This is a genomic window from Hyphomicrobium sp. (assembly GCF_035548195.1).
Lineage (GTDB): Bacteria > Pseudomonadota > Alphaproteobacteria > Rhizobiales > Hyphomicrobiaceae > Hyphomicrobium_B.
Window position 1 is genome coordinate 172407 of the sequence record NZ_DASZTY010000017.1, and the last position, 56129, is coordinate 228535.

General features: G+C 59.0%; 57 protein-coding genes and 3 tRNA genes (2 of these 60 cut by a window edge). 32 read left to right on the forward strand and 28 right to left on the reverse strand.

What is annotated here, in order from left to right:
* Together VHB22_RS05355 and VHB22_RS05360 are read left to right on the forward strand one after the other, a co-directional pair.
* Positions 1 to 204, forward strand: partial view of a TorF family putative porin gene (locus VHB22_RS05355; protein ID WP_325455927.1) — the final stretch only. 564 nt of this gene lie to the left of the window's left edge; the window shows 204 of its 768 coding nt (coding positions 565–768); its start codon lies off the left edge, out of view; its stop codon occupies positions 202 to 204.
* Between the two features lie 192 nt (positions 205 to 396).
* A complete protein-coding gene (locus VHB22_RS05360) occupies positions 397 to 1149 on the forward strand; it encodes a hypothetical protein (RefSeq protein ID WP_325455928.1) in 753 nt (250 codons plus the stop codon).
* 33 nt (positions 1150 to 1182) lie between these two features.
* On the opposite strand, the gene VHB22_RS05365 is transcribed toward VHB22_RS05360, so the two are convergent.
* Together VHB22_RS05365 and VHB22_RS05370 are read right to left on the reverse strand one after the other, a co-directional pair.
* Positions 1183 to 2103 carry a ribonuclease T2 gene (locus tag VHB22_RS05365; protein ID WP_325455929.1) on the reverse strand — a complete coding sequence of 307 codons (921 nt, stop codon included), beginning with the start codon at positions 2101 to 2103 and terminating at the stop codon, positions 1183 to 1185.
* Positions 2104 to 2148: 45 nt separating this feature from the next.
* Entirely contained in the window at positions 2149 to 3552 is a 1404-nt protein-coding gene (locus VHB22_RS05370; RefSeq protein WP_325455930.1) for a M20/M25/M40 family metallo-hydrolase, read from the reverse strand.
* A 130-nt stretch (positions 3553 to 3682) separates the two neighbouring features.
* Between VHB22_RS05370 and ppdK the strand changes: the two genes are divergently transcribed.
* Positions 3683 to 6400 (forward strand): pyruvate, phosphate dikinase, encoded by a 2718-nt coding sequence (gene ppdK, locus VHB22_RS05375; RefSeq protein ID WP_325455931.1) that lies wholly within the window; start codon positions 3683 to 3685, stop codon positions 6398 to 6400.
* Here the strand turns inward: ppdK and VHB22_RS05380 are convergent, their stop codons facing one another.
* The 8 genes from VHB22_RS05380 to VHB22_RS05415 form a co-directional block, all read right to left on the reverse strand.
* Complete coding sequence (locus VHB22_RS05380) at positions 6401 to 6628, reverse strand: hypothetical protein (protein ID WP_325455932.1); 228 nt, start codon at positions 6626 to 6628, stop codon at positions 6401 to 6403.
* A gap of 77 nt (positions 6629 to 6705) precedes the next feature.
* On the reverse strand, positions 6706 to 7596 hold the full coding sequence (gene nadC, locus VHB22_RS05385) for a carboxylating nicotinate-nucleotide diphosphorylase (protein WP_325455933.1): 891 nt from the start codon (positions 7594 to 7596) through the stop codon (positions 6706 to 6708).
* Positions 7593 to 9242: an L-aspartate oxidase gene (locus tag VHB22_RS05390; protein WP_325455934.1), complete on the reverse strand. Its 1650-nt coding sequence runs from the start codon at positions 9240 to 9242 to the stop codon at positions 7593 to 7595. Before VHB22_RS05390 ends, nadC begins: the two co-directional genes overlap by 4 nt.
* 32 nt (positions 9243 to 9274) lie before the next feature.
* On the reverse strand, positions 9275 to 10336 hold the full coding sequence (gene nadA, locus VHB22_RS05395) for a quinolinate synthase NadA (RefSeq protein WP_325455935.1): 1062 nt from the start codon (positions 10334 to 10336) through the stop codon (positions 9275 to 9277).
* A 205-nt stretch (positions 10337 to 10541) separates the two neighbouring features.
* The gene (locus VHB22_RS05400; RefSeq protein WP_325455936.1) at positions 10542 to 11597 is read right to left on the reverse strand and encodes an NUDIX hydrolase; all 1056 of its coding nucleotides are present in this window, start codon (positions 11595 to 11597) and stop codon (positions 10542 to 10544) included.
* Positions 11598 to 11706: 109 nt separating this feature from the next.
* On the reverse strand, positions 11707 to 12312 hold the full coding sequence (locus tag VHB22_RS05405; RefSeq protein ID WP_325455937.1) for an HD family hydrolase: 606 nt from the start codon (positions 12310 to 12312) through the stop codon (positions 11707 to 11709).
* A complete protein-coding gene (locus tag VHB22_RS05410) occupies positions 12309 to 12920 on the reverse strand; it encodes a DNA-3-methyladenine glycosylase I (RefSeq protein WP_325455938.1) in 612 nt (203 codons plus the stop codon). Before VHB22_RS05410 ends, VHB22_RS05405 begins: the two co-directional genes overlap by 4 nt.
* Positions 12917 to 13813: a folate-binding protein gene (locus VHB22_RS05415; RefSeq protein ID WP_325455939.1), complete on the reverse strand. Its 897-nt coding sequence runs from the start codon at positions 13811 to 13813 to the stop codon at positions 12917 to 12919. The genes VHB22_RS05410 and VHB22_RS05415 overlap by 4 nt, the downstream gene beginning before the upstream one ends.
* Positions 13814 to 13891: 78 nt before the next feature.
* Between VHB22_RS05415 and VHB22_RS05420 the strand changes: the two genes are divergently transcribed.
* The gene (locus VHB22_RS05420) at positions 13892 to 15226 is read left to right on the forward strand and encodes a dihydroorotase (protein ID WP_325455940.1); all 1335 of its coding nucleotides are present in this window, start codon (positions 13892 to 13894) and stop codon (positions 15224 to 15226) included.
* A 29-nt stretch (positions 15227 to 15255) separates the two neighbouring features.
* Here VHB22_RS05420 and VHB22_RS05425 read toward each other — a convergent pair whose 3' ends face one another.
* Entirely contained in the window at positions 15256 to 16011 is a 756-nt protein-coding gene (locus tag VHB22_RS05425) for a L,D-transpeptidase (protein WP_325455941.1), read from the reverse strand.
* Between the two features lie 125 nt (positions 16012 to 16136).
* On the reverse strand, positions 16137 to 16643 hold the full coding sequence (locus VHB22_RS05430) for a hypothetical protein (protein WP_325455942.1): 507 nt from the start codon (positions 16641 to 16643) through the stop codon (positions 16137 to 16139).
* Between the two features lie 201 nt (positions 16644 to 16844).
* Here VHB22_RS05430 and VHB22_RS05435 point away from each other — a divergent pair, with 201 nt between their 5' ends.
* Positions 16845 to 17507, forward strand: a complete 663-nt coding sequence (locus VHB22_RS05435; protein WP_325455943.1) for a LysE family translocator — start codon at positions 16845 to 16847, stop codon at positions 17505 to 17507.
* Positions 17508 to 17527: 20 nt separating this feature from the next.
* Here VHB22_RS05435 and VHB22_RS05440 read toward each other — a convergent pair whose 3' ends face one another.
* Both VHB22_RS05440 and VHB22_RS05445 read right to left on the reverse strand, forming a co-directional pair.
* Positions 17528 to 17773, reverse strand: coding sequence for a hypothetical protein (locus tag VHB22_RS05440; RefSeq protein ID WP_015597431.1), 246 nt, complete (start codon positions 17771 to 17773; stop codon positions 17528 to 17530).
* A 136-nt stretch (positions 17774 to 17909) separates the two neighbouring features.
* Positions 17910 to 18302 carry a TIGR02301 family protein gene (locus VHB22_RS05445; protein WP_325455944.1) on the reverse strand — a complete coding sequence of 131 codons (393 nt, stop codon included), beginning with the start codon at positions 18300 to 18302 and terminating at the stop codon, positions 17910 to 17912.
* Positions 18303 to 18422: 120 nt separating this feature from the next.
* Here VHB22_RS05445 and VHB22_RS05450 point away from each other — a divergent pair, with 120 nt between their 5' ends.
* The 4 genes from VHB22_RS05450 (at position 18423) to VHB22_RS05465 (ending at position 22544) form a co-directional block, all read left to right on the forward strand.
* Positions 18423 to 19103, forward strand: coding sequence for an SOS response-associated peptidase (locus VHB22_RS05450; RefSeq protein WP_325455945.1), 681 nt, complete (start codon positions 18423 to 18425; stop codon positions 19101 to 19103).
* A 191-nt stretch (positions 19104 to 19294) separates the two neighbouring features.
* The gene (locus VHB22_RS05455; RefSeq protein WP_325455946.1) at positions 19295 to 21004 is read left to right on the forward strand and encodes a Clp protease; all 1710 of its coding nucleotides are present in this window, start codon (positions 19295 to 19297) and stop codon (positions 21002 to 21004) included.
* A 124-nt stretch (positions 21005 to 21128) separates the two neighbouring features.
* A complete protein-coding gene (locus VHB22_RS05460) occupies positions 21129 to 22241 on the forward strand; it encodes an acyltransferase (RefSeq protein WP_325455947.1) in 1113 nt (370 codons plus the stop codon).
* A gap of 117 nt (positions 22242 to 22358) precedes the next feature.
* Positions 22359 to 22544: a hypothetical protein gene (locus tag VHB22_RS05465; protein WP_325455948.1), complete on the forward strand. Its 186-nt coding sequence runs from the start codon at positions 22359 to 22361 to the stop codon at positions 22542 to 22544.
* An 11-nt stretch (positions 22545 to 22555) separates the two neighbouring features.
* On the opposite strand, the gene VHB22_RS05470 is transcribed toward VHB22_RS05465, so the two are convergent.
* On the reverse strand, positions 22556 to 23518 hold the full coding sequence (locus VHB22_RS05470; RefSeq protein ID WP_325455949.1) for an L-threonylcarbamoyladenylate synthase: 963 nt from the start codon (positions 23516 to 23518) through the stop codon (positions 22556 to 22558).
* A 78-nt stretch (positions 23519 to 23596) separates the two neighbouring features.
* On the opposite strand from VHB22_RS05470, the gene VHB22_RS05475 reads away from it, so the two are divergent.
* From VHB22_RS05475 to dxs, 6 genes are all read left to right on the forward strand, one after another.
* Positions 23597 to 25366 (forward strand): acyl-CoA dehydrogenase, encoded by a 1770-nt coding sequence (locus VHB22_RS05475; protein WP_325455950.1) that lies wholly within the window; start codon positions 23597 to 23599, stop codon positions 25364 to 25366.
* The gene (locus VHB22_RS05480; RefSeq protein WP_325455951.1) at positions 25363 to 26136 is read left to right on the forward strand and encodes a crotonase/enoyl-CoA hydratase family protein; all 774 of its coding nucleotides are present in this window, start codon (positions 25363 to 25365) and stop codon (positions 26134 to 26136) included. Before VHB22_RS05475 ends, VHB22_RS05480 begins: the two co-directional genes overlap by 4 nt.
* Positions 26137 to 26207: 71 nt before the next feature.
* Positions 26208 to 27089 carry an NAD(P)-dependent oxidoreductase gene (locus VHB22_RS05485; RefSeq protein ID WP_325455952.1) on the forward strand — a complete coding sequence of 294 codons (882 nt, stop codon included), beginning with the start codon at positions 26208 to 26210 and terminating at the stop codon, positions 27087 to 27089.
* A 29-nt stretch (positions 27090 to 27118) separates the two neighbouring features.
* Positions 27119 to 28063, forward strand: coding sequence for a histone deacetylase family protein (locus VHB22_RS05490; protein WP_325455953.1), 945 nt, complete (start codon positions 27119 to 27121; stop codon positions 28061 to 28063).
* Positions 28064 to 28109: 46 nt separating this feature from the next.
* Positions 28110 to 28391 carry an exodeoxyribonuclease VII small subunit gene (locus tag VHB22_RS05495; RefSeq protein ID WP_325455954.1) on the forward strand — a complete coding sequence of 94 codons (282 nt, stop codon included), beginning with the start codon at positions 28110 to 28112 and terminating at the stop codon, positions 28389 to 28391.
* Between the two features lie 180 nt (positions 28392 to 28571).
* A complete protein-coding gene (gene dxs, locus VHB22_RS05500) occupies positions 28572 to 30479 on the forward strand; it encodes a 1-deoxy-D-xylulose-5-phosphate synthase (RefSeq protein ID WP_325455955.1) in 1908 nt (635 codons plus the stop codon).
* 68 nt (positions 30480 to 30547) lie between these two features.
* On the opposite strand, the gene VHB22_RS05505 is transcribed toward dxs, so the two are convergent.
* Positions 30548 to 30970, reverse strand: a complete 423-nt coding sequence (locus VHB22_RS05505; protein WP_325455956.1) for a DUF4399 domain-containing protein — start codon at positions 30968 to 30970, stop codon at positions 30548 to 30550.
* A 36-nt stretch (positions 30971 to 31006) separates the two neighbouring features.
* Between VHB22_RS05505 and VHB22_RS05510 the strand changes: the two genes are divergently transcribed.
* Together VHB22_RS05510 and VHB22_RS05515 are read left to right on the forward strand one after the other, a co-directional pair.
* The gene (locus VHB22_RS05510) at positions 31007 to 31786 is read left to right on the forward strand and encodes a TlyA family RNA methyltransferase (protein WP_414652705.1); all 780 of its coding nucleotides are present in this window, start codon (positions 31007 to 31009) and stop codon (positions 31784 to 31786) included.
* Positions 31779 to 33008 (forward strand): class I SAM-dependent RNA methyltransferase, encoded by a 1230-nt coding sequence (locus VHB22_RS05515; RefSeq protein WP_325455957.1) that lies wholly within the window; start codon positions 31779 to 31781, stop codon positions 33006 to 33008. Before VHB22_RS05510 ends, VHB22_RS05515 begins: the two co-directional genes overlap by 8 nt.
* Here the strand turns inward: VHB22_RS05515 and aroC are convergent.
* The 11 genes from aroC to VHB22_RS05570 form a co-directional block, all read right to left on the reverse strand.
* Positions 33005 to 34093 carry a chorismate synthase gene (aroC, locus tag VHB22_RS05520; protein ID WP_325455958.1) on the reverse strand — a complete coding sequence of 363 codons (1089 nt, stop codon included), beginning with the start codon at positions 34091 to 34093 and terminating at the stop codon, positions 33005 to 33007. The genes VHB22_RS05515 and aroC overlap by 4 nt on opposite strands.
* 471 nt (positions 34094 to 34564) lie before the next feature.
* The gene (locus VHB22_RS05525) at positions 34565 to 35179 is read right to left on the reverse strand and encodes a histidine phosphatase family protein (RefSeq protein ID WP_325455959.1); all 615 of its coding nucleotides are present in this window, start codon (positions 35177 to 35179) and stop codon (positions 34565 to 34567) included.
* Complete coding sequence (fabI, locus tag VHB22_RS05530; RefSeq protein ID WP_325455960.1) at positions 35176 to 36027, reverse strand: enoyl-ACP reductase FabI; 852 nt, start codon at positions 36025 to 36027, stop codon at positions 35176 to 35178. The genes VHB22_RS05525 and fabI overlap by 4 nt, the downstream gene beginning before the upstream one ends.
* Positions 36028 to 36219: 192 nt before the next feature.
* Positions 36220 to 36960, reverse strand: a complete 741-nt coding sequence (locus VHB22_RS05535) for an ABC transporter ATP-binding protein (protein WP_325455961.1) — start codon at positions 36958 to 36960, stop codon at positions 36220 to 36222.
* A gap of 14 nt (positions 36961 to 36974) precedes the next feature.
* Positions 36975 to 38186, reverse strand: coding sequence for an ABC transporter permease (locus tag VHB22_RS05540; RefSeq protein WP_325455962.1), 1212 nt, complete (start codon positions 38184 to 38186; stop codon positions 36975 to 36977).
* Between the two features lie 105 nt (positions 38187 to 38291).
* A complete protein-coding gene (locus VHB22_RS05545) occupies positions 38292 to 38858 on the reverse strand; it encodes a hypothetical protein (protein WP_325455963.1) in 567 nt (188 codons plus the stop codon).
* 166 nt (positions 38859 to 39024) lie between these two features.
* Positions 39025 to 39879 (reverse strand): alpha/beta hydrolase, encoded by an 855-nt coding sequence (locus tag VHB22_RS05550; protein WP_325455964.1) that lies wholly within the window; start codon positions 39877 to 39879, stop codon positions 39025 to 39027.
* 84 nt (positions 39880 to 39963) lie between these two features.
* Positions 39964 to 40386, reverse strand: a complete 423-nt coding sequence (locus tag VHB22_RS05555; protein WP_325455965.1) for a hypothetical protein — start codon at positions 40384 to 40386, stop codon at positions 39964 to 39966.
* A gap of 21 nt (positions 40387 to 40407) precedes the next feature.
* Positions 40408 to 40626 (reverse strand): hypothetical protein, encoded by a 219-nt coding sequence (locus VHB22_RS05560; protein WP_325455966.1) that lies wholly within the window; start codon positions 40624 to 40626, stop codon positions 40408 to 40410.
* Between the two features lie 340 nt (positions 40627 to 40966).
* Positions 40967 to 42010, reverse strand: a complete 1044-nt coding sequence (locus VHB22_RS05565; RefSeq protein ID WP_325455967.1) for an HlyD family secretion protein — start codon at positions 42008 to 42010, stop codon at positions 40967 to 40969.
* A 181-nt stretch (positions 42011 to 42191) separates the two neighbouring features.
* A complete protein-coding gene (locus VHB22_RS05570) occupies positions 42192 to 42467 on the reverse strand; it encodes a hypothetical protein (RefSeq protein WP_325455968.1) in 276 nt (91 codons plus the stop codon).
* Between the two features lie 157 nt (positions 42468 to 42624).
* Here VHB22_RS05570 and VHB22_RS05575 point away from each other — a divergent pair, with 157 nt between their 5' ends.
* On the forward strand, positions 42625 to 43206 hold the full coding sequence (locus VHB22_RS05575; RefSeq protein ID WP_325455969.1) for a glutathione peroxidase: 582 nt from the start codon (positions 42625 to 42627) through the stop codon (positions 43204 to 43206).
* Positions 43207 to 43223: 17 nt separating this feature from the next.
* On the opposite strand, the gene sseA is transcribed toward VHB22_RS05575, so the two are convergent.
* Positions 43224 to 44087: a 3-mercaptopyruvate sulfurtransferase gene (sseA, locus tag VHB22_RS05580; RefSeq protein WP_325455970.1), complete on the reverse strand. Its 864-nt coding sequence runs from the start codon at positions 44085 to 44087 to the stop codon at positions 43224 to 43226.
* A 379-nt stretch (positions 44088 to 44466) separates the two neighbouring features.
* Here sseA and VHB22_RS05585 point away from each other — a divergent pair.
* From VHB22_RS05585 to VHB22_RS05650, 14 genes are all read left to right on the forward strand, one after another.
* A tRNA-Leu gene (locus tag VHB22_RS05585) sits at positions 44467 to 44551 on the forward strand.
* A gap of 114 nt (positions 44552 to 44665) precedes the next feature.
* The gene (gene tig / locus VHB22_RS05590; RefSeq protein WP_325455971.1) at positions 44666 to 46024 is read left to right on the forward strand and encodes a trigger factor; all 1359 of its coding nucleotides are present in this window, start codon (positions 44666 to 44668) and stop codon (positions 46022 to 46024) included.
* Between the two features lie 114 nt (positions 46025 to 46138).
* Positions 46139 to 46792: an ATP-dependent Clp protease proteolytic subunit gene (locus VHB22_RS05595; protein WP_325455972.1), complete on the forward strand. Its 654-nt coding sequence runs from the start codon at positions 46139 to 46141 to the stop codon at positions 46790 to 46792.
* Positions 46793 to 47126: 334 nt separating this feature from the next.
* Positions 47127 to 48377, forward strand: a complete 1251-nt coding sequence (gene clpX / locus VHB22_RS05600) for an ATP-dependent Clp protease ATP-binding subunit ClpX (protein WP_325455973.1) — start codon at positions 47127 to 47129, stop codon at positions 48375 to 48377.
* A gap of 283 nt (positions 48378 to 48660) precedes the next feature.
* A complete protein-coding gene (lon, locus tag VHB22_RS05605) occupies positions 48661 to 51087 on the forward strand; it encodes an endopeptidase La (RefSeq protein WP_325455974.1) in 2427 nt (808 codons plus the stop codon).
* A gap of 249 nt (positions 51088 to 51336) precedes the next feature.
* Entirely contained in the window at positions 51337 to 51615 is a 279-nt protein-coding gene (locus VHB22_RS05610) for an HU family DNA-binding protein (RefSeq protein WP_325455975.1), read from the forward strand.
* 91 nt (positions 51616 to 51706) lie between these two features.
* Positions 51707 to 51781: transfer RNA gene (locus VHB22_RS05615), tRNA-Val, on the forward strand.
* Positions 51782 to 52063: 282 nt separating this feature from the next.
* The gene (locus VHB22_RS05620; protein ID WP_414652706.1) at positions 52064 to 52207 is read left to right on the forward strand and encodes a DUF1993 family protein; all 144 of its coding nucleotides are present in this window, start codon (positions 52064 to 52066) and stop codon (positions 52205 to 52207) included.
* Between the two features lie 119 nt (positions 52208 to 52326).
* A tRNA-Asp gene (locus VHB22_RS05625) sits at positions 52327 to 52403 on the forward strand.
* Positions 52404 to 52550: 147 nt separating this feature from the next.
* Positions 52551 to 53627 carry a bifunctional DNA-binding transcriptional regulator/O6-methylguanine-DNA methyltransferase Ada gene (gene ada, locus VHB22_RS05630; protein ID WP_325455976.1) on the forward strand — a complete coding sequence of 359 codons (1077 nt, stop codon included), beginning with the start codon at positions 52551 to 52553 and terminating at the stop codon, positions 53625 to 53627.
* A gap of 172 nt (positions 53628 to 53799) precedes the next feature.
* Entirely contained in the window at positions 53800 to 54795 is a 996-nt protein-coding gene (locus tag VHB22_RS05635; protein ID WP_325455977.1) for a diguanylate cyclase domain-containing protein, read from the forward strand.
* Positions 54796 to 55026: 231 nt separating this feature from the next.
* Positions 55027 to 55392 (forward strand): NADH-quinone oxidoreductase subunit A, encoded by a 366-nt coding sequence (locus VHB22_RS05640; protein ID WP_325456145.1) that lies wholly within the window; start codon positions 55027 to 55029, stop codon positions 55390 to 55392.
* Positions 55383 to 55988, forward strand: a complete 606-nt coding sequence (locus VHB22_RS05645) for an NADH-quinone oxidoreductase subunit B family protein (protein WP_325455978.1) — start codon at positions 55383 to 55385, stop codon at positions 55986 to 55988. The genes VHB22_RS05640 and VHB22_RS05645 overlap by 10 nt, the downstream gene beginning before the upstream one ends.
* A gap of 30 nt (positions 55989 to 56018) precedes the next feature.
* Positions 56019 to 56129, forward strand: the beginning of a protein-coding gene (locus VHB22_RS05650) for an NADH-quinone oxidoreductase subunit C (protein ID WP_325455979.1). It continues 495 nt past the right edge of the window; 111 of the gene's 606 nt are visible here — the first part of the coding sequence; its start codon is at positions 56019 to 56021; its stop codon lies off the right edge, out of view.

The window sequence follows — 56129 nt, forward strand, 5'->3', positions numbered from 1 at the left end:
AATGCCGACGATGCGCCAGGTTTCTTTGCTGTGGGTAGAGACAACTACACTTACTGGAATGCCGGTTTGAAGCTGTCTGTCGATAAGTATTTCATGGACTTCCGTTATTGGGATACCGACCTTCCCGATGTCGTCAGCGCGAACGGCACTCATCACTTGGCCGACGGACGCTTTTTGTTCACCGCTGGCGTGAACCTTCCCTAGCGTTTCTAAGTTCTCCCTCTGAATACTCCCGACTACATCGCCGGGGCCCTCGTTGGCCCCGGTTCTTTGTTTTGCGGGATCGTTTGCCGCCGCGAGCAGACTTTTTCACAGGCTCCCTCAAGGTGGCGCTTGCACGAGCGTGCAACTCACGACAGAAAAGTTGTGCGAAGCATTTTATGGACGGCATCCGGCTTGGCTTGGACAATCGCCATTTTTGTCCTTTTGACCGTTGTAGCCGCGGCGGCCGTTCTCGCGCCTCGCCTGCTGCCACGTAACGTCACCGTCGACGATGTGCCCGATCGACCTCGCGCTTTCGGTCGCGAAATGTCATGGCTCGCGGTGCAAACCGACGATGTGCCGCGTCTCGCTGCAGTGCTTGGTCTTGCCGATCTCAGCGTCGCGAACTGGAATTCGGGACTCGGCGCCATCTACGATCTTGAGCTAGCCGATTCCTTCGTTTTTATTTCTCCGCCAATTCGTGGGTGGACGCTTGTTGCCAGCGTGGCGCTGCCGCTCCCGGCAGGCGGAACATTTGTCGATAAAATGTCGCCATTGCTGCACCGGCTGTCCGGGCACTTCTCTCATTTCCAATACTTTGCGACATTTCCGATTATTGATTTCTATGCTTGGGCAAAGTTCGACGGGGACTCTATCGTGCGAGCGTTTGCGGCAGGCGATGGTGGAACGATTTGGGACTTGGGACGGTCGACGATCGAAGAACGCCGGTTGGGGCTTTCGATGTTCGAGGTGAGAGGAATCCGGGACCGGCAGGGCGATATCGGCGGATCTCTGGACCTGCATCCGACCGAAGATCATGTGCTGGGCGTCGCCAGCGGTTGGAGCGTCAACCCGATGTCGATCGAAAGCCTGGTTGATCAGGGAACCGGCTGGGTCGCTTACGCGCCGCAATCCTGGCGCGCGGAGCGGTCGCGTGCAGCGGCTTAAATAGACGATCCGGCGATTGCGAGCCGTTGGACCCTACTCGTTCTGCCGGCTGTAGTCGTAGTTCATGCGCGGGCCGGGAAGCGGCGACTGCCGGTCAATGCGTCCAGGAGCAGGCATATTTCGGCGATCAGGTGCTTCCTCTCGCACCGTCGAACGTGTCGGAGGTACCGAGACGCGCTCAGCTGAGCAGAGCTTCCTCTGATTTTCATTATGTCCGCAGGAACGCGGCTGACCGTTCTTCGAGAAACAGATGCGAACTTCCTTCAGTCCTTTGCTTGCGCCGCCGCAGACGATTGCGATCATATCCGGTTTGAGCTGAGGATTGGTGCGCAAGAAGGCACTGCGAATGTCCGAGGGCGACAAATATTGTTCGTCCAACGGATTGCGGAACTGTTGCGGAATATCGATGGTGTCGAATAACCGGTGCGCGGTTGCGAAATACTGCGCAGGATCAAGCCCCGAGCAGGTGCCATGCGTGCGATACTCATGAACAACGAGGCCGCGGCTCGGCATGATGTCCTGCATGTTGGTGATGACGGACTCCGGAACGAAGGGCCGACGCGGCAAGCGGCACGACGACGGATATCCGTAGTCGTATTGCGGCCAAAGTCCGTGTAGCACGAACGAATAGCGGCGGCCGTCGCGCCGGTTGCATTGGGCGTTGTCGTCCTCGCCTCTGTCGGCGCAGTAGGACGGGCTCCAAGAGAGCACGAGCGCATAGTAGTCGAATTGGCCGGGGACGCCCTCGTCGCGGTTGTTGCCGTAGTTGCGACGGTATCCATCGCCGCTGCTGTAACCATTGCCACTCGGGGTATTGTTCGTCTGAACATTTCCGGCTGGACCGGTGGTGGTGCCGCTCGACAATCTCCCGCTTTGACGGGTGGCGAGATGCACGCCAAATCCGATGACAAGCGCGAAAACCAGTGCGGTCAGAAGAAGGTGTGGTTTGAGCATTCGGATCTCGATAGCCAATTCCAAAAAGCTGCGCCGGGCTGGCGATCAGGCTGCGGCCGGTGCCAATGCGGAGAGGATTCGCGCCCAGCTCCGCGCACCCTTTTCGAAGCTCCGCACGTTATATTTCTCATTCGGAGAGTGGATACGGTCGTCGTCGAGACCGAAGCCGATCAGTAGGCTATCCATGCCGAGCGCATCTCGGAACGACGTGACAATTGGAATGGACGCGCCGCTACCCATCAGGACTGCGGGCTTTCCCCATTCGTCTTGAAGGGCCTTGGCGGCGGCTTGCATGGGCTGGCTCGTGGTGTCGAAGCTCACGCCTGCCGAGCCATGATGTCCGAGCCACGTCGCCGTGCAATCGGCCGGTAGAATCTTTGCGACGTAGTCATGGACCGCTTTCATGATCTTGTCGGGGTCCTGTCCAGGCACGAGCCGGCAGGTGATTTTTACCGAAGCCTTCGCCGGGATAATGGTCTTCGATCCCACTCCCTGGTAGCCGCCCGTTATACCGTTGAATTCCAGCGTCGGGCGCGACCAGAGTTGCTCGATGACGGTGCGGCCTTGCTCGCCCGCGGGCGTTGTCAATCCGACTGCGCCAAGAAATGAAGCCGCCCTGAGACCGAGAGATTTCCACTGTGCGAGTTGCTCGGGCGCCGGATCCTGAACGCCGTCATAAAAACCCGGAACGGCAACGCGGCCGGTGTCGTCGTGGAGTGCGGCGACCACTTTGGTGAGAGCACGGATCGGATTGATGACAGGACCGCCGTATATGCCGGAGTGGAGGTCGCGCGACGGCCCGTTGATCACGAGCTCGTCGCCAACGAGGCCGCGCAGCATCGTCGTGATGGCCGGCGTGTCTTTGTCCCACTGGCCGGTATCGCAAACGAGGACGAGATCGGCTTTCAGCTCATCTCCGTGCTCGGCAAGAAACTGCGGCAGCGACGGTGATCCGCACTCTTCTTCGCCTTCGATCAGAACAGACACAGCGATTGGGAGTTGCCCCGCGACTTTCATCCATGCGCGCGCCGCTTCGAAGAAGGTCATCAACTGACCTTTGTTATCTTCAGCGCCGCGCGCGACGATGACCTCACCGTTGGCCGTGTCTGTTGCGATGCGCGGTTCAAAGGGCGGAGATTTCCAAAGATCGAGCGGATCCGGCGGCTGCACGTCGTAGTGGCCGTAGAAAAGGACGTGCGGTACTGAGGGATCGCGTTTTGCACGATCATGGGCCACAACCATCGGATGGCCGCTTGTTGGCACAACTTTAGAGTCCGCGAAGCCAATGTCCTTCAGAGTCCTCGCGCACCATTCGGCGGCTTTGCCGCAGCTTTCCTTGTACGCTGGGTCCGTCGATACGCTGTCTATCCGCAAGAGTTCGAACAAGCGGTCGAGCCCTGCAGCTTTCGATTGACCAAGAGTGTCGAGAACGGTTTCAAGCGCGGCCATCGTGATAAACTTCCCATAATTTCGTCGAGCGAAGCGCGCGGGGCGTTCCGCTAGGAATGCGCGGCTCCATTTGCTATGGCACGTCTCCTGACGCGGATCATGGCAGCATGAAGACCGCACCGGAGGTCTGATGGCACAGCCGGACAATAACGGCAAAAAGAAATGGGTTTACGCATTTGCCCCCGGCAAGGCGGAAGGCGGCGCCGATATGGCGGAGCGGCTCGGCGGCAAAGGCGCAAATCTCGCAGAGATGGCCATGCTCGGGCTCTCCGTGCCGCCCGGATTTACGATTACGACGGAGGTTTGTGAGGCTTTTTTCGCGGCGGGCAATCAATTGCCCGAAGCGTTGAAGGATGACGTGCTACGGGCTCTGGACGTGGTGGGAGATACGGTCAACGCGCGTTTCGGCGATGAGACGCGGCCGCTGCTCGTGTCGGTCCGGTCAGGCTCGCGTGCGTCTATGCCCGGGATGATGGATACGATCCTCAACCTTGGTCTTAACGACAAGACTGTAGAGGGGCTCGCCGCATTAACGGGTGACCCGCGCTTTGCTTTCGATAGCTATCGCCGTTTCATTCAAATGTATGGCGATGTGGTGCTTGGCGTCGACCATGGCGCCTTCGAAGACATTCTCGAAAATTTCAAGAACCTCAACGGCTATGCGGCCGATACCGATCTCGATGAAGAATCCTGGCGCGAGATCATCGCTGAGTACAAAGCCGCGATCGAGCGCGAGCACGGCGCGCCGTTTCCGCAGGATACCGGCGAGCAACTGTGGGGCGCCATCGCGGCGGTGTTCGATTCCTGGCACAATCCACGCGCTGAGACGTATCGGCGCTTGCACGATATTCCCGACGATTGGGGTACGGCTGTTACCGTGCAGGCGATGGTGTTCGGCAACCTTGGAAATAACTCTGCGACAGGCGTCGCCTTCACACGCAATCCCTCGACGGGTGAAAAAGAAATTTTCGGCGAATACCTGCCCAATGCGCAGGGCGAGGATGTCGTCGCCGGAATTCGCACGCCGCAACCGCTGACCAGGAAAAGTGCGCGCGAAGCGCCCGAAACGTCGCTCGAACTTACGATGCCCGAGGCGTTCGCCGATCTCACGCGGATTTTCGACCGCCTGGAACGGCATTATCGCGACATGCAGGATGTCGAGTTCACGGTTCAGCTCGGCAAGCTTTGGATTTTGCAAACGCGTTCCGGAAAGCGAACGACGGAAGCTGCGCTCAAGATTGCAGTCGATCTTGCGGCTGAGGGGTTGATCAGTAAGGACGAGGCGATCCTCCGTATCGAGCCGACGCAGCTCGACCAGCTTTTGCATCCAGCGATCGATCCGTCGGCCGAACACGATCTGATCGCACGGGGGTTGCCTGCGTCTCCGGGCGCGGCCTCCGGTGAGATTGTATTCCACGCAGAGATGGCGGAAGCCCTCAAGGCGAAAGGCAGAGACGTTATTCTCGTTCGTTCGGAGACGAGCCCAGAGGACGTGCACGGGATGCACGCCGCTGTCGGTATCCTGACTGCGCGGGGTGGCATGACGAGCCATGCTGCTGTCGTGGCGCGCGGCATGGGACGGCCTTGTGTGTCGGGCGCTGGAACGCTCCGTATCGATGCCAACGCCGGAACGATGCGTGCAGGAGCGCGCATGTTTAAGTCGGGAGATATCATCTCGATCGACGGCAGCAGCGGGCGCGTCTACGCGGGCAAAGCAAAGATGTTGCCTCCACAGCTCTCCGGAACATTCGCTATCGTCATGGATTGGGCCGACCGTGCGCGAAGGATGAAGGTGCGCACCAACGCCGACACGCCCCGAGATGCGCGTCAGGCGCGCGAGTTTGGCGCCGAAGGCATTGGCCTTTGTCGGACAGAGCACATGTTTTTCGAGGAAGGACGTATTCTCGCCGTTCGCGAGATGATTTGCGCCGAGGACGAGGAAGGCCGCCAGCAAGCCCTCGACAAGCTGTTGCCCGTTCAGCGCGGCGATTTTGAGGAATTATTCGAGATCATGGCGGGTTTGCCGATCACCATCCGGTTGCTTGATCCGCCGCTGCACGAATTTCTTCCGCATGAAGATCGGGAAGCGGCGCAGGTTGCCGCGGCTCTTGGCATGGACCTGATGCGGCTCAAGAACCGCGTCGCTGAACTCGAAGAATTTAATCCGATGCTGGGGTTCCGAGGTTGCCGTCTCGGAATCAAATTTCCCGAAATCACCCGCATGCAGGTGCGTGCAATTTTCGAGGCGGCAACCAATGCGCAGAAGAGGACGGGCAGTGCCGTGCGTCCCGAAGTAATGATCCCGTTCGTTGCGTACCGGCGCGAGTTCGACGTTTTGCGTCAAGTCGTCGTCGAGACGGCCGAGGCCGTCGAACGGGAGACGGGAGTCGCTATTCCCTATGACGTCGGAACGATGATCGAGTTGCCACGAGCCGCGTTGCGGGCGGCAGATATCGTGAGCGGGCCGGCCGGGGCCGATTTCTTTTCCTTCGGAACCAATGATTTGACGCAGACGGCGCTCGGGCTGTCGCGCGACGATGCTGCGCCAATCCTGTCGAACTATCTTGAACACGAAGTTATTTCGACCGATCCATTCGTGACAATCGATCAGCGTGGCGTCGGTGAGCTCGTCAAAATCGGGGTCGAACGGGGCCGGGGGGCAAAGCCCGATCTGAAGACCGGGATATGCGGCGAACATGGTGGCGATCCGAAGTCGATTGCATTTTTCGAGGGGATCGATCTCGACTACGTTTCATGCTCGCCTTTTCGCGTGCCGATCGCTCGGCTCGCTGCGGCGCAGGCGGCAATCCGGCGTCGGACGAAACGCGTGCCGGACGGATCCGATTGATTACAGCGGGCCGTTCTCGCGGCGGTCGATGTCGTCGAGGCGCGGCTGGCGCGGGCGGGGGCCTTTGTTTTTAGGCGTCAACAGCAGCCAGACGACGAGCGGCGGCACCAGAAAGCTCCAGGCCATCCAATAGGACACGTCGCGGTTTTTGATCCCAGCCAGAATTGCGCCGAGCGCAGATGCCGTGATGGCGACCAGCCCCCAAAGAACGATCCATTGCATTGCCATGTGATGCCTTTCGTGATGTCCGGCCCAGACATCATGCGTTTAACCCGTTCCGGAGATGCCCACCGACTGTGGCGAATTCAAGCTTCAAGGATAGCTTGTTTTGGCGGGTTAAGGAAATCCAGCCCAAGATCGAGCACGGCCGCGGAATGCGTCAGCGCGCCGACCGAGATCAGATCGACGCCGGTTTCAGCGATTTTTCGAACCGTATCAAGGTTGACGCCGCCAGACGCTTCCGTAAGGCAGCGGCCGCCAACGATTTGCACGGCCTTCGAAAGCTCCGGCGGACCCATGTTGTCGAGCAGCACGCAGTCGATTTTTTCCTGCATTGCAATTTCAAGCTGGGCCAATGTATCGACTTCAACTTCGATTTTCGTCATATGTCCGACGGCGGCCCTGGCGGCGCGTATTGCGGCGGTGATGCTTCCGGCAGCAATGATGTGGTTGTCCTTGATCAGAACGGCGTCGAACAGTCCGGCGCGGTGATTGAAGCCGCCGCCGCATCGGACGGCGTATTTTTCGAACGCGCGCAAGCCGGGGGTGGTCTTGCGGGTGTCGACGATTTTCGCTCGTGTTCCCCGAATGGCGTCGACATAGCGGCTTGTAAGCGTCGCAATGCCGGAGAGGCGTCCGAGAAAGTTGAGCGCGACGCGTTCGGCGGTCAGCAGCGCTCGCGCATCGCCTGAGATGCGCGCAATCACGGCGCCCGGCTTCACTGCCTGGCCGTCATCAATTTCAATCGAGAAATACGTTTCGGGATCGACTGCGTCGAAAGCCGCTTTTGCGAGGGGCAGCCCTGAGATCACGCCGGGTTTACGAGCCGCGATGACTGCGTTCGCTTTGCTGCCGGATGGTACGGTCGCGTCGGTCGTAATATCTCCGGCGAGACCGAGGTCTTCATCGAGCGCAATGCGAACCGCTTCTTCCACCAGTCCCGGCGGCAGCGTGGGCAAAATGGGGCCTCTGCTCATGTTCGGCAGGCCATCGCGGGCATGGGATGCGCCGGCCGTTTCGGCGCGATGGCATCAAGATCGTCGATCGTGATGAACGTCCGATGCGCCAATGAGGGATTGCTCATTGGGTAATCCGAGCGGAAATGGCCGCCGCGGCTTTCCTTGCGCATCAATGCGGCGCCGGCAATAAGCCGTGCGGTCAGCACCATGTTGGAGAGGACAAGGTCTCCTGCGGCTTTTGCTTCGAGTTCTTTGAGTACGGCGAGCGCCAGCTTCAAACCTTTCGCCGAGCGTTGGACTCCGACATATTTCGTCATGATGGTGCGCAACGTCTGTGCAGCCTCTCTGCGCTTCGCTGTCGGCGTTGCACGCGTTCCGGAAATGCGCTTCGGGTGTACGAAATGCCCAACCCGATCATGTGGTATGAACGTCCGAATGTCTGCGGCAGCGCGCGCGCCGAAGACGACTGCTTCGAGAAGCGAATTCGAGGCGAGGCGATTCGCGCCGTGCAGGCCTGTGGAAGCGACTTCCCCAACGGCCCATAATCCTGCGAGGCTCGTGCGGCCGCGCAAGTCGGTTGCAATGCCGCCCATGTGATAGTGCTCGGCGGGGGCAACCGGGATCAGGTCGGTTGTTGGATCGATGCCGACGTTCCGGCAGTGGTTCCAGACCGTCGGAAATTCCTTTTCGAAGTGGGGGCCAATCGCTGTCCGGCAATCTAGGAAGACGCCGCGTCCGGCGTTCAGTTCATTGTAGACGGCCCGGGCGACGACGTCCCGCGGAGCCAGTTCTCCGCGAGGATCGACGGAGAGCATGAAGCGCTCGCCGTTTGAGTTGACGAGCGTCGCGCCTTCGCCGCGAAGCGCTTCTGTCGCAAGTGGCGCGGGGTCGATTCCGGCGTCTATTGCCGTCGGGTGAAACTGGACGAATTCAGGATCGGCGATGATCGCACCGGCGCGTGCCGCCATCGCAATCGCTTCGCCCTTGGCGTAGGAAGGGTTGGTCGTCAGCGCGAACAATGCGCCGACGCCGCCCGTCGCGAGTACGACTGCGGAAGCTGGCACGAAAACGTATGTGCCGTTTCCGAGCGCTTTCGGACGGATCAGACGAACGCCTTGCACACGGCCGTTCTGGGCGATGAGGTCGTCAGCCTCATAACCCTCAAGCACGCGGATGGAGGACGTATTGCGAACCGCGGCGATCAGTGCCTGCATTATAGCAGCGCCCGCCCGGTCGCCGGAGACGCGGACGACGCGTTTCTCGGAATGCGCGGCTTCCTTCGAGAGCACGTAATGGCCCGCAAGATCACGGTCGAAGGGTACGCCATAGCTTAGCAAATCGCGAATGCGATCCGGCCCTTCATCGGCGACAATGTGGGCGACCTGTGGATCGACGATGCCCGCGCCCGATTCGATCGTATCGGCCGCGTGTTTGTCCGTGCTGTCGCCTTCGCCGACGGCCGCAGCAATACCACCCTGCGCCCACATGCTCGATGCGCCCTCGCCGAGCGGCGCCGCGGCAATCACGGTGACGGGTAAAGGCGCGAGCTTCAACGCTGTGAAAAGTCCCGCCAGACCCGCACCGATGATGACGATGTCGCCGGGACCTGCTTCGCTCTCGAACGGTTTGAATGTACGAGGCTCGCGTCGATTTCGTGCTGCCATGGCATTGCCTCCCGGGCCGTCGCCCGAAAATGCTAGTTGGTCAGATTGACCATCCGCTCGACAGCGCGACGGGCACGATGAGCAACATCCGGATCAACCGTCACCTCGTGACGCATATTGACCAGACTGTCATAGATGTTTTCGAGACTAATCCGCTTCATATGCGGGCAGAGATTGCACGGGCGGATAAAATCAACGTCGGGAACTTCGACGGCCACGTTCGAGGCCATCGAGCATTCGGTGACGAGCATGACCTTGGCAGGCCGTTTGTCCTTCACCCACTGAATCATGCCCGAGGTCGAGCCGGTGAAGTCTGCCGCCGCGATGACGTCGGGCGGACACTCCGGGTGCGCGATGATCTTCAAGCCCGGCTCGTCGGCGCGCATGGCCTCAAGTTCTTCGCCCGTGAAGCGTTCGTGGACTTCGCAGGCACCTTTCCATGCGATGACTTCCACTTTGGTCTGCGACTGCACCCATTTCGCCAGATACTGATCTGGAATGCATAGCACGCGCGGAGCGCCGAGACTCTCGACGACTTTCACCGCGTTCGACGATGTGCAGGTGATATCGCATTCGGCCTTCACTGCCGCGGAGGTATTGACGTAGGTAACGATCGGTACGCCGGGATATGCTTCACGGAGCATACGCACATCTTCCGGAGTGATCGAGGAGGCGAGTGAACAACCTGCGCGCATGTCCGGAATGAGGACGGTTTTGTCTGGCGACAAGAGCTTCGAAGTTTCCGCCATGAAATGGACGCCCGCCTGCACGATAACCTTGGCATCCGTGCGTGCGGCTTCCTTTGCCAGTTGCAGCGAGTCACCGCGGAAATCTGCGACGCAGTGGAAGATCTCCGGCGTCATGTAATTGTGCGCGAGAATAACAGCGTTGCGCTGAGTCTTGAGTTCGTTGATCGCTTTGATGAGCGGCGCATAATGCGGCCATTCCATTGGCGTCACGATGTGCCGGACGCGCTGGTACAGCGGCGCCATCTCGGCTTCGAGCGCTTTCGACCACGTGTAAGCAGGCACGGCTATCGGGGCCTGGCTCGGAACGGACCGCGATTTTGCCGTTCTGACGAGGGTAGAAACCATTGACCTGCCTCCGATCAACGCTTAATATACTCTTGTCGAGCATATATGGACTACAAACAACGGCGGCACATCAGCCGTTCATCCGCATACAGAAATACTCTCCTTGAGTATTCCTGAACACGATTAACATAATAGATGCTGGAACAGATTTCCAGGGCGGCCGTTCCGGCCAGCCCTGGATAATGTGCGTCGCCTACTGTGCAGATCAGTTTCGGCTCGGCGGTGCCGAAACGCGGACGCCTGGAGCCGGACGCTCCAACAGGACCTCGCGACGAAAACGGAAGAGCTTCGCTGGGCGACCGCCTGTGCGCGTCTTCACATCTCCCGTCGGTTCGACAAGACCTGCGCCTTCGACAAGTCTGCGGAAGTTCTGCTTGTGGAGGTGCGGACCGAGAATGGCTTCCACGGTTTTCTGCAGCTCATAAAGCGTGAACTCGTCTGGCATCAATTCGAACACGACCGGACGATACTTGATCTTTGCGCGCGTTCGGCTGATTGCCGTCGCTAGAATGCGGCGATGGTCGGATTGCATCGGAAGTCCAAGCTTCGGACGATCGCTCCATTCGTGTGCGGCGTTACGGCCATCTCGTACCGCCTCGTCGACGAGGCCGGCTTCGTACAACATTTCGAAGCGTTCGAGGACCTTTTCCTCGTCCCATGCCATACCGTCGAAACCGAAGCAGATGCGGACGCGATCGGCTCGCGGAATCGGCGAGTGCATTGATTTCTGAGGCCCAGACTTCTCCGCCCAGGCTTTCAGTCTCGGTTCGATTTCCTTGGTGATAATTTCCGGTCTGCCGCGCCGCCAATCTTCCCAAGGAAAATACTGATACCAGCTCCGCCAAACGCCATCCGTCAGGCCGTGGTGCCCCACCGCCTGAGTCAAAGCGAGATAGCCGATTGAAACGACGTGAGGCTTTACGTCGTCCGGCTCGGCATGACGTCCACGATCAGCGAATGTATAGAGCTGCTCGGCATACCCGAGTTCGAGACCGGTCTGGTCATGAACCCATGCTCGTAGGCCGCTTTCAAGCGTCCGGTGCTCAACCGGATTAAATGGACCAAACGGAAGGATGTCCGTTGCACCGATACTGTCGGGTTCGCCGCGCACGACAAGCGCGACGGGTTCGTTTTCAGCTACAGCCACGATCGCCGCATTGAGGCCGATGCCGATGGAAAGAGAATGTTCCGTGTCGGCTTCGGGAGTCCGATGAGACGTATCGGGCGTCGGTTTTCTCCGGCCTGAAAGTTCCATATTCATAGTGTCTTCCCCGTGCTCCCCATGAGCCGAGCTAGTGGGGGATCGTGGCGATTTTCAGATAATCTGCACAACTAAAATACTGGCGCTATGCCGCAAAACGGCCTGAATGTCAGAAACGCGAAAGCTTTTTGAATTCGTCAAGAAACTGTTTCTGCGCTGCGTTTGTTGAAAGCGGCGTGAGCGTCCTAAGTTCCCTATCGAGCTCGTCAGGCAAAGCGGGACGGCCAAAAAAAAGATTTGCTTCCGCAGGTTCGAAGCCCGCAAGTAAAGTTGCTTCGTAATAGGCTGCAATGGTATCCGCGTGTTTAATTGACGATACGACGTGTGCGTCTATTTCGCCGATGCCGAACCGCTGATAAATGGCTGAGAGGAGCTTTTGCTCAAAAGATTTGTAGTCGAGCCCGATCGCAGCTTTGAATGGGCTGATCAAATCGCCCACAACATATTCCGGCGAATCATGCAGAAGCGCAGCGCATAGCTCCCTTGCGCTAAAGTCGGGCTCGATAGCGGCCACAATGTCGGAAACCAGCACGCTGTGTTGCGCGACCGAGAAGGCATGGTCGCCGACGGTCTGGCCGTTCCAGCGGGCGACACGTGCCAGGCCGTGGGCGATGTCTTCTATCTCGATATCCTCTGGTTTCGGCGCCAGCAGATCGAGGCGGCGTCCCGACAGCATGCGCTGCCACGCTCTCAGAGGTTTTTTCTCCGCGCTCATAAGCCCGCGATCTTCAACTTCTTCTGGAGTTTGGCGCAAGCGGCGTGGCGGAAGCACGAGACGAGATGATCGTTGACCATGCCGGTCGATTGCATAAACGCGTAGAGCGTTGTCGAGCCCACGAAGCGGAAGCCTTCCGCCTTTAGCCCTTTGCTCATCCTTTTCGAGACGTCCGTTTCTGTCGGGACGCTTTTGAAGCTCGTCACGCTGTTGATGATCGGGCGACCGTCGATAAATCCCCAGATGAACTCAGCGAATGGTATCCGTTCGCTGAGCGCGAGATACGCCTTGGCGTTCGATATGGTGGCTTCGATCTTGGCGCGGTTGCGAATGATGCCTTCGTCGTTCATCAGCCGGTTGATGTCGCGTTCTGTGAAGCGGGCAATGCGGGCCGCGTCGAAGTCGTGAAACGCTTTGCGGAAGTTTTCACGCTTTCGCAGGATCGTGATCCAGGACAGCCCAGCTTGAAAACCTTCGAGGATGAGCTTTTCAAACAGCGCGCGATCGTTCGTCATCGGCACGCCCCACTCTTCATCATGGTAGCGCGCGTACTCGGTACCGGTTGCGCCTGCCCAGGGACAGCGGTCGATTTCGTTAGCGGCGGTCATGATTGCAAAGATGACGACGGTTTCGCCGCTATTGACGTACGATAATGGGCGAGCGCTTCGGGATCGATGTCGATCTTTCTGCCGGCGACCGTCAAGTTTCGATCCTTATCCAAGGCTTCCACTGCGCGATCCAATCGCAGCATGGCGAGGGCGCGGGTGCCATCGACGGTGCCGACCCTGCCGATGGCAATATCGCCGAAACGTACGTCCGCACCTGAGACGAGTGGCCCGGTCGCGGAGATTTTGACGACGCGCTTTCTCACGACTGTTTTGTTCTGCATCCGTGCGACAACCTCCTGTCCGACGTAGCATCCTTTGGTAAAAGAGACGCCGTTGAAGAGATCGAAATCCGCCTCGTGCGGGTAGGCGTCGCCGAACTCATAATCTTTGCCGCCCTCGGGCACCCCAAGGCGAACGCGCAGCGCGTCATAATCGATGTGGGCCAGTTCCACGACTTGTTTGTCGGGTGGCGGAGGTGCTTCAGCCAACCAGCGGATACCCATCGCGGGATGGCGGGGATCGTCAAAGTGAAGGCACGTTCGGGTTTGCGTCAGGGCGGCGGCGCCGTCGTTCCAAACGGCATAGACGGCAAAGCCCGATGAAATGTCGGATATGGTAACGTCGGCGCGCAGCTTATACATCGTCAGCCGCTTGACGAGTTCGGCGGTCTTGGCCGCGGCGACATCAAGAAGAAAGCCGTCGGGTGTGCGAAGAGCAAAGAACGCGAAAAGAATTTTACCTTGTGGCGAGAGCAAGCCCGCATGCCGAGCGGTACCTTGAGCGAGCCGTTCGAGATCATTGGTAATAAGGCCCTGAAGCAGCTTTTCGCTGTCGGCGCCGCTGACTTTCACGACGCCCCGGTCGGTCAGTCGCGCGATCTTTGCGCTAGGCATTGGCTTGTCTCGATTGCAAACGGGATGGGAGTTACGTATGCGGGGTCTTAGCTGAAGGCAAGTCCGAGGAGCCCACTAATGCCTGAGACATTCGATGTCGTGATCCGTGACGCGACAGTCGTCAACCAAGACGGCGAGGGCGTTCGCGATATCGCGATTGCGAATGGGAGGATTGCAGCTATCGGCGATCTCCGGACGGCGAGGGCGTCCGAAATAATCGATGCCGGCGGTCTACACATCCTGCCGGGCGTCATCGATACGCAGGTGCACTTTCGCGAACCCGGGCTGGATCATAAGGAAGATCTGGAGACGGGTAGCCGCGCAGCTGTCGCCGGCGGCGTCACGGCCGTCTTCGAGATGCCGAACACAAAGCCGCTGACGACGAGCGAAGAAACGCTTGCGGACAAGGTGCGCCGCGCACGGCATCGGATGTTTTGTGACTTCGCGTTTTTCGTCGGCGGTACGCGCGATAATATTTCTGAAATTCCAAAGCTTGAAAAACTCGAAGCCTCTGCGGGCATCAAGGTGTTTATGGGCTCGTCGACCGGAGATCTTCTCGTCGATGAGGAAGCGGCGCTCGACAGCATCATCGCGAACATTTCGCGGCGGGCTTCATTTCATGCCGAGGATGAAGCCCGGCTCAAGGCGCGGATGCATCTGCGGCGCAAGGGCGATCCGTCTTCGCATCCGGAGTGGCGCGATCCCGAGGCAGCATTGATCGCAACTAAAAGGTTGGTCGGTATTGCTGAGAAGCATGGCAAACGTGTCCATGTGCTTCATATTTCGACAGCCGAGGAAATGGCGTTCCTTCGCGATCACAAGGCTTACGCGACGGTCGAAGTTACACCGCATCACCTGACGCTCGAAGGTCCAGAATGTTACGAGCGACTCGGTACTTATGTGCAAATGAATCCCCCGGTTCGGGACGCGCGCCATCGCGCCGCGATTTGGGCCGCGCTGAGAGCGGGCGTGGTCGATGTGCTCGGTTCCGATCATGCGCCGCATACGCGTGAGGAAAAGGACCACGTTTATCCCGATACGCATTCCGGCATGACGGGTGTGCAAACGCTTGTGCCAATCATGCTCGATCACGTGAACGCGGGCCGGCTATCGCTGCAGCGCTTCGTCGATCTGATGAGCCACGGACCGCAGCGGTTGTTTGGTATTCGGAACAAGGGCCGTATCGCCGTCGGCTATGATGCCGACTTGACGATCGTCGATTTGAAACGGCAGGAGACGATTTCGAACGACTGGATCGAAAGCCGGTGCGGATGGACGCCTTACGACGGCGTGAAGGTCACAGGATGGCCGGTTGGAACGTATGTTCGGGGCAGCAAAGTGATGTGGGAAGGAGAAATCAACGGGCCAGCACGTGGCGAGCCCGTTGGTTTCCTAGAAGGCTTCGCGCGCTGACCGGATGCCAACGCACGAAGCTTGGGATCTCAGCCTTCGTCGCCAGCTTTCGCCATACGCGATCCGGCGGGTAAGCGCTTCAGGACGTAGACGGTCGTTCCGATCCCAGCCATGCTCGCGAGATGTGTGACGTTACCGTTGGTCATGCGGATGCAGCCGGATGAAGAAGCCGTGCCAATTGACTTCACGTCGTTCGTCCCGTGGATGCGATAAAGCGTATTGCCGAGGTAGAGCGCCATCGCACCGAGCGGATTGCGGATGCCGCCGCTCATGCGTACAGGGAGTCCCGGCTTGCGGGCGCGCATCTCCGCCGGCGGATACCAATCAGGCCAAGCCACCTTGCGGGAGACTTTCTCGACGCCCGACCATGCAAAACCCTGCTTACCGACAGCGATGGGGTATCTGTAAGCTGTCGAGGGCGAGAGGACATAATACAGATGGCGTCCTGCGGTATCGATAACGATCGATCCTGTCCCGTAGCTGTTGTGGAATGTCACTCTGGGCGGAGCGATGGCAGCGATATGCGGCTTGCCGCCACCCGTCAGCGTTCCGGATGCACGAGCGGACGAACTGTCGCTGTCATCGTCGGGCCTGGCATTCTGTGGGCGACCCCAGTCCCAGCCCATTCCGAACAGCTGCGTCGGTGCCGGGTCAGCATGGTGGCTGCGCCGCAATTTCTTGGGCGGGACGTATCCGTATGTCTCTTCGAATGGATGGAAGGCTTGTGCCGGTGCGGCGATGGCGCAGCTCAAAATGACGGCAGCCAGGATACTCATACACTTCATCACGCTCATCCTCGCTCTTCATTTCGTTTGAGAAGGCCCGCAATAAAGCAAAGGCTCGCGTCGAGGCACCCCTCTGCGGCAATTCGCAGTCATCGGATTGTTGCGACCTGACGTTGCAATCCGGCTCATTCGATGCGTTTGAACATCAGCCAGTTGCCATCGGCGGTGATCGCAAGACACCACCACATCCAGCGCTTTTTCTCATGCATCTCAGCGGCCTTGGCTGGAGTTACAAGTCGGTAGAGGTCAACTTCTTCGGCCGGGGTGAGTTTGTCCAGCGGACGTGTCGCAAGATATGGCCAGATATAGACCGTATTGTTCTCTATGTCGCTTCCGAGCGGCTGAGTCGCGGCAGGGAGCGTGAGCAGGTTCAGGAGTATCGCAAGAATTTCGCGACCGTTATTGTCCGATGATTGGGCTTTAAGGGCCTTAATCGGATCCATTTTATCCGACATGCCGAAGTCGGGTTGCGTAACGCTCATGTCCAGCGCGTTTTTCAACTCGTCCATGTTGCCGGAACGGGCGGCGACGAGTATGGCGTTGCGAAGATCGGCCACATGTTGCGGCAGCCGCGGCGCGTGAGCACTTTCGTCGGCAGCAGGTTGCAAAACGTGGACAAGTGCGATGGTCATCACTACGAGTAGAAGGCGAAGGGGTGTTCGGATAAGCGGTATCTTTTGGTGCCGTCGGCGTTGCCGGAGCATCGTTGCTCTGCCTGCGCTTGAAAAAATATTCCGCATAGCCGCCGGACCGTTACGCGTTGGAGATTGAAGCCGCGCAGTCCAGAAGCAGCCTGCGCTAATTGCAGATTTGACCCGAGCACGCCCGCCTTGATGGATTATATCCCGAACCCACTTATCATTCCTGTCGGCATCATCGTAGGTATTCTGATTGCGGCGCCGGTCGGGCCGGTCAATGTGCTGTGCATTCAACGCGCGATCGAGCGGGGCTTTTGGGGCGGCGTCGCTGCCGGCATTGGATCGGTCATGGGCGATGCCCTGATTGCCCTGTGCGCCGGTCTCGGTGTCGGAACGGTGTTGGGCGCCGTCCACACTCATCGCGCCATCATTCAGGTGCTCGGTGGACTCGCGCTGATTGCATTCGGCGCGAGGCTCTATTTTAGCGCGCCACGGCTGAAAGCTGTTTCGGATGCCGATGCATCGCCGGAGCGGCTGAAGGATTTCGCCTGGGACATTCCGCAGACATTTTTTCTGACGATCACCAATCCGGGTGCGGTGCTGGGCCTCTTTGCGGTTTTCGGCGGCGTAAGCACTTTCGTCGAAGTGCACTCCACGATCGATGTCTTGCTTTTGGTAGCAGCGATCGTCAGCGGCAGCATGCTGTGGTGGATCACGCTATCGAATCTCATTGGCCGCTATCGGCATCAGATCGACTTGCGTACGCTCCACTTCGTCAATCGAATTGCAGGTGTTTTGCTGGCCGTGTTTGGGGCGGTGCTGATCGCCGAAGTGATCTGGAAGGGCGGCAGCTTTTGAGCGCGCCCGGCCGGCGTCGACTATTGGTCGCGCCGGGCGAGCGTGAACTCACCTTCCACGACGCGCTTCTCAAGACCCCGCGTAAGGTGAATCACGGCGTCTTCACCGTAAATGGCAACGAGATCCGTCAGCGCCGTAAACAAAGCGGCATAGGCCATTTGCTGTGGCTCAACGCCTGTATCCACACCTTCGTCCCACGCCGCAAGAATAAGATCGAGCGCTTTCAGCGTCGGATTTTTGGTATCGATGTCTTCGAAGCACTGCATATGCGGTCTATCCCTTGTCGCCCTAAGCGAGCGGCTCCCCGTAACGAGTTTGAACTAGCATGAGCGCGGGTGAAAGTTCCAAGCGGCTATAATTCACAGTAAACCGGCCGTTGTCGTTTGCGGTGTGCTTGTCACGTCACGGGAATGCTTTGAGCAAGCCTTCCGACAGCGTCGTGCCTTCCGACAGGAAGCGCCGGATTGCGGTCTGAGCCGACGGACTGCATGTATTATAGGTGCGGCTATAACTCCGGTACCCCTGGTTGAAGGCCCGCGTGAGCTTCGCGCGACGGAGTGCGCTCGATCCTTCGGCATTCATCAAATCGCGCATGCGGTCGCGCCAGTACTGTCCTTCATTGGCGCCGCAAAGCTCACGTAAATAATGAACGGCGCCCAAAATCTCGGAAAGTCTCAGCAGACGATCATCGTATGGTTTGGCGTCGGAGGCCGCGAAGGCAACCGATTGCGCGCATAGAGTAACCAGTACGGCAAGTGCGGCCGCTCTTTTCCACCTGCGGGCTATGATCAACACTCCGTTTTCCAAAATCGCAGCCACGGCGCTAGAGTAAAGCAGATTCTCGGCCATTCGACGGCGCACTTATCGATCCCTATCGTAGTGTCTTCGGGCGGCACCCAATGAGGCGCCCTTGTCGTGTGCTCGCGCTATAGTCTGATCGCCCGCCCCGAAGCCGTTTACCGCCTATTCGGCATTACGGACGGCCACGATTTTCCGCCGCGGTACAATATTGCGCCGTCACAGCCCGTCCTGATCGTCCGTCACGACGCCTTGCACATTCGCGAATGTGCGCTCGTACAGTGGGGGCTGGTGCCTGCGTGGGTCAAGGATCCCCGCGAATACAAGCCATTGCTAAACGCCCGATCTGAAACGATTACTGAAAAGCCGTCATTTCGTGGTCCGGTTCGTCATCGCCGATGCCTCGTTCCCGCGAGCGGGTATTATGAATGGGTCGGCGGACGCCGATCGAAGCAGCCCCACTTTATCAGGATGACGCAACATGCCCTTTTCGCGATTGCAGGCATCTGGGAAGTTTGGCTGGGCGCCGACGGAAGTGAAATCGAGACCATGGCGATCCTCACAACCGCGGCGAACTCCGACGTATCGCCAATTCACGATCGGATGCCGGTGATCATTCGTCCCCCGGATTATGATCGTTGGCTGGATTGCCGTTCCGGAAGCACGGTGGAGATTTCCGAGCTTCTGAGATGTGCCCCGGACGGGTGTATGTCGGTCGCGGCCGTCAACCCAAGGCTGAATGATCCGCGGGCGGAGGGGCCGGATCTCCATGAACCGGCCAACCCGACGCTGTTTTGAGACAGGGAAGCCCGGTTCCTTTCGATTGTATTTGGGCGTCATGGACGAATTGGTAACCATCTCCAGTCGCAAGCCGATCCGATCGTCGCTAATCTCGCTAGGTCAAGAGGTCGCCGATTTCCGCATCTATGAAGGATGTGCAAGGCGATTGTGGCTGCGCTCGTGGGGGCGCGCGGGACGGGAGACGAGCGATGGCTTATAGGGGCGAGGACCTTGATCTCAGGACTCCTCAGACTTGGACCGGCACACCGGCCGAGCTTGTCACACCAGCCGAACTTGCGGCGGGCCAAAATGGTCAACGCGGCAGCTATCGATCCGGACCAATTCTGGTCGAAGAGACGGTGCTTGCCTGTTGCAACCAGGCTTATGACATTGCTGTAGCGCATCGGGCCGCCGAGGTTCGCATCGAACATCTCCTCAACGCGATGACGCGGATCGAAGGCGCGATCGCGGTACTCGAAGCGCGAGGCATCCGTGTGTCGTCGTTGCGCCGGGATACCGCCGCTATCGTGGCAGGTGATATTCCGGCAGTCAGCGGAAATGGTGCCGTTGCGCCACGTCGCTCCGATGAGCTTGAAGATCTCTTGCGCCTTGCTTCCGGTGTTGCGGCACGGCGAAAAGCGGCGGCCGACATCGACGACGTGTTGCAAGTTCTCCTCGATCACAGGTCCGAGCTTCCTGCTTCGGACATCGTCCTGCGGTATTCGGCACGCGCGCCGCTTCGCGATTTCGGCGAGCCGCTGCCGCCGTTGACGCGTTCCGGCGGCGATGTCCGTTTCACCGCGTCGAGCGGGCTAAGGTACGTGCCGGATGCGCGGTCTTACCGGGCCGATAATCTCGGCACGCCGACGGATGCGTTGCAGAACTCGCGCATCGACGCGCTTGAACAGATGGTTCGGGCACTCAGCCAGGACTTTTCGAATGAACGCCACATCATTGCAGGACTCATTCGTGATTTGAGCCGCGACGCGCAAGCCCACCAGGGCGATCAGGATCACAGGCAGAATGTCCTTCTCGAACGTATCGGAACTTTGGAGCAGGCCATGCAGGATTCGCGCGCCGGGCCGGCCGACCAGTCGCTGGTCACCAAGCTTGAAGACATCGAGGCGGGGTTGGAACTCCGTCTACAGGAAATGTCGCAATCCTGGACCGTGCTTTCGCAGCGGTTGCAGGATCTCGAAGTTGCCGTTCGGGATCGGCCGGCGGCTAACGATGCGTCTCTCGATGAGCTTCGCGGCCTCGTCGATCTCAAGCCTCTGTCCAACCGGCTCGATGTTATCGAAGAAGCGGTTCTTGGCGCTCAGAGCAGTAACGTCGATGCTCTTGGCGAACGGTTTGACAAGCTGCATGGGGATGTCCATAGGGCGCTTGCGAGTTCGACCGACGGCGGGCGGATGGAAACGCTCGTGTCCGGATTAGAGCGCGTTAACGGCCTGGTTGAGAAACTCGACGAGCAGCACCGCTGGGTCGCCCAGGCGACGGCCGATATAGGAGACAGGCTTGGCGCTGTCGAACGGGCGCTGACCGGAGAGATAGAAACGGCCGCCGCCAAATATCAAGCGTATGCCAATGACCTCTCGGAGCTTCATGATGCGCTGATGAAGCTCAATCAGAACCAGCACACGCTCGCCGGTTCGATGGATCAGTGGCGGGCAGATGCTGCGACCGACACGGCAAACATTTTAAATCGTATCGGCGAACTGGATCGTGACACGGCGCTGCCCGCCGAGACGCTGAACGCCATCAACTCGCACATGGATACGATGAATAGGTTTATCGTCGATCGCTACCGGCGCCGCCAGGGCTTCTGGTATTGGCTATTTGGCACCGACGACTGGCTGGGCGCGAGCTGGCCGAGCCGCAAGAAGCTCGACGAAGGCGAACGCGGCGCGACGGCCTGATCGTCCGATTTCGGATGCCGCGGGAAGAGAATGGTAACGCTCGTTGATCCCGAGCGTTAACCTGTTTGGCATAGAGAGTGCTGCTGGCTTTTCGACCGGTTTCAATCCAGCACACTCGGACATCATGAAATTTGACTCACGACCCGCCGCGTTTCCTCGCCTGGCCGACGTTCTGACACCCCAGACAAACAGTTTTGGAGTGCTGCGCTTTGCAATGGCGGCAACCGTTCTTATCTCGCACAGCTATCTCTATTCGGCGGGCACGTCCGATGCCGAACCGTTGCAGTCGTGGCTCGGGCGGTCGCTCGGCGAATGTGCCGTGCAGGTATTCTTTTTCCTGAGCGGCGTCATGGTGGCGCAGAGCTTTGACCGCAGCCGAAACCTTGTCGATTTTATCGTTGCGCGGGCTCTCAGGATTTTTCCGGCGCTGATCCTTTGCGTGCTGGCGACGGCGTTCGTTCTCGGTCTGTGCGTGACAAGTCTGTCTCCTGCCGATTATCTCGCGAATTCAGGTCTATATGGCTATATAGCCAAGACACTGACGCTCTCTAGCGGGTCGGCGCCGCTGCCCGGGGTCTTTGAAACCAACGCGTATGCCGGATACGTCAATTCCTCGCTATGGACATTGAAATATGAGGTCGCATGCTACGGGGGGCTTGCGCTGATCGGTGTCGCAGGATTGTTCGAGCGCCGCTGGGGGACGTTAGCGATTGCGGCACTCGCCGTCGTGGTCGCGACGGTGTCGCTATCGTTGCCAAGTGATCCCGCCGCGTACGGCTTTGTCGAGAACTTGCGTTACTTCATCGTTTTCTTTTTCGGTGGTGTGCTCGCGTATCTTCTGCGCGAATACATCGTGATCACTGCTCTGATGTTGCTGCCGCTGGTCCTCATTTTCGTTCTTTCCGTGCGCACGCAATTTGCCGAAGTCGGGGCCATGCTCTTTCTCGGATATGCTGCGCTTTGGGCCGCGACAAAAACCTGGGGTCCGCTTCGGGGCATCTGCAACCGCTTCGACACCTCGTTCGGCATCTACATCTTCGCAGGACCCATCCAGCAGTCGCTGCTGTGGCTGGTTCCGTCGCTGGCGCCGATGGCACTGGCTGCGGTGACGTTTGTCATCGTCCTGCCACTGGCATTCATTTCCTGGATTGCCGTAGAAAAGCCGATGCTTCGCCTTCGCTCGTATGTGGTGGGTCTTTTGAACAAGCCTGGCGGGCCGATTTCGCAGCCGGGCTGATCGGCGAATCTTTCGTCTGTTTCGTTCACTAACACGCGAGATGGCGATCGAAATGTCTTGAGCGTTGGCGGTCCCCGTGCTTTCCTTAACAAAGCGTTAAGGCGTACGGGGAACGGCATGCTGCGTCGCTATCTGATCACCAACGGCATTATGACCGCGTTACTCTATGGTGCGGTCTGGGCATTCGCGCCATCTGTTTCGGGTGTGGTCCGTTCTGCGGGATCGACGATTGAAGCATTCGCGATGGATAATCCGTTATTCGCTCCGATGATCCATCGCATGGTGCTCATCAGCGATCGATAAGACTGGACCCTTCAGTCGCGCGGCGCCGCGGCTCGCTCAAGCCTGTCATTGATAGCTTCGCCCAGCCCTGCTGTCGGGATGGGTGTGACGGCAATCGTGTCCGCTCCGCTTTCATCGAGTGCGCGAAGTGCGGCAAATAAATTCGCGGCTGCTTCGATCAGGTCGCCCGACGGGCTGAGATTGATGCTCGCGCGGCATGGGTGCTTCGCAACTTTTCCGAAGCCAAGAACGGCTTCATCCGATTTCCAAGTTGTCGCGTTCAGTCGCAACTTGCTATGCGGGGCGTAGTGACTGCGCAGTTGACCCGGTGACGTCAGATGCTCGCCCTTTTCGTTGGCCCGGGCAATTTTTTCGCCAATGACTTGCTCAATCGTTTCGATGGAAACGGCGCCCGGCCGCAATAGGACGGGCGTGTCACCCACGAGGCTCAGCACGGTTGATTCAAGGCCATGAGCCGTCGGGCCACCATTGAGGATCAAAGTTGCGTTGTCACCTAGGTCGGCGGCGACGTGCTCCGCCCGTGTGGCACTGACGTGCCCCGACCGATTGGCAGACGGGGCCGCGATCGGACGATTGGCTTGCTTGAGCAGTTCTCGCGCAATCGGATGATCCGGAGCCCTGATGGCCACGGTCGGCAATCCCGCCGAGACGAGATCGCTGACGTCCGTCGTTTCAAGCCGTGGCACGACAAGGGTCAGGGGGCCGGGCCAGAAGGCTTCTGTCAACCGGCGTGCCGTTGCGGAAAACGAGCCAATAATGACGGCCTGCTCGAGCCCGGCTACGTGGACGATCAATGGATTGAAGGAGGGACGGCCCTTTGCTTCGAATATTCGCGCAACGGCTTCGCCGTTAGCCGCATCGCTTCCGAGCCCGTACACGGTTTCGGTTGGAAATGCGACGAGCGCTCCCGCGCGGATCATCTGTGCGGCTTCGGCGATCCACGCATCATTCGCAGGTACGATCCTGCCCGGCATTCCTCAATCACCCGGTTTGCTACGGCTGTTCTTCGGCATAGAGTTGATCGCGAAACGCAGCGATACCGAGATCCGTTCATGACTTATCAGGCTCCAGTAGACGACATCGTCTTCGCGCTCAAGACGGCATCAGGTCTGGACGATCTCATTTCTCGCGGGATTTGCCGCTATCTCGATACCGAGACCGTTGCGGCCGTCGTCGAGGAGGCCGGAAAATTCGGCGCCGAGGTCCTGGCGCCCCTGAATGCGTCAGGCGACCGAATGGGATCGAAACTTTCCGACACGGTTGTGACGACGCCTCATGGCTTCCGCGATGCGTACCGCCAATTTGTTGACGGCGGTTGGAGTTCCTTGCCGTGCTCAGAGAGATTTGGCGGGCAGGGACTGCCCGAGGTTGTCTCGGCCGCCGTCAGTGAAATTTGGCATGCGTCTAATGTCTCTTTCGGGCTTTGTCCGTTGCTGACGCAAGGGGCCATCCATGCGATCGAGGCGGGCGGTGACGAAGAACTCAAAGAAAAGTTCTTGCCCAAGATGGTCGCCGGGGCTTGGACCGGGACGATGAATCTGACGGAACCGCAGGCGGGCTCTGATCTTGGCGCTTTATCTACGCGAGCCGCGCGCCGGGACGATGGGACCTATCGCATCACAGGAACAAAGATTTTCATCACATACGGCGAGCACGATCTGGCGGAGAACATTGTCCACCTCGTGCTGGCTCGCCTGCCGGATGCTCCAGAAGGAACGCGCGGTATTTCGCTATTCCTGGTGCCGAAATTTCTAGTCAACGACGATGGCTCTCTTGGCGAACGCAACGACGTTGTCTGCACGGGCATTGAGCATAAGCTTGGGATCATGGCGAGCCCGACGTGCGTCATGCAGTTCGGCGAAAACGGCGGAGCCATCGGTTATCTGGTCGGAGAAGAAAATCGTGGTCTCGCGACCATGTTCGTGATGATGAATGCGGCGCGGCTTGGTGTCGGGCTGCAAGGCGTCGGTGTTGCGGAACGGGCGACGCAGCATGCGCTCGCCTATGCGAAGGAGCGGCGTCAGGGAAAAAGCCTTGCCGCAAACGGTGCTCGGGAAATGAGTCCCATCATTGAGCACCCGGACGTAAAGCGCATGCTCTTGACGATGAAAGCGCTGACCCAGGCGGCACGTATGATCTGTTTTGCCACTGCGCGCGAATTCGATATCGCTCACAAGTCCGAGGATGAGGCCGAGAGGAAAGCGGCACTTGATAAGGCTGCATTGCTGACGCCGCTCGCTAAGGCGTTCTCAACCGATATCGCCAACGAGGTCGCGTCGCTCGGTATTCAGGTCCACGGCGGCATGGGCTTCGTGGAGGAAACCGGGGCGGCTCAATATCTGAGAGACGCGCGTATTCTGCCGATCTATGAGGGCACGAACGGCATTCAGGCGATTGATCTCGTCACGCGCAAGCTGCCATTGGCCGGCGGTACGGTCATTACGTCATATTTCAAAGAGCTCGCGGGGATTATCGGCAATGTCCGTGCATCGAACCGGCCGGAGTTCGGCGTTATGGCGCAACGGTTGACCGATGCTCTGACCGGTCTTCAATCGGCCACGCTATGGATGGGACAGATGCTCCAAAGTTCGCCAGAGCAGGCGCTTGCGTCGGCGACGCCGTTTCTTCGCCTGATAAGCCTGACAGCGGGTGGAGTTTATCTCGCGAAGGGGGCGCTGTCGGAGGATGCATCATCGCCGCGGATTGCGATTGCGCGGTTCTTCGCGGAAAATCTGCTGACTGAGGCAGCTGGGCTCGCCGAGTCCGTTCAAAGTGGGTCCTCGTCGGTGCTTGTCGACGCGAGCGGCGCGGTGTTCGCATGACCACCGACGTTGAAGTTTCGCATGCCGATGGCGTTCAAGTCTTGCGATTGGTCCGGAGCGCTAAGAAGAACGCACTGACCGGACCAATGTATGCGGCCCTCTGCGATGCGATCGAGAAGGGCGACGCCGACCGCTCGGTTTCAGCGCATATCATTACGGGTTCGGATGGTATTTTCACTGCCGGGAATGACCTAGGCGATTTTCTTGGGACGGCGCGTGGGACTGGTAATCTCGGCCCGGACGTCCTCCGCTTCATTCATTTGCTGCCGACGGTCCGAAAGCCGCTGATCGCGGCGGTCGATGGGTTGGCAATCGGGATCGGCACGACGATGCTCTTTCACTGCGATCTCGTTTATGCGACGCCGGCTTCGAAATTTGCCACGCCATTTCTGGATCTGGGGGTCATTCCGGAAGCTGCATCGAGCCTGCTCATGACGCGGCGCATGGGCTACGTGAAGGCATTCGAAATGCTGGCGCTGGGTGAAACGCTTACTGCCGAGCAAGCGTGTCAAGCCGGTTTCGTCAACAAGGTGGTGCCATCCTCGCAGGCCGAGGCGGCGGCTATGGACGCAGCTCATCGGCTTGCAGCCAAGCCTCCAGAGGCATTGGCTATAACGCGACAGCTGATGCGGGGCGATCCCTCGGAAATTCTTATGCGTACGGATGCCGAGGTGATCGCATTTCGCGAGCGGTTAAAGTCGCCCGAGGCATTGGAGGCGTTTACCGCGTTCTTCGAGAAACGTGCGCCGAATTTTCGTAAACCTGTGTAGCGCGGCCTTACGTCCGGGCTGCCGGCGCGCTAGCATGCGTGCGCCGCACGTGCGCAAAAGAGAGAAGAACAATGGCGTCACTCAAGGGCAAGATCCTCTTCGTTACTGGCGCCAGCCGCGGAATTGGTTTAGCGATCGCCAAGCGCGCTGCACGGGACGGTGCCAACGTTGCAATTGCGGCTAAGAGCACCGATCCCACTCCAAAGCTCGAAGGCACGGTTTATTCTGCCGCGCAGGAGGTCGAAGCGGCAGGCGGCGCGGCTTTAGCGATTCCATGCGATATTCGGCATGAAGACGAGGTGCAGCGCGCCGTCGAACAGACTGTCGCCCGTTTTGGGGGCATCGATATCTGTGTGAATAATGCCAGCGCGATTTCGCTGACACCGATCGATAAAACCGAATTAAAACGCTTCGATCTGATGCTCGCCGTCAATACGCGCGGCACGTTTCTCGTCTCGAAGATTTGCTTGCCGTACCTCAAGAAGGCCAAGAATCCGCATATTTTGACGTTGTCGCCGCCGCTCGACATGAAGCCGCAATGGTTTTCGGGGCATGTCGCCTATTCAATCGCGAAATTCGGGATGAGCCTGTGTGTCCTTGGCCTTTCCGACGAATTGAAAGCCGACGGAATTGCGGTCAATGCGCTCTGGCCGCGGACGGCGATTGCGACAGCGGCGGTACAGAACATCTTGGGCGGAGATAAGCTGATGCGCATGAGCCGCTCGCCCGAAATCGTCGCGGATGCGGCGTATCTGATGTTTCAACAACCGGCGAAGACGTTCACGGGCAACTTTTTGATCGACGATACGTTTCTTCACACGATGGGGGGAACGACCGACTTCGAAAAATATCGTATCGATCCTTCGTTACCGTTGGCGCCGGACTTTTTCGTTCCGGCAGACAGTAAGCCGCCCCCTGGGGTTCAAATCGCGCGCTTGTCGGAGTTGGCCTGAGTGGTGCCGGTGAAAAGTCTGCGTGCAAAATGACGACCGTTCTGATCACGCATCCGGCGTTTGTTGCTCACGACACGGGCGCCGGACATCCGGAGCGGCCGGATCGGATGCGCGCAATCGATGCGGCGTTAAACGATACCCGGTTTTCGCAGCTTCTGCGTCGAGAAGCGCCGCTGCGCGACGATGATGCGTCATACATCGCGCTGGCGCATCGCCAGCGCCATCTCGACGAAATGCTGGCGTTGGCGCGGCGGGTCACCGGCGGACATGAGCATATCGACGGCGATACGGTCGTTTCGGCTGGGACTTGGGAAGCCGCGAGGCGTGCGGTCGGAGCTGGGCTCGATGCAGTAGACCGTGTCGTCGGAGGGGAAGCAACGAACGCGTTTTGCCAGGTCCGCCCTCCGGGACATCACGCGGAAAGTTTCCGTGCTATGGGATTTTGCCTGTTCAACAATGTCGCGATCGCTGCGCACTATGCTCGTGCGAAGCATGGGTTGGAACGTCTCGCAGTTGTGGATTTCGACGTTCATCATGGAAACGGGACGCAGGAAATCTTTTGGTCCGATAAAAATTTGTTCTATGGATCGACGCATCAGATGCCGCTTTTCCCTGGAACCGGTGCGTTGCGCGAAACCGGGGTTGGCAATATCTTCAACGCGCCGCTTCGCGCAGGTAATGGCCGAGAGCAATTCGAGGAGGCCTTTCGCGACCGAATCCTCGGGCCGCTCCAGAATTTTTCGCCAGACCTCGTGCTAATCTCGGCGGGTTTCGATGCGCACCATCGCGATCCGCTCGGCGGACTGCAGCTCACCGAGGATGACTTTCGATGGGCGACAGAAGCTCTCGCAGCGGTTGCGCGCCGCCACGCAAACGGACGAATCGTGTCGATGCTCGAAGGCGGCTATGATCTGACGGGCTTGGCGCAATCAGTCGCGGCGCATGTTGATGCGTTGATAGAGGCCGGCGCTTGAGCGGCGGCGACAACCGACAACCGCAAAAACGGTTCAGGGCAGGATTATGAGCGAACGGAAGGCAGCAGCGAAGACTTTCGACGATATCAAGGACATGACATTCGAACGGGCTTTGAAAGAGCTCGAGGCGATTGTCGGTCGCTTGGAACGCGGGGATGTCGATCTTGAGGAAAGCATCGCGATTTACGAGCGGGGCGAGGCTTTGCGGGACCACTGCGACCGACTATTGAAAGCGGCCGAGGCAAAAGTCGAAAAGCTTACGCTCGGCGCCGATGGTGCTCCGACCGGGACAACTCCGCTCGATAAGGACAATGGCGCGCCATTCTGACGGCGCGCTCTCTGCCGCCGATGACTCTTTTATCTTCACTGCGGCAAGCGGGCGCACTATTTATCGATCAGGCATTACCGGTTCGGAAACTGGGGAATTGGCGCTATGAAGCAGTGGGACGCCGTTTAGTCCCCTCATTGACCGTCGTTCGCGACGCTCTCTCAGACCAGGGTTCACTTCGTGAGCAAGACTCCGTTACTCGATCGCGTTCGAACGCCACATGATCTTCGTCAGCTTTCTGAAGATGAGCTGCCACAGTTGGCGGCCGAGCTTCGCGCCGAGACGATCGATGCGGTGTCGGTCACGGGCGGACATTTGGGAGCAGGCCTTGGCGTCATCGAACTGACGGTCGCCTTGCACTGGGTTTTCAATACCCCAGACGATCGTCTGATCTGGGATGTGGGCCACCAGGCGTATCCGCACAAAATCCTGACCGGGCGCCGCGACAAAATTCGAACGCTGCGTCAACCGGGCGGACTTTCGGGTTTCACAAAGCGCGATGAAAGTCCGTACGATCCGTTTGGCGCGGCGCATTCCTCGACGTCGATTTCGGCCGGGCTGGGGATGGCCGTCGCTCGTGACCTGAGTGGGGGCGACAACAACGTCGTCGCTGTTATTGGCGACGGCGCGATGAGTGCCGGCATGGCCTACGAGGCGCTCAACAATGCCGGCGCACGCGATGAACGTTTGATCGTCATTTTGAACGATAACGATATGTCGATCGCACCGCCTACCGGTGCCTTGTCGGCATATCTGGCGCGTGTGACGTCAAGCGATACGTATCTCCATCTGCGTGACTACGCCAAACAGCTCGCGAAGATGCTTCCCAAGCAGTGGGAACGCCGGGCGGCGCGGGTTGAAGAATATACCCGGCACATCTGGCAGGGCGGCGCGTGGTTCGAGGAACTGGGCTTCTATTATGTCGGCCCCATAGACGGGCATGATTTTAACCAGCTTCTCCCTGTTCTGAAGAATGTCCGCGACGCGCATCAGGCGCCCATTCTCGTGCATGTCGTCACGAAGAAGGGGAAAGGCTATGCACCCGCCGAGGCGGCCGCCGATAAATATCACGGCGTCAACAAGTTCAATGTCGTCACCGGTGCGCAGATCAAGCCGAAGCCGAATGCGCCGAGCTATACGAAAGTTTTCGCTGACAGCCTGATTGCGGAAGCACGCAAGGACAAGCGCATTGTCGCGATCACGGCTGCGATGCCGTCCGGTACGGGGCTTGATCACTTCGGCAAGGAATTTCCGGATCGTACGTTCGACGTCGGTATTGCTGAACAGCACGCGGTGACGTTTGCCGCGGGGTTGGCGACGGAAGGTTATAAGCCGTTTGCCGCGATTTATTCGACGTTTTTGCAGCGTGCTTACGATCAGGTTGTGCACGACGTCGCCATTCAGAAGCTGCCGGTGCGTTTCGCGCTCGACCGCGCGGGGCTCGTCGGCGCCGACGGTGCGACACACGCCGGTTCGTTCGATATTGCCTATCTTGGCTGCTTGCCCCATTTCGTCATCATGGCGGCGGCGGATGAAGCCGAACTCGTCCATATGGTCGCAACGCAGGCGCAGATCGACGATCGGCCGAGCGCATTGCGTTATCCGCGTGGTGAAGGCGTCGGGGTCGAATTGCCGGAGACCGGGGTGCCGCTTGAAATAGGCAAGGGCCGGATCATCCGCGAAGGCTCCAAGGTCGCGCTGCTATCGTTGGGAACGCGGCTGGCGGAATGCATGAAGGCGGCTGAGCAGCTTGCAACGTTCGGACTTTCAACGACGATTGCAGACGCGCGTTTCGCGAAACCGTTGGACGAACGGTTGATACGCGATCTCGCCACCAATCATGAAGTTCTCGTGACGGTCGAGGAAGGTTCGGTTGGCGGCTTCGGTAGCTTCGTTCTGCACTATCTCTCGGAGCAAGGACTGCTCGATGGAGGTCTGCGTGTTCGCGCCAAGGTCCTGCCAGACGTGTTTATCGATCATGGCAAGCCCGAGGCGATGTATGAAGCGGCGGGATTGAACGCCTCTGGTATCGTGCAGACGGTTTTTTCTGCACTTGGCCGCGCGGATGTTATCGGCGAGCGCGCATAGCAGAGACTGTACGATGAGCTGATTTGGGATGAGGAAGCCCGGTCCGTACCGGGCTTCGCTGCAAATCGCTACTTTACGGTTACGCTTACGACTTCCGATGCAATCGGCGGGTCCGTTGGGATATGATTTTTGTCGCCGAGCAAAAGCTGCAACGTGTGTTTGCCGGGTGTTAAAGTGATCGTCGCTTCGGTTTGCCCTTTGCCGTAGTGGACATGATGGTCGTCTTTCGGGATGGCGGAATTGAAATCGGTGACTGTGGTGTCGATGAGAAGATGGTGATGCCCGCTGTTTGGTTTGTCCGTTCCGGCTGGAACGATATCGATATTCTCGGCTCCGAATTTAACCGTGACAGGGCTCGATACAGTCGAACCATCCTTTGGCTCGATGATGAAAACCTTGGCTCCAGCGGGCGCGGGCGTTCGGTTGTTGTCGGCCAATACAACGCTAGGGCACGCTAGCGCAAAGATCGCAGCAGCGATTGCGGTCTTCATGAATTCTCTCCAATTTGCTTGATCCAATTCCCGCAAATGGGGACCACTGAGTTTATATTCAATGATGGGAAAGTGGCGAACCTTATGCGGCTCGACCAGACACTTGTAGCGCGCGGACTGGCGCCGTCGCGTGCGCGGGCTCAGGATCTGATCAGGCGAGGGTTTGTGCGGGTCGGCGGCAGGACTTGCGATAAGCTTGCACGCGATGTGCCGGACGATGCGCTTATTGAAATATCCTCCGAGGCGCCGGGATATGTATCGCGAGGGGCGGAGAAGTTGACCGCGGCCCTCGATCGGTTTGCATTAGATCCGGCTGGAGTTGTGGCGCTCGATGTCGGGGCTTCGACCGGGGGCTTCACGGAGGTCCTACTCGAACGGCGCGCGGAGCGGGTTTATGCTGTCGATGTCGGCACAGCGCAATTGCATCCGCGCTTGCGGAACGATCCGCGTGTTGTTTCACTAGAGAATTGCGACGGTCGCGCGTTGACGCGGGAGATCGTGCCGGTTCCTGTCGGTGCGATCGTGATTGACGTCAGCTTCATCTCCGTAACGAAAGTTCTCGGACACGTTTTGCCATTGGCCGCACACGGTGCGTGGCTTGTGGTGCTGGTCAAGCCGCAATTCGAGGTTGGACGCGAGCGCATCGGCGGCGGAGGCATCGTGCGCGACGATGCAGCACGGCGCGATGCACTTCAGTCGGTCCGCGCGTGGCTTGAATCACAGTCCGGCTGGCGGGTTGTTGGAGACATGGTGTCTCCAATCGCAGGAGGTTCAGGTAACGCTGAATATCTTGTTGGAGCGCTCCGCGATGTCTGACGAGCGAGAGCTACGCATCGTTCGTCTCGGTGCGCAGGGGGATGGCGTTGCCGATCGTGAAGGCCATCCGGTTTTTGTGCCGTTTACGCTGCCGGGCGAGCACGTTTTGGCTGACGTTTCTGGCGAGCGCGGCAGGCTGGTTCGCATTCTTGAGCCAAGCGCGGAACGCGTGGAACCTATTTGCAGGCATTTTGGCACGTGTGGCGGCTGCTCCGTGCAACATATGTCGTTGGCAGCCTATCGCGCGTGGAAAGGCGAACTCGTTAGCTCCGCTTTTCGCGCGCGCGGCATTGACGCCGACATCGCTGACCTCGTCGAACCGGGCGGACGACGCAGGCGCGCAGCGTTCTCCGTCGAACGTGCCGAGGCCGGGCTGGCAATCGGATTTCATGAAGCGCAGTCGCATGTGCTGGTTGCAATTACCGAATGTCCGGTTCTTGAGCCTAAAATTGTCTCCATGCTTCCGCAACTCGGTGCATTGTTGGCACCGCTTGTTTCCAAGCGCGGCGCGCGCTTGACCATAACAGCTACGAATTCGGGTCTCGACGTGCTGCTCGACGGCACTGAACGCCGATTGACACCGGACGTGCGAAGCCGACTCGCTGCTGGAGCGAGCGATCTGAAGCTGGCACGGCTGACCGTTAGCAACGATGTCGTCGTCGAGACATTGCCACCGTTTCTCTCGTTTGGTGCCGCCGATGTCGTCTTGCCGCCAGATGTTTTTGTGCAGGCGGTTGCCGAAGCGGAGGCAGAGATGGCGCGCCGTATTACGGCCGCTGTCGGTAAGGCGAAGACTGTTGCCGATTTATTCTGCGGCATGGGCGCGTTCACGTTTCCGCTTGCGGCCCGCGCGCGCATATCGGCATTCGATGGCGACAAGGATGCCATTGAGGCACTCGTCGCGGCGAGCAAGAAAACATCGGGGTTGAAGCCGGTCGCCGCGCGCGTGCGCGATCTTTTTCGCGAGCCTTTATCGCCGCTTGAACTCAACGAGCACGACGCGGTTGTATTCGATCCGCCGCGTGCGGGCGCCGAGGCGCAGGCCCAACGGCTGGCAAAATCGAAAGTGAAGACTGTCGTTGCCGTCTCGTGCAATCCGGCGACGCTGGCGCGCGACGCCCGGGTTCTCATCGACGGTGGCTACAAAATCGAGTCCGTAACGCCGATCGATCAATTCGTCTATTCGGCGCACGTTGAAGTTATCGCGGTCTTTCGGCGTTAGGTGCCCGTCTGGCCACGATGGCGCAGGAAGTGATCCGCCAGAACGATGGCCATCATGGCTTCGCCGACCGGCACTGCGCGAATGCCGACGCATGGGTCGTGGCGGCCCTTGGTCACGATTTCCGTTTCGTGGCCGTGGGTGTCGATCGTTTTGCGCGGCGCGAGAATCGATGATGTCGGCTTGACGGCGAAGCGGCAGACGACCGGCTGTCCGGTGGAGATGCCACCAAGGATTCCGCCAGCATTGTTCGACATGAATACCGGCTGCCCGTCATTGCCGATGCGGATCTCGTCGGCGTTTTGTTCGCCAGTTAGCTCCGCTGCAGCCATACCTGCGCCGATCTCGACGCCTTTCACGGCGTTGATCGACATCATAGCGCTCGCAAGATCCTGGTCGAGCTTGCTGTAAAGCGGTGCGCCCCACCCGGCAGGCACGCCTTCGGCAATGACCTCGATAATGGCCCCGACGGACGAACCGGATTTGCGGACTTTGTCGAGGTAATCAGCCCACAGTTCGGCGGCATTCTTGTCGGGCGAGAAGAATGGATTGGCTGCGACTTCGTCCCAATTCCAGTTGGCGCGGTTGATCTTGTGCGGGCCGATCTGGATGAGCGCGCCGCGGATTTTAACGCCGGCGACGACCTTCCGCGCGACGGCGCCTGCAGCCACACGCGAAGCTGTTTCGCGCGCAGATGAGCGTCCACCGCCGCGATAATCGCGGATGCCGTATTTCGCGTCGTAGGTGAAGTCGGCGTGGCCTGGCCGGTATTTGTCTTTGATCTCGCCGTAGTCTTTCGAGCGCTGGTCGGTGTTTTGGATTTCGAGTGCGATGGGGGTGCCGGTCGTCACTTGCTTGCCGGAAGCGTCGTTGAAGACGCCCGACAGGATTTTTACGGCATCGGCCTCCTGGCGCTGGGTCGTGAAGCGGGATTGGCCAGGGCGCCTGCGATCGAGATGCAGCTGAATGTCGGTTTCGTCGAGCGCGATTCCGGGCGGGCAGCCGTCGACGATCGCTCCGATCGCGGGCCCGTGGCTTTCGCCCCACGTCGTTATGCGAAACAGATGGCCGAAGGTATTGTGAGACATTGCTGAAGTAATCGCCCGAACTGGGCCCGGACGAGCATCGACCTCGATGGCTCTGCAACGATTGTGTTGCCGGGTTGCGTCACCGTCCTTCTTAGGAGCGGTGCGTCGGTGCGGCAAGCCCGCATCGCCGTGAAAGCGTAGGTGACAAGCTCGGGCGACGCAGATTAACTCCGCCGCAGTGTGCGTCCGTCAATGGTTCCGCCACGCTTGCGAAACATGACGGTAACAAGTGTACCTGTATCCGCATTCGATCTGCAACTCGGCCGAGCACGCGACGTCTGCCCGATCGCAGCCCGCGTCGCATCGAGGGATCGCACGTCGCCAGATGAAGCGGATTGTACCGAGTTCAAAAGACCGTTCTGCCCGGATTTGAGCGTCCGCGGTCGAGGGGTTTTTCAATATGCGTCCTCGATAGGACGCCGAAGAGCCGGAGAGAGCCGCTTCTCCGGCTCTTTTGTTTTTCGAGTATGTCTAAAGCCACTCCGTTGCGTCGTGGCGCAGCACGAGAATTTTGTCCTGCGGGACTTCCAGGAACGGCACGCGGTTTGGATCGATTCCGAGGAGTGCGCCGCGCGCGACGCGACTGACGCCGCCATGCGTGACGGCGACGGTATCGCGGTCGAGCTTTTCAAGCCACACAGCGATGCGCGTTTGGAGATCGCTGTAGCTTTCGCCGCCGGTCGGGCGCCAGCCGAATGGGTCGGCTGCTTTTGCAGCGACTCCCATCGGATCTGCACTTTGGAGCTCTGAGGCGAGTTCTCCTTCCCAATGACCGTAGCTCAGCTCGATCAGGTCTCGATCGGTACGGTAACGGCTTGCATCGAGTTCGAGCGCCGTGCGGAGGAGCTGCATCGTTTCGACGGCGCGGGCGAGCGGACTCGAAACGAAATCGGCTGTTGCCAGCCCGGGCATCCGCGATTTGAGCACTTCGCCGTGCCGGCGCGCCTGCGCGCGGCCGGTTTCGTTCAATGGGATATCGCGCTGTCCCTGGTAGCGGGACTCTTTGTTCCAGTCCGTTTCGCCGTGTCGGACAAGGTAGAGGGTGACGCCCGGCTTAAGGGCGGCTGCTGCCGCCCTGGCACTCACGCGTCGTCGCTCTTCACGACAGTGATGTCGGGAGCGTCCTCGTTCTTCATGCCCTGGACGTGATATCCGCTGTCGACGTGATGAACTTCACCCGTTACGCCGCGCGACATATCGGAAAGGAGATAGAGCCCGGCCCCGCCGACGTCCTCGATCGTGACGTTTCGACGAAGCGCAGAGTTATATTCATTCCAGCGCAGGATGTAGCGGAAATCGGCAATGCCTGCGGCGGCGAGTGTCTTGATTGGGCCTGCCGAGATTGCATTGACGCGGATGCCGGTTCGGCCAAGGTCCGCTGCGAGATAACGGACGCTCGCTTCGAGCGCGGCTTTTGCAACGCCCATGACGTTATAGTGCGGCATGACCTTTTCGGCGCCGTAGTACGTGAGCGTCAGGAGCGAGCCGCCGTCCGGCATGAGCTTTTCGGCGCGCTGGGCAAGTGCGGTGAACGAAAAGCAGGAAATCAGCATGCTTTGGGTGAAGTTCTTCTCCGTCGTATCGACGTAGCGGCCATCAAGCTCGTTCTTGTCGGAGAAGGCGATGGCGTGCACGAGAAAGTCGAGACGGCCCCATGTATTCGCCAGCGTATCGAAAACGGCGTCCATCGAGGCGGCGTCGGTAACGTCGCAGGGAAGGACCAGCTTCGTGCCAAGCTCGGCGGCAAGCGGCTCAACCCGCTTCTTCAGCGCATCGCCCTGGTATGTGAGCGCGATCTCGGCACCTTGGGAGGCGCAGGCCTTGGCGATGCCCCAGGCGATCGACCTGTTATTGGCGACGCCCATGATCAAGCCGCGTTTGCCGGCCATCAATTGGCCTGCGGCTGCGGACGTATGCGCCTCTGACCCCGCCATGGGCTCGATTTCCTTGAATATTCGGTTTTCTGATGGGTGTAAGCTGGCGCGCATCCTACACAAATGCGTTTGCCGGTCCAGATGGACGGAGAGCCCCGATGCGCGGCGATTGGACCGGGGCAGCAGGACCGGAAATCGGTCGGCCGCGGCCCGCTCCATCGTGGTAAGTATCGGAAGAACCGTTGTTAATTCTTAGTGAGCGGGGACGGCGATTTCCTTGCCTGATGCTTTGGGACGTTCGGATCCTGCGATGCGCCCATCGTCGATGGTGATGATGCGGTCGGCGTACTGCAGCGTACGATGGTCGTGCGTCACGGCGAGTACGGCGCGCCGGGTGTCTTGTGCAACTTTAGCCAGCAATTCCATAACCGCCATGCCATTTTTGCCGTCGAGAGCCGCAGTCGGCTCGTCCGCCAGAATGACGGAGGGTGAACCGGCAAGCGCGCGGGCAATCGAGACACGCTGTTTCTCGCCGCCGGACATCTTCGACGGCATCGCGTTGATGCGATGGCCGAGACCGACCGCTTCAAGGGCTTCGGCCGCGTAGTCATAAGCATCGGGGCCGCTGAGATCGCGGAGATCGAGCGCCAGCATGACGTTCTCGACTGCGGTCAGCGTGGGCACCAGGTTGTATGCCTGGAAGACGAAACCGACGTGCTTGCGTCGCAGATGGGCCAGGTCCTCCTTGTCCATCTCATGCGTCTTGAAGCCCGAGAGAGTCAGTTTGCCTTCTGTCGGCGACAGGATGCAGCCGAGGATCGAAAGCAGGGTGGTTTTCCCCGAACCGGACGGACCCATCAGCAGGGTCAGTTCGCCGGTGTGAAGCTGCATATCGATGCCCTTCAGAACCTTGACCTCGTTCGGTGCGGCTCCGAGCAGTTTGACGATGCCCTGGGCTTCGAGAATGACTTTGCTGTTGATTGGCGTGGACATGTCGGTCTCCAAAGTTATCGGCTAAATACGACGGCCGGGTCAATCCGGACGACCTTGATGATGGCGCTGATGGCAGCGAATACGCACATTCCGACGGTGACGGCGAACAGACCGCCCGCGAGGGCTGGTGTCATGATGACGGTGAGCTTGGTGTCCTGCGCTCCGCGGATGGCGAGCAGCGCCAGCCCCATGCCGAGAATGTAACCGATTAGGCCCGAGAGTACCGCCTGCATCAGGATCACCTTTACGATGTAGCTTGCTCCGGCACCGAGAGCGCGCAGGGTGGCGAACTCGTTGATGTGGTCTTTCGTGCTCGAATAAAGCGTTTGGGCGACGATCACGATCCCGACTATCAGGCCGAGCAAGGCGCCTGCAATGAGCGCGGCACCGGCGCCGGTCTGGAACAGCCAATAATTCTGGCTGCGCTTGCGGAATTCGTTCTGCGTCAGGACTTCGGTATCGGGCAGGCGCTTGGCGATTGCAGCACGTACTCTCTCGATATCGGCACCCGGGGCGATCGTCACGCGCTGGTACGAGGCTTGGTCCTGCTCGGCGCCGGAAAGGCGGCGCGCTTCCTCGATTGAGGCAAAGACGAAGGGCAGCGTCGTGAACGAGCGGATCCGTTTGGTAATCGCGACGAGTTCCACGGAAGCGCCGTTGATTTCAGCGTGCTGGCCGAGCCCGTTGACGCCGAGATCGGGAAAATAGCTTTGGTCGATTGCGACGGTATCCGGCGCTTCGAGGGCGGACCGGCTGCCTTTGATGATGTTCCACGGAAGCGCCTTCGAGCTGTCGCCTGCCGTGCCGATCAGAAGAACCGTGTTCTTACCGCCCTGGGGTTTACGCCAGCTGGCAAACGAAACGACCATGTCCTCTGAGTTTTCGACGCCGGGCGTCGAGAGAACCATGTGCCGCTCGCGGCCTGAAAGGAACGAGGGATCGTCGTAGCTCTTGGTGCCGAGTGGAACGACCCAAAGGTCTGCAGGTGCTGCATCAATGATCGCGGAGATCTTGTTTTGTGAGCCGAGATAGATGCCCGACTGTACTGCAACGAGGACGACCGAAAAAACGATGCCGACGATCGTGACGAAGAAGCTCATGCGGTCGTGAAAGAGATTGCGGTAGGCGAGCTTCATCACCATCGGGATCGGGCGGCGTTTTCGAGAGCGGCGCGACGTTGCGGGTGCGGCGGTTATTCCGGTAGGGGCGTTGAGTGCGAGTTCCATGACCTGTCCTCCTCCTTGAGGGCGTTGGCCAACTTCAATGGCACTTAGATCGGATTGCGGCTGTTCCGGGCGGGACACCTTCAGTTCCCGCCTCGGTCATGTTGGTCACTCCTCGCACGGGACGTCGATCAGGCCTGCAATTGCTGCCGAATAGCGGCGGCAGATTTGCTTGGCTTCGGTCGCCGGCTTGTCTGTCGCGGATTTTCCATCCGTGGACGTTTTATCCGCGGTCGCAACTTTGTCCGTCGTGGGCGCTTCGGTTTTTGCGGCGGGTGGCGAGTTTGTGGCCGCTGGGGTCGTCGAAGCGGTTGTGATGTTGCTGGTCTTTGCGATCTCGGTCGTCGTCGCCGGATTGCTCATTAACTTGTCTTCCAGCTTCGCCATTTGGACGACCGGCGGCGTCGCGGGTTTCTTGGCGGCAATGTTGACATGGGACCGTTTGTGCCTGCGGACTGGAGCCGCCTCCGCACGATACACCCGGCGCGCAGCGCGTTCGCGCGCGCAATGTTTGCGGTAACCGTAGCCGTCGCCCGCGTAGCTTTGCGTCGGATGGGCGACGAACGAGCCGAGCGGGAAGCCGAAGCCGAGACGAATGCCTCCGGCGTTGGCGGCGCTGGTCAGCGTGCTGCCGGCGAGCAGTGCGGTGGCGAGTGCGAAAGCGATCTTGGTCATTGGATCCTCCTACGGGCTGAAAGTCTGTTTCTCGTTGATCTCGATGCCAGTCCTCACCGGCGATGGAGGGAGAATGCGTTCTTTCTCTTCCCTCGGCTGTTCCGGCAGGAACATGAGACGATGATCGCCGGTGTTTTATTTTTTTGTTTTGAAACAGTAGCTTGTACTAGGCGGCCGAAATCGCCTTGATGTCGGCATAGGGCGCCGTCTGGTGCGGGGGCACGCCGGTGAGATTGGCGACGAACCGATCGATCGCGTCCACCACGAGGTGGCGTTGCCGATCGACGGTCACGACGTGATAGCAATCGTCCAGGACGTGAAGATCGACGGGTCCGGGCAGGCGGTCGCGGAGATACGTGGCGTTGCTCATTCCGGCGTAATCGTCCTCAAGCGGATGCACGATCAGCGTCGGTTGGCGAACGAAGCGGACGAGCTTCTGAACGGCCTTCACCATCAGGCGGTGCTCGAACACGGCGCCACCGGGCGTCGCTGGATTGCCTGCTTCCGCCGTACCGCGCGATGCGCGGGCTCTCTGGATGAACTCACGAATACGTTCGTCCTTGATGCCGTGCGGGTCGTGATGGGGGAAGCTGAATAGGTTTGCGAACCACTTGAAGCGGACGAGCCGGAAAAGCCGCGCGTACCAAGGGATCATCCATCCGTTGAGCCAGAGCGTTGGCGCGAGAAGGGCCGTCGCATTGACCTTCGCTGGGTTCTTTGCTGCGAGGATCAAGGCGAGGACGGCGCCGGCCGAAAGACCGCCCGCTATGACAACGTCGCATTCCTGTTTGAGCTCATCGAGTGCGAGCTGGGCGGTGCGATACCAGTCGGTCCACGATGAGGACTTTAATTCGTCGTCGCTGCCGCAATGCCCCGCGAGCATTGGACAGTATACGGTATATCCCTGCTTGGCGAGGCCACTGGCGACGAAACGCATTTCGACCGGCGTGCCGCAAAGCCGATGCAGCAGTAATATTCCAACCTTGCCGCCTTTGATTTTGAAACTCGCATCCGTCGCCATCATTCCCCTCCGGGAGCAAGATTTGTTCTATGGTGCAGGGTTAAGCGCCTTGTCCCGAGACGGAAGTTCCGCCCGTTACAGTGATCAAGCGGCCATCTGCGCCGGTGCGAAGGTAAATGCCCGCGGAAGTACCGGATCGGTCGCACCGTCGATTGCGAGAAGCAGCTTCTGTGCGCTGAATCCGAACCGCACATTCAGACGTTGTCGCGAAGCATCGGCAATCGCAGCAGCTATGACTTTGAAACCGCGCGCGAGAAGAATGTCCTTCAGGCGCCGTGTTGCGAACGCATCAACGAGCGCGCGGAACCTCAGCGCGACAGCGAGACGAATTTCGGCAGAGCCGTCGAATTCCGACCAAATATCGTTTTCGAGTTCGCGAATTTCGCTTTCGCTCAGTCCTTTGAGCAATGCGAGAGCTTGGCCTTTGGCGATCAAAACCTGCATGGGCCAATTGAGATCGGAAACCGACACTTGCGGAACGTCGGATGGATCGAGCGTATCAGTCATGGTGTCCTCCCTCCGTTTCGATCAGAGGGCGACGCCGCCGAACGCCATCCACGGCGATCCGGCGAGAACAATGATTTCGCGCGCTTTGAGATCGCCAATCTCGAAATGCACTTCCTGCCCTTCGAGATCTTCGCTGCGATTGAGGATTTCGTTGTAATCGAAGCGATAGGTGCGACCGTTCTCGGCTGAGATGATACCGACGCCGAGATCACCGTGGAATTTCTTGATTTCTCCGTACATGTCTCTCTCTCCTGGGCCAAAGACGTTTTTTTCGACTGTGGTTCGATCATGCGGAGAGACGTGCGCGATCGCTGTTCCTGTCGGTACAGGATTTCGCGTGCGGACATTTTTCGATTTCGCGAAAACAAAAAGCGATGCCGAAGCATCGCTTGACAGCGGCAGTGGAGAGGAACATCGCCGGGGCCTGCATGCCCGCTCTCCTGCTTCCTCTCCACTACCCGGCCGGCGACAGCTCCGCTAAGGAGGAAGCGCGCCGCCGCTGGCCTGTTCGAATTCCGTCAGAAACGCTCGGCAAACATCACTTTGCTATTCATTTCCGACGGCACATCGCTTCCCCCGCTCACTTGAAAAAAGCGTCGGCTCTCATGCCGGGGAGCAATGGGGGATTGCCTTCAAGATCGATCGTTACGGGAAGGACTTCGACGTCCATCGGACGGCGTGCGCCGCGCAGCGAAAATTGCGGCGACGTCAGCGAGGGGGCGAGTTCGGCGACGGTGCCGGTGAATTCCTTGCCGGGATAGGCGTTGCTCTTGACGACGACTTTACCGCCGAGCTTGATCTTCGAGACATCGATCTCGTCGACTTCAGCCTTCAAACGCACGACCGACATATCGCCGAGGACGGCCAGCGTCTGATCGGGCGAAGGCGCGACCATCTCGCCGATTTTCGCGGGCAGTTGCAGGACGGTTCCGCTGACCGGTGCAAGAATGCGCGTTTTATCGAGCATCGCTTCGGCAACAGCGACATTCGTGCGTGCTGCCTGAAGCGCCGATTCGAGCCTGTTCGGCGCTGGAATGTCGGGCTTTGCCTGTGCTTTTGCGTAATTGGCGCGCTCGTCCTGGAGCTTATCTTTTGCCTTGGCGAGCTCGTCGCGCGCTTCCGCTACGCGCTTGTCGCTGCCGGTTCCTTCGCGCCGGGCCTGAAGTTCGTACTCCAATGCGAAATGAGCGTTCGTCAATGCGCGCTCAGCCGTGAAGACATTGTCTTCGGCGGTGCGCAGCTCATCGCGCGCTTTGTCGAGCGGCTGGGCGTCGCGCTCGCGCTTGCGCGATGCGACTTCCGTCTCCGCAGCCTGAAGACGGGCGCGTGCTTCGTCATCGTCGAGGCGGATCAGGAGTTCTCCTTCCTCGACTTTGTCGTTCTGCTTGACGGCAACTTCGGCGATGCGTCCGAGCATCGCGGAGCCGATACGGATCGTTCCGGATTTCGGCTCGACGCGGCCCGGCGCTGCGGCAACCCAGTCGACTTTCGGCGTTACGTCTTCGGCTTTGTAGGTGTCGTCAGCTTTGGTGCTGAGGAGATCGCCGTGGGAGAGCGAGACTGCTCCGAAGGCGCCTGCGCCCGCTGCAAGAACGAGCAGAAAAAGTTTCGCAAGAATGCTCATGTCCAATCCTCCTTAAGAATTCGAGCAACACGAGCCACCGTAGCGATCCTATTTCGCTATCGCTGTTTCGAGCGGAACAGGTGGCGAGGGCGGAAAAATTTCGGCCAACGAAAAAGAAAAAAGGCTCCGGAGGGTTTCCGAAGCCTGCTGAGGTGATGAGCCGCTAGGGGCGGCGTGCGAACTACTGGCACATCTCTCGCAGTGTCCAACCGACGATGCGGCAGGTTTCCGTGCCGTTCGCATTGATGACGCACTTGCGGTTTGGAAGGCGCTGGTAATCGCAATAATAGGCGTTGGAATAGCCGGAGTATCCATGCATCGGCTTTGCGAACTGATAATCCTGAATGAACACGCCCTTGCCGCCACGGGCATAGGCTGCGTCGCCTGAGAAGAATGCGGAGCCTACGATCGTCAAAGCGGCGGCGGCGATTGCGAAGGTGCTGTTGAGTGATGTCATGTCTAGTTCCTCCTTGTGGCCCGGGTGGCCTCGATCTCATTTCCTGGAGGCAAACTAGACGGCTTGAATCGGCGCGGCTGTTCCCGGTGGAACAGGGCTTGTTATCTGCGTTAGAAAGTTTCGGCGCAGGCCGCGCCCGCAAAAGGTGAAATGTTAGATGGCAAAGCTATGGTCGACCGTCGTCAGCCTTATCGCGATGTGGACGGCTGCGCCGAGCGTCGGACCGGCGAAATCGATTGGAGGCTCGGCTTACGATTTCGCGTTTCCGGGGATCGACGGCACGCCGATGAAACTTGCAGATTGGCGCGGCAAGGTCTTGTTGATCGTCAACACGGCATCGTTTTGCGGCTACACGAAACAATATGCCGGTCTGCAAGAGCTTTGGACGCGCTACGGAAAGGCGGGACTTATCGTGATCGGGGTTCCATCGAACGATTTCGGCGAGCAGGAGCCGAAATCCGAGGGCGAGATCAAGACATTCTGCCAGGGCGCGTTCGGCGTGACGTTTCCGTTGACGTCGAAGCAGCACGTTGTCGGGCCTGATGCCCATCCCTTTTACAAATGGGCTGCAGCGGCGATGGGTTCGGCGGGCGTACCAAACTGGAATTTCCATAAGTATCTGATCGGCCGCGACGGGCGGCTGCTACGGTCCTTCTCGACTAAGCTGGCACCGATGTCGGACGAAATCACGAGCCGGATCGAGCAGGCACTCGCGCAACCCGCTCCGGCTAAGCTTTAGAAGCGCCGTTTCGGCGATTACCGAGCGGGCCCGGTTTCGACGGGCAGGCCATTTTCCTGGCCCCACTCAGCCCAACTGCCATCGTAGACGGCGGCGTTGGTTTGGCCGAGCGCCGCGAGCGCCAGGGCGAGCATCGAGGCGGTCACGCCTGAGCCGCATGTGGTGACCACGGGGCGCGTGACGTCAATTCCCGCGGCCTTAAAGAGCTTGTTCAGTTCTTCCGGTGATTTGAACGTGCCGTCGGCGTTTAGCAATTCCTGCGAGGGAATATTCTTGGAGCCAGGAATGTGGCCGCTGCGAAGGCCTGGCCTCGGTTCGGGCTCGCGTCCTTCGAAGCGTCCGGCCGGGCGGGCGTCCACGATTTGCGTCCCCGACTTTTTAAGAAGGGCCTGCATCTCGTCGATGTCGCGGATAATTTCGGTATTCTGCAGTGGCGTGTAGTGCCGCTCTGAGCGCTTTGGCGGCAAGCCGTCTTCGAGAGGGCGTCCCTCGGCTTTCCATTTGCGTAAGCCGCCATTCAACACAGCGACGTCCTGGTGGCCCATGGCTCGGAAAGTCCACCAGACCCGGGCTGCCGAAAAGATGCCGGTGGTGTCATAGACAATGATGCGTGCGCCGTCGCCGATCCCCATTTTCTTCATACGCGAGGCAAACTTGACGGTCGAAGGCAGCATATGGGGGAGCGGCGATTTCTCGTCGGACAGATCGTCGATATCGAAGAAAAGGGCCCCGGGGATGTGCTCGGCGAGGTATTCTTTCTTTGCGTCGCGATGGGCAGTCGGTAGGTGCCAGCTGCCGTCCAGGATGATCAGGTCGGGTGAAGACAAATGGTTCGCAAGCCAGTCCGTTTCGACGATCCAATTTTGGGCAGTCTGCGGCAAGAAGCACCCCGTCTCTTCGGTTTGAAGCTGAAATTGCGTGTGGCTCAGAGCAGATAGGCAAATCCCAGCCGGCTCGCAAGCCGTTGGCGGTCCAAAAGGGGCGATGCGCATTGTTTATATTGAACAATGTTCATTATTGATGTGCGTGCGGCCGGCACCGTGGCGCGGCGCGACCTCGGAGAGCCAAAATTTCTCATTTGCGCATTGTTTTCGGGGACGCTCTTGCGTATGACAGCGGCTTCCCCGCCGCTCGTGTGCCGGACGCCCTCTGCAAAAGCAGGACACTCGCTCCATTGGTCGAGGGATTCCCCGGCGGTTGCGGTTGCCTAACGCTGCCGACGGAAAGGCGCATATGGCGAAAGGGAGGCCGGAACGTCTAGCGGGCGTGGCGGAACTGGTAGACGCACTGGATTTAGGTTCCAGCGGCGCAAGTCGTGGGGGTTCAAATCCCTCCGCCCGCACCACGTAGCGTCTTCAGGATGCTGCCTGAGCTTTGTAGACGAAACGACGCCTCCCTAGATAATGGTCGATCGATGAGTTCGGCGTAGTCATGCCGAACTCCAATCAGGAAACGGACGATGCAGGTCACTGAAACGGCGAGAGACGGACTGAAGCGCACTCTACAGGTGGTCGTCGGCAAGGCCGAACTGGGCGAGCGTTTCACCGCGCGGCTCGATGAGATCAAGGACCGGGTGGAGATTAAGGGGTTCCGCAAGGGTAAGGTGCCCGTTGCGCACATCAAGAAACTCTACGGCAAAACCCTGATGCAGGAGGTCCTGGAGCAGACGCTGAATGATACCAGCGCCAAGGCCGTCAAGGATCGTAACGAGCGGCCCGCTCAGCAACCGAAAGTCGAACTCGTCGACTTTGACGAGAATGCGTTCGACCGCATCGTAAAAGGCGAGGCCGATCTCGCCTACAAAATGGATTTCGAGGTGCTGCCACCGATACCGGTCGCGGACCTGACGACGCTTAAGCTTGAACAGCTCAGCGCTGAAGTGGACGATGCGGCAGTCGACAAGGCTTTGGCCGATCTCGCGGAGCGCAACACGTCCTACGAGCCGGAAGAGGGCCGGGTTGCGGGCGAGGGCGATCTTGTAACAATGAATTTCGTCGGACGTATCGACGGCGAAGCGTTTGAAGGCGGGTCTGGCGAAGGGCAAAGCCTGGTTATCGGCAAGAAGCAGTTCATTCCCGGTTTCGAAGAGGGCATCACCGGCATGAAGGCGGGCGATCAGAAGATCGTTTCCGCGACGTTCCCCGAAGACTATCCGATGAAGGACCTCGCGGGTAAGAAGGCCGACTTCGACGTTACGGTAACGGCGGTCGCCAAGCCGAAAAAGCCCGAAGTCGACGAAGATTTCGCGAAAGGCCTGGGTGCGGAAGATCTCAAGGCCTTGCGCGGCTTTGTTTCGGAGCAGATCAAGCGCGAATACGACCAGGCGTCGCGAGCGAAGTTGAAGCGCGAGATTCTGGACGCTCTCGATAAGGCGCATACATTCGAGTTGCCAGCGTCTCTTGTCGATTTCGAATTCGACAATATATGGAAGCAGCTCGAGAACAATCTCAAAGCCACCAACAAGACGTTCGCCGATGAAGGCAAGACCGAAGAGGAGCTGCGCGCGGAATATCGCGGCATCGCCGAGCGGCGGGTTCGGCTTGGTCTGGTGATCGGAGAGATCGGCGAGAAGAACAAGCTTCAGGTTTCTCAGGATGAGATGCGACGCGCGCTTGTCGAGCAGGCGCGCCGTTACCCCGGCCAGGAGAAACAGGTTTACGAATACTACGAAAAGACGCCGGGCGCTCTTGCCGAACTCCGTGCTCCGATTTTCGAAGATAAGGTGATCGACTATGTGATCGCCGAAGCGAAGCCGGTGGAGAAGAAGGTTTCACGCGACGAGCTTTTGAAGGCGGTCGAAGAAGCGACCGAAAACTGAGATCAATTGCGGCCGGACGGGCGTTCCGCCGGCAGCAAGATATTACTACGTGTGCGAGTTTGACCGGTGGGCCCGCGCGGGTCTGCCGCTCGAAAACGAGGAAAGACCCAGGCGATGCGCGATCCTGTCAACACCGTGACGAATACTTTCTGGCCCATGGTTGTCGAGCAGACGACCCGTGGCGAGCGCGGCTACGACCTGCCGTCGCGATTGCTTAAGGAACGCATCATTTTCGTTACGGGACCCGTCGAGGATCATATGGCTGCATCGATCTGCATGCAGCTTCTGTTTCTTGAATCGGAAAATCCGAAAAAAGAAATCTCGATGTACATCAATTCGCCGGGCGGCGTCGTAACTGCCGGCATGGCGATCTACGACACGATGCAGTTCGTGAAGCCTGCCGTCGCTACGCTCTGCATCGGGCAGGCGGCCTCGATGGGCTCGCTGCTGCTTTGCGCTGGCGAGAAGGGCATGCGCTTTGCGCTTCCGAATGCGCGGGTGATGGTTCACCAGCCGTCCGGCGGCTTTTCCGGTCAGGCCTCGGATATCGAACGGCATGCGGAAGACATCATCAAGATGAAGCGCCGCCTCAACGAAACCTATGTCAAGCACACCGGCCAGAGCTACGAGACGATCGATAAGACGCTCGATCGCGATTATTTCATGACCGCCGAACAAGCTCGCGACTTTGGAATTATCGACAAGGTCTTGGAGAGCCGCGATCAGGCCGACGTCGGGGCGCTGGAGATCAAACCGCCGTCTGAGTGATGCAGCAACAAGTCTAATGGCCGGAAGAATCGCCGCCGGTATGGTCCGGTTGCCGCAGTCGGAACAAATGCCGTACGGATTACGATATTTATTTACGTGAATCGTTAGGCTGAATCTCAAGTTGCCATACTGTTCACCAAGTGTGGCAATACCGCCGCTTGCTAGGCGGGGCCGGGTGCGGTCCATTAATCCATTCTTGATCTGCTGAACGCTAGCGTGTGAGATTGAATCCGTGATTTCATGCCGCCGCAGATCGGCAAAGTGCCACGGCACGGAATAGCGGGCCAAAGCAAGAACATCGTCGCGGATGTGCTTGCACTGAAAGTGAGAAAACATGGCTCAAGAGAAAAACACTCTCTACTGCTCTTTCTGCGGCAAGAGCCAGCATGAGGTGCGAAAACTTATCGCCGGACCGACGGTGTTCATCTGCGATGAATGCGTCGAGCTGTGCATGGACATTATCCGCGAGGAGAACAAAAACACCCTCGTGAAGTCGCGCGACGGCGTGCCTTCTCCGCAGGAGATCTGCACTGTCCTCGATAGCTACGTAATCGGACAATTCCACGCCAAGCGCGTGCTGTCGGTTGCCGTCCACAACCATTACAAGCGTCTCAACCACGCGACGAAGAACAACGACGTCGAGTTGGCGAAATCGAACATTCTGCTTGTCGGTCCGACGGGTTCGGGCAAGACGCTGCTGGCGCAGACGCTGGCGCGCATCCTCGATGTGCCGTTCACGATGGCTGACGCGACGACGCTGACCGAAGCAGGTTACGTCGGCGAAGACGTCGAGAACATCATCCTGAAGCTTCTGCAGTCTGCCGACTACAACGTCGAGCGGGCGCAGCGCGGCATTGTCTATATCGACGAGGTCGACAAGATTAGCCGCAAGTCCGACAACCCCTCGATCACGCGGGACGTTTCGGGCGAAGGCGTGCAGCAGGCGCTCTTGAAAATCATGGAAGGCACGGTTGCTTCGGTTCCTCCGCAGGGCGGCCGCAAGCATCCGCAGCAGGAATTCCTGCAGGTCGACACGACGAACATCCTGTTCATCTGCGGCGGCGCCTTCGCAGGGCTTGAAAAGATCATCTCGCGGCGGGGCAAAGGCTCCTCGATTGGCTTTTCAGCCAAGGTGACGGGACCGGACGAGCGACGCACGGGCGAAATTCTGCGCAACGTCGAGCCGGAAGATTTGCTGAAGTTCGGTCTGATTCCCGAGTTCATCGGGCGTCTGCCGGTTATCGCAACACTAGAAGATCTCGACGAGTCGGCGCTGGTGCAAATCCTGACCGAGCCGAAGAACGCGATCGTGAAGCAATATCAGCGCCTCTTCGAAATGGAGGATGTAAAGCTCACGATTACGCTCGATGCTTTGAAGGCGATCTCGCGCAAGGCCATCGAGCGCAAAACCGGTGCACGCGGTCTGAGATCGATCATGGAAGGCATTCTGCTCGACACGATGTACGACCTGCCGACGCTGAAGGGCGTGGAGGAGGTCGTTATCGGTCCGGAGGTTGTGGAAGGATCTGCAAAGCCGCTTCGGATCTATTCTGAGCGTGCGGAAGAGAAGGGTTCGACGGCGTAATCCCGTCGTGACGATTAGGGCCGTCCCGGGGGCTTGGTCCCGGTACTTGTTTGCGGGACGCCGGTCCCTATTTGTTCGAAGGGAGTGGCATCAAGCGCCGGCCATGCGTTTCCTTCACAATAAACCGGTGTCTCAGGCTTGGGTCTCACCCCGCGCTCGCGCTTCACGAGAATGCTGACCGCCGCCACAAAAGGGGCGGGAAGCGTGGCTCCAAAGTGGAACGAGCGTGGATTGCGCTGGTCGGCTTCTGACAGGGCCCCGGCGCGCGGCGATAGGTAGTGAAATGAGCGAAGATAAAAAGACTAAAGAAAAAGCAGGCGGCAAGGAACTGTTTCCGGTTCTGCCGCTTCGCGACATCGTCGTTTTTCCATACATGGTCGTGCCTCTTTTCGTCGGCCGCGAAAAGTCGATTGCGGCGCTCGAAGAGGTCATGCGCGCTGACAAGCAGATTCTACTCGCCGCGCAGAAAAACGCGGGCGATGACGACCCGTCCCCCGATGCAATCTATGAGATCGGCACGCTCGCTTCGGTGTTGCAGCTTCTCAAGCTCCCCGACGGAACTGTGAAGGTGCTGGTCGAAGGCAACTCGCGCGCGAAAATCACGCGTTACACGGCAAATTCGAGCTATTTTGAAGCCGAGGTTGAGCGCGTGGCCGAAGTGCCGGGCGCCAAGGACGAGCTTGAGGCGTTGGCGCGTTCGGTCGTGACCCAGTTTGAAAGCTACGTAAAGCTCAATAAAAAGGTCTCTCCTGAGGTCCTGAGCAACGTCGGCCAAATCGAAGATTACGCGAAGCTCGCGGATACGATTGCCTCGCATTTGGCGGTGAAGATTTCCGACAAGCAGGATGTGCTGGAGACCGGCAGCATTTCCGAGCGGCTGGAACGCGTCTACACGCTGATGGAGAGCGAAATCTCCGTTCTGCAGGTCGAGCGGAAGATCCGTTCGCGCGTTAAGCGCCAGATGGAGAAGACGCAGCGCGAGTACTACCTGAATGAGCAGATGAAGGCCATTCAGAAGGAACTCGGCGACTCCGACGAGCGCGACGATATCTCCGAATTCGAGGAGAAGATCGAGAACACAAAGCTGTCGAAGGAAGCCAAGGACAAGGCGCTGGCTGAGCTCAAGAAGCTCAAGCAGATGTCGCCAATGTCGGCGGAAGCGACCGTGGTTCGCAATTATCTCGATTGGCTGCTCTCGATTCCGTGGGGAATCAAGGGCAAGGTCAAGAAGGACATTGCGGAAGCACAGACGATCCTCGACCAGGAGCACTACGGGCTTGAGAAGGTCAAGGAGCGCATCCTTGAGTATCTTGCCGTGCAGGCGCGCACCAATAAGCTCAAGGGGCCGATCCTGTGCCTCGTCGGGCCGCCGGGCGTCGGCAAGACGTCGCTTGGCAAGTCGATCGCGAATGCCACGGGTCGCGAATTTGTTCGTATGTCGCTCGGCGGCGTGCGCGACGAAGCGGAGATCCGCGGCCATCGCCGGACCTACATCGGCTCGATGCCCGGCAAGGTTATCCAGTCGATGAAGAAGGCGAAGCGGACCAACCCACTTTTCCTCTTGGACGAGATCGACAAGATGGGCCAGGACTTCCGCGGCGATCCGGCAGCGGCGTTGTTGGAAGTTTTGGATCCGGAGCAGAACGCAACGTTCAATGATCATTACCTCGAGGTCGATTACGATCTGTCGAACGTGATGTTCGTGACGACGGCGAACACGCTCAACATTCCGCCCGCCCTGATGGACCGCATGGAGATCATTCGCCTTGCAGGCTACACGGAGGACGAGAAGCTTGAGATCGCAAAGCGTCACCTGATCCCCGAGCAGATTACGGCGCACGGTCTTGAGCCGGGCGAGTGGACGGTCGAAGATAGCGCGCTCAAGGAAGTCATTCGCCGCTACACACGTGAAGCAGGCGTTCGTTCGCTTGAACGCGAAATTGCCAAGTTGGCGCGTAAGGCGGTGAAGGAGATCCTGACGTCGTCCAAGTCGTCGATCGTCGTTACGGCCGAAAACGTCCACGACTTCCTTGGCGTTCCGAAGTATCGCTTCGGCGAGGCCGAGCTCGAAGATCAGGTCGGTATTGTCACCGGCCTGGCCTGGACGGAAGTCGGCGGCGAGTTGCTCACGATTGAAGGCGTCATGATGCCCGGTAAGGGCCGTATGACCGTCACGGGCAACCTCCGCGACGTGATGAAGGAATCGATTCAGGCTGCGAACGCTTACGTGCGCTCGCATTCGCTTGAATTCGGTATTCATCCGTCGTTGTTCGAGAAGCGCGACATCCACGTGCATGTGCCGGAAGGCGCGACGCCGAAGGATGGACCCTCTGCGGGCATTGCAATGACCACCGCGATCATCTCGGTCCTGACCGGCATTCCCGTTCGAAAGGACGTGGCGATGACGGGCGAGATCACGCTTCGCGGCCGCGTGCTGCCGATTGGGGGGCTTAAGGAAAAGCTTCTCGCGGCACTGCGCGGGGGGATCAAGACGGTCATCATTCCGGAAGAGAACGCCAAGGACTTGGCGGAAATTCCGAATGAGGTGCAAACCAAGATGGAAATCGTTCCCGTTTCCAAACTTGAGGAAGTGTTAAAGATCGCTCTCGTGCGGATGCCGGAATCGATCACCTGGGACGAAGCGGCCGAAGCGGAAGCACTCGAAGCCAAGGATTCGGAAAAGGGTGGTTCGCGGGTTACCGCGCACTGACGCTTCGTTAACAGAATGCCGACATGATTACCGCCCCTGCGCTATCCAAGCGCGGGGGTTTTGTTATGTTTATGATGAGTATTTTGATGCGCTTTTGTCCGGAAATACGGGCGTTTTGTGCTTGACGGGCGAGGCGATTGGGGGCTTCTACGGCTCCATGCGCGGCCGATTTCTCCCCCAACACCCGGCCGTCTCGGACGTTAGAGCTCCGAGCTAGAACCAATCTCCGACACCAAAAGGATCGATGAAATGAGCAAGAAGGATTTGATTGATGCCGTTGCGCGGGACTGTGAGCTGACCAAGGAGAAGGCAAGCGGCGTCGTCGATGCCGTGCTCGCGCATATCCGTGCAGCTATGAAGGAAGGCCAGGAAGTTCGCATTCCGGATTTTGGCACGTTCAAGGTGGCTGCTCGCAAGGCGCGCGAAGGCCGCAATCCGGCAACCGGCAAGACGATCCAGATTCCTGCTTCGCGCGTGCCGAAGTTCACGCCTGCGAAGGGTTTGAAAGACGCGCTCAATATCAACTGAGCTCGGCAGTTTGTTTGTTCACGCGCGCTGCGAAAGTAGCGCGCGTGTTTGTTTTGACAGCCCTTTACGGACCGATTAGCAAAAGGGCGTCGGGCGGTTAGCTCAGTGGTAGAGCGCCTCGTTTACACCGAGGATGTCGGGAGTTCGACCCTCTCACCGCCCACCATTTTTGTTGGTCCCTGCGACTCCGCTACGCGGAGCCGGCCGCAGGGACGGCCCTGTTGAAGCAGTTGAGGTCCACGGCTCCCGGCGACTCGCCTCGGGCGAGCCTGCCGTCGGCGCGGTCCTGTTGAGGCATTCGAATCCAGGCAGTTTCCTGCGACTCCGCTACGCGGAGCCGGCCGCAGGGACGGCCTTGTTGAAGCAGTTGAGATACACGGCTCCTGGCGACTTGCCTCCGGCGAGCCTGTCGCCGGCGCGGCCTTGTTGAGGTAGTCGAGCGCAAAGATTGCGCCGACGGCTCGCCTCACGAGCAAAGGACTATCTGCTGCGCGTCGCGCTGCCAAACTTTGACTTTCATTGCGCCACTGCCTACGGAATTCTGCGGCATAACGGCCTGGAGATCGGGAAGCGCCACTTCGTTCGCAGATAGCGGCGGAGAAGCCGGGCCTTCCTGCTTTGCGGCCTGAACATCGGCTTGACGCCCGGTCGGGCATCACGTATTTCGACGCTGTGACGGCGGGCGCTTCGGCGCCCGTCACTTTCTGGATTGCGGGAGTAGCTCAGTTGGTTAGAGCGCCGCCCTGTCACGGCGGAGGCCGCGGGTTCAAGTCCCGTCTCTCGCGCCATTTTATCTTTCGCAATCATATTCCGGCGCTGAACTAATCGGCGCCTGCCGCTTCGGCCGCCCCACACTTTTAAAATTCGGAAGCAAGGACCGGAGTGTTTTTCGCCGGTTGCTCGCCCTATGTTCGGATTGGGACATGGAGCAGGCGATGATCCGGACCTTGATAAAAGATGACCAGGCGCGCGCCGACGAAACCTCGCGGTGGGAGGCTGTCAAAGCGCGCGATCGGTCATTCGACGGTAGGTTCGTTTACGCGGTCAAGACGACAGGTGTTTATTGCCGTCCGTCGTGTTCGGCGCGTCCTGCGCGCTACGAAAACGTTGTGTTCTTCGGTTCGTGTCCGGAGGCAGAGGCGGCAGGTTTTCGCCCATGCAAAAGATGCAGGCCCGATGAACCGTCGCGCGGTTTGCGAAAGGCTCAACTCATTGCCGATATCTGTCGGCAAATCGAAATGTCCGAAGGCGTGCTGAGGCTTGAAGAGCTTGCCGCCATGGCTGGTCTTAGCCCGTACCATTTTCACCGGCTCTTCAAAGAGATTGTTGGCATCACACCGAAGGCTTACGCGGATGCGCATCGGCAAAAAAGCGTTCGCGTCGATCTCGCACGGGGGGCGACCGTGACGGAGGCAATTTTCAATGCGGGCTTCAATTCGAGCGGACGGTTCTATGCGAATGCGCAGCAAGTTCTCGGTATGACGCCCTCCGATTTTCGAGCGGGCGGGAGCAATGCCGAAATGCGATTCGCGGTGGGACTGTGCTCGTTGGGGTCGATCCTTGTGGCGGCCAGTGACAAGGGTATTACCGCGATTACACTGGGCGACGACCCCGAAAAGCTGGTGCGGGATCTTCAAGACTGTTTTCCTAAGGCGAGGCTAATCGGTGCCGACGCCGCCTTTGAAGAGATCGTGGCGAGGATCATCGGCTTGGTTGAGGCGCCGCAGGTGGCGGTCGATCTGCCGCTTGATATCCGGGGAACTGCCTTTCAGCATCGCGTGTGGCAGGCTCTCCGTACAATCCCCGCGGGTGCGACGGCGACTTATACCGAGATTGCCAACCGCATAGGCATGCCGAAAGCCGTTCGTGCGGTCGCGGCGGCGTGTGCAGCCAACAAAATCGCGGTAGCGATCCCGTGCCATCGCGTCATTCGTAATGACGGTTCGCTTTCCGGCTATCGCTGGGGTGTCGAGAGAAAACGGACTTTGATCGCTCGGGAAGCAAAATCCTGAACGGGAATATGCCGGAAATTCCACCGGTCGAAGTAGGGGATTTTTAAGTGCGGGAATGTTTTATGACCTTGCACTTACACACAAATGATTTGTGCGGCCGATTGGTTCGACGATTTTCGTTTCCCGGTTTGTAGCGTCCGGATCATGACAGATCCGGAGGAGAGCCTTATTCATGATAGATTGTGCGGCCTTGCCCGGCGATATGAGATCGATTGCCGATATGAAGCGGCTGTATGATCAGGCTGCGCATCTCGCGAGGTTCGGTGCGTGGGAGTGCGATTTGACAACCGAAAAGCTGATCTGGACCGACGGCGTCTACGATCTCTTCGACCTTCCTCGCGGTATTCCCCTCTGCAGATCGATGACACTCGATTTCTATCACGACGAGTCGCGTGAGCTTATGGAACGCGTGCGTTCGAATGCCCTGAGCAGCGGGGGCCGTTTTTCACTTGATGCGCGTATTCGCACCCGCCGAGGCGAAGACCGTTGGATGCATCTGACCGGTGAAGTCATAATCGAACACGGGCGGGCAACGCGCATCTACGGAAGCAAGCAGGATATTACTCTCGAAAAGAAGCAGTGGGATCGGTTGCGGCAGCTTGCAGAGCGGGATCCTCTTACGGGATTGGCGAACCGCGGCGTGTTCGAAACTCGCTGCCATGAACTCGGCAAGCTTGATTTTGGAGATCTTCCCGTTTCGGCACTGGCGTTGATCGATCTTGATCACTTCAAGGAGATCAATGACCGGCTCGGCCATGCGGCGGGCGACGCGTGTTTGCGTCAGATCGCCGGCCGGCTTTTCCGGCTGTTTGGCGAACGAAACATTGTTGCCCGCATCGGGGGCGATGAGTTTGCGCTTCTTCTTCGCGGGCCGTGTTCTGTCCAGCAACTCAAACATACGCTGGCTCGCGCTTTGCGTGCCCTGTGCAGGCCGATCTATTGGAGAGATTTGCGCATCGATGCCGGTGTTTCGATCGGCGCGACAATGCTGCGGGTATCTGCCTATCGCGATCCGTCGCAGCTGTTCACGGAAGCGGATACGGCGCTTTACGCAGCCAAGGCCGCAGGGCGGAAAAGGGTACGTATCTTCGGAGACAATCTCGGAGAGCGCATGCAGGCGGATATCTCGACGCACGCCGTGCGCTTTGCGCCGGGCTTAGGCGCCTAGCTCTTTGAAAGGTGATTCGCCGTCTTTCTACCCTCTCACATGGAAAGCTGCGGCGCCCGGTCGCGTGTCTGCTTCTTGTGCGCCAAAATTACAATCCGATGTTTATAAGCGCGGATGTGCTCCGCTATCGCTCCGCGGAGTTGCGCCGCAAAACGACCTGGGCTAACACCGGGCGGTAAACGGCGTCGTCATGCGCCCATCGGGGCTCGCATGCTCAGCGGACGAGATGCGATGATCGACCTAGCTTCCCACTATCTGCCTGTCGCGATCTTCATCGGAGTCGCGTTGTTCATAGGTGCGGCCTTGATGCTGGCGCCGTTCCTCGTTGCCTACCGCAATCCGGATCCTGAAAAGGTTTCGGCATACGAGTGCGGTTTCAATGCTTTCGATGACGCGCGAATGAAATTCGACGTCCGGTTTTATCTCGTGTCGATCCTCTTCATCATCTTCGATCTGGAAATAGCGTTTCTGTTTCCCTGGGCCGTGGCGTTCAAGGACGTCGGCGTGTTTGGGTTTTGGTCGATGATGGTGTTCCTCGGTGTGTTGACGATCGGCTTCATCTACGAGTGGAAGAAGGGCGCGCTCGAATGGGAATAATTCGCGCCAATGAAGACCGGGGCCGTTTGATCCTGGATCGGACGTTCGAGGGCGTGCGAGAGGGCGTTGCCGGCGGCTCCCCCAGTGGACGCGCGCCACCGGATGACCCGTTCTTTACCGGCGTTTCGAACGAACTCGCCGATAAAGGTTTCCTCGTCACGACGATGGATGATCTCGTCACTTGGGCGCGGACCGGCTCGCTGATGTGGATGACGTTCGGTCTCGCCTGCTGCGCGGTCGAAATGATGCAAGCGTCGATGCCGCGCTACGATCTTGAGCGCTTCGGATTCGCGCCTCGCGCTTCGCCACGTCAGTCGGATGTCATGATCGTGGCGGGAACGCTAACCAACAAAATGGCTCCGGCGCTGCGCAAGGTCTACGATCAGATGCCTGAGCCGCGCTACGTCATCTCGATGGGTAGCTGTGCCAACGGCGGCGGCTACTATCATTATTCGTATGCCGTCGTGCGTGGCTGCGATCGCATTGTTCCGGTCGATGTCTACGTGCCGGGGTGCCCGCCGACGGCGGAAGCTTTGGTCTATGGCGTGCTGCTTCTGCAACGTAAAATCCGCCGGACGGGCACTATCGAACGCTAGGTCGCTTCTGCGGCTGAAGGGACTACGATTATGGTCGATCCAATCGCGCTGCAAAATACGGTGACGTCGGTTTTGGGAGACGCGCTGGATGAGGCGTCGATTTCCTTCGGCGAACTCAACATCTTGGTCGCGCGCGATCGC

Excerpts from the sequence above, each read along its gene's own strand:
- VHB22_RS05380 (WP_325455932.1), bottom strand. The coding sequence starts at position 6,628 with ATGGCAATGCAATGGATCGTTCTTTGGGGGCTGGTCGCCATCACGGCA.
- VHB22_RS05365 (WP_325455929.1), bottom strand. The coding sequence starts at position 2,103 with ATGCTCAAACCACACCTTCTTCTGACCGCACTGGTTTTCGCGCTTGTC.
- VHB22_RS05495 (WP_325455954.1), top strand. The coding sequence starts at position 28,110 with ATGAGCGAACGGAAGGCAGCAGCGAAGACTTTCGACGATATCAAGGAC.
- VHB22_RS05560 (WP_325455966.1), bottom strand. The coding sequence starts at position 40,626 with ATGTACGGAGAAATCAAGAAATTCCACGGTGATCTCGGCGTCGGTATC.
- VHB22_RS05420 (WP_325455940.1), top strand. The coding sequence starts at position 13,892 with ATGCCTGAGACATTCGATGTCGTGATCCGTGACGCGACAGTCGTCAAC.
- fabI (WP_325455960.1), bottom strand. The coding sequence starts at position 36,027 with ATGGCGGGGTCAGAGGCGCATACGTCCGCAGCCGCAGGCCAATTGATG.
- VHB22_RS05435 (WP_325455943.1), top strand. The coding sequence starts at position 16,845 with ATGGATTATATCCCGAACCCACTTATCATTCCTGTCGGCATCATCGTA.
- VHB22_RS05515 (WP_325455957.1), top strand. The coding sequence starts at position 31,779 with ATGTCTGACGAGCGAGAGCTACGCATCGTTCGTCTCGGTGCGCAGGGG.
- VHB22_RS05410 (WP_325455938.1), bottom strand. The coding sequence starts at position 12,920 with ATGACCGCCGCTAACGAAATCGACCGCTGTCCCTGGGCAGGCGCAACC.
- clpX (WP_325455973.1), top strand. The coding sequence starts at position 47,127 with ATGGCTCAAGAGAAAAACACTCTCTACTGCTCTTTCTGCGGCAAGAGC.
- VHB22_RS05390 (WP_325455934.1), bottom strand. The coding sequence starts at position 9,242 with ATGGCAGCACGAAATCGACGCGAGCCTCGTACATTCAAACCGTTCGAG.
- VHB22_RS05545 (WP_325455963.1), bottom strand. The coding sequence starts at position 38,858 with ATGACCAAGATCGCTTTCGCACTCGCCACCGCACTGCTCGCCGGCAGC.
- VHB22_RS05400 (WP_325455936.1), bottom strand. The coding sequence starts at position 11,597 with ATGAATATGGAACTTTCAGGCCGGAGAAAACCGACGCCCGATACGTCT.
- ada (WP_325455976.1), top strand. The coding sequence starts at position 52,551 with ATGATCCGGACCTTGATAAAAGATGACCAGGCGCGCGCCGACGAAACC.
- VHB22_RS05440 (WP_015597431.1), bottom strand. The coding sequence starts at position 17,773 with ATGCAGTGCTTCGAAGACATCGATACCAAAAATCCGACGCTGAAAGCG.
- VHB22_RS05425 (WP_325455941.1), bottom strand. The coding sequence starts at position 16,011 with ATGAAGTGTATGAGTATCCTGGCTGCCGTCATTTTGAGCTGCGCCATC.
- VHB22_RS05490 (WP_325455953.1), top strand. The coding sequence starts at position 27,119 with ATGACGACCGTTCTGATCACGCATCCGGCGTTTGTTGCTCACGACACG.
- VHB22_RS05430 (WP_325455942.1), bottom strand. The coding sequence starts at position 16,643 with ATGACCATCGCACTTGTCCACGTTTTGCAACCTGCTGCCGACGAAAGT.
- VHB22_RS05550 (WP_325455964.1), bottom strand. The coding sequence starts at position 39,879 with ATGGCGACGGATGCGAGTTTCAAAATCAAAGGCGGCAAGGTTGGAATA.
- nadA (WP_325455935.1), bottom strand. The coding sequence starts at position 10,336 with ATGGTTTCTACCCTCGTCAGAACGGCAAAATCGCGGTCCGTTCCGAGC.
- VHB22_RS05640 (WP_325456145.1), top strand. The coding sequence starts at position 55,027 with ATGATCGACCTAGCTTCCCACTATCTGCCTGTCGCGATCTTCATCGGA.
- VHB22_RS05470 (WP_325455949.1), bottom strand. The coding sequence starts at position 23,518 with ATGCCGGGCAGGATCGTACCTGCGAATGATGCGTGGATCGCCGAAGCC.
- VHB22_RS05540 (WP_325455962.1), bottom strand. The coding sequence starts at position 38,186 with ATGGAACTCGCACTCAACGCCCCTACCGGAATAACCGCCGCACCCGCA.
- VHB22_RS05455 (WP_325455946.1), top strand. The coding sequence starts at position 19,295 with ATGGCTTATAGGGGCGAGGACCTTGATCTCAGGACTCCTCAGACTTGG.
- VHB22_RS05465 (WP_325455948.1), top strand. The coding sequence starts at position 22,359 with ATGCTGCGTCGCTATCTGATCACCAACGGCATTATGACCGCGTTACTC.
- VHB22_RS05415 (WP_325455939.1), bottom strand. The coding sequence starts at position 13,813 with ATGCCTAGCGCAAAGATCGCGCGACTGACCGACCGGGGCGTCGTGAAA.
- VHB22_RS05475 (WP_325455950.1), top strand. The coding sequence starts at position 23,597 with ATGACTTATCAGGCTCCAGTAGACGACATCGTCTTCGCGCTCAAGACG.
- VHB22_RS05535 (WP_325455961.1), bottom strand. The coding sequence starts at position 36,960 with ATGTCCACGCCAATCAACAGCAAAGTCATTCTCGAAGCCCAGGGCATC.
- VHB22_RS05460 (WP_325455947.1), top strand. The coding sequence starts at position 21,129 with ATGAAATTTGACTCACGACCCGCCGCGTTTCCTCGCCTGGCCGACGTT.
- VHB22_RS05575 (WP_325455969.1), top strand. The coding sequence starts at position 42,625 with ATGGCAAAGCTATGGTCGACCGTCGTCAGCCTTATCGCGATGTGGACG.
- lon (WP_325455974.1), top strand. The coding sequence starts at position 48,661 with ATGAGCGAAGATAAAAAGACTAAAGAAAAAGCAGGCGGCAAGGAACTG.
- VHB22_RS05480 (WP_325455951.1), top strand. The coding sequence starts at position 25,363 with ATGACCACCGACGTTGAAGTTTCGCATGCCGATGGCGTTCAAGTCTTG.
- VHB22_RS05555 (WP_325455965.1), bottom strand. The coding sequence starts at position 40,386 with ATGACTGATACGCTCGATCCATCCGACGTTCCGCAAGTGTCGGTTTCC.
- VHB22_RS05405 (WP_325455937.1), bottom strand. The coding sequence starts at position 12,312 with ATGAGCGCGGAGAAAAAACCTCTGAGAGCGTGGCAGCGCATGCTGTCG.
- VHB22_RS05595 (WP_325455972.1), top strand. The coding sequence starts at position 46,139 with ATGCGCGATCCTGTCAACACCGTGACGAATACTTTCTGGCCCATGGTT.
- tig (WP_325455971.1), top strand. The coding sequence starts at position 44,666 with ATGCAGGTCACTGAAACGGCGAGAGACGGACTGAAGCGCACTCTACAG.
- ppdK (WP_325455931.1), top strand. The coding sequence starts at position 3,683 with ATGGCACAGCCGGACAATAACGGCAAAAAGAAATGGGTTTACGCATTT.
- VHB22_RS05610 (WP_325455975.1), top strand. The coding sequence starts at position 51,337 with ATGAGCAAGAAGGATTTGATTGATGCCGTTGCGCGGGACTGTGAGCTG.
- VHB22_RS05635 (WP_325455977.1), top strand. The coding sequence starts at position 53,800 with ATGATAGATTGTGCGGCCTTGCCCGGCGATATGAGATCGATTGCCGAT.
- VHB22_RS05505 (WP_325455956.1), bottom strand. The coding sequence starts at position 30,970 with ATGAAGACCGCAATCGCTGCTGCGATCTTTGCGCTAGCGTGCCCTAGC.
- VHB22_RS05485 (WP_325455952.1), top strand. The coding sequence starts at position 26,208 with ATGGCGTCACTCAAGGGCAAGATCCTCTTCGTTACTGGCGCCAGCCGC.
- VHB22_RS05565 (WP_325455967.1), bottom strand. The coding sequence starts at position 42,010 with ATGAGCATTCTTGCGAAACTTTTTCTGCTCGTTCTTGCAGCGGGCGCA.
- VHB22_RS05370 (WP_325455930.1), bottom strand. The coding sequence starts at position 3,552 with ATGGCCGCGCTTGAAACCGTTCTCGACACTCTTGGTCAATCGAAAGCT.
- aroC (WP_325455958.1), bottom strand. The coding sequence starts at position 34,093 with ATGTCTCACAATACCTTCGGCCATCTGTTTCGCATAACGACGTGGGGC.
- VHB22_RS05570 (WP_325455968.1), bottom strand. The coding sequence starts at position 42,467 with ATGACATCACTCAACAGCACCTTCGCAATCGCCGCCGCCGCTTTGACG.
- nadC (WP_325455933.1), bottom strand. The coding sequence starts at position 7,596 with ATGAGCAGAGGCCCCATTTTGCCCACGCTGCCGCCGGGACTGGTGGAA.
- VHB22_RS05510 (WP_414652705.1), top strand. The coding sequence starts at position 31,007 with ATGGGGACCACTGAGTTTATATTCAATGATGGGAAAGTGGCGAACCTT.
- VHB22_RS05645 (WP_325455978.1), top strand. The coding sequence starts at position 55,383 with ATGGGAATAATTCGCGCCAATGAAGACCGGGGCCGTTTGATCCTGGAT.